The following is a 57,671-nucleotide window of genomic DNA, read 5'->3' as shown; positions in this document are numbered from 1 at the left end:
GGGCCGGTGGACGATATCGAATTTGAAGTCGGCTTCCAGCGGGGTGAACTACAGCTGACGCTGGTCGCCAGCGCGGAAAAATATGACCGCCAGATGCTGCAATGGCATGCGGAGCGCATCGCCCATGTTGCCCGCCAGCTGGCTGAAAACCCGCAGCTGCCGCTGGCTACACTGTCGCTTATCGGTGAGCACGAGCAGCAACAGATCGACGACTGGTCACGTGGCATTACTGTTGCGCCTCAGCCCGGTGAAGTCTCGATCCTCACGATGCTGCAAAAACGCGTGGCGCAGCAGCCGAATACCGTGGCCGTCACCTGCGGTGCCGTCAGCTTAACCTACGGCGAGCTTTCCGCTCGCGCGATGCAGCTGGCCCGCGAGCTGATTGCCCGCGGCCTGGGCGCGGAAGACGTGGTCGCCATCGGCATTCCGCGCTCCGTTGACTCGCTGGTGGCGATCTTCGGCGTGCTGGCCAGCGGCGCGGCCTATATGCCGCTGGACCTCGACTATCCGCGCGACCGCCTGACGCTGATGTGCGATGACGCGCAGCCAAAGCTGCTGTTAACCCACAGCAGCACCCTGGCACAGATGCCACCACTGCCCCACTTCTGCATTGACGATGCCACCTTACTGGCCACGTGTGCAGTGCATTCGGGCGAGGCGGTGCGTGATGATGAGCGCCGTGAAGCCCAGCGCGGCGAACATCTGGCCTATATGATTTATACCTCCGGCTCTACCGGGCGGCCAAAAGGCGTGATGAGCACTCATCAGGGGCTGCTCAACCTGTTCCTTTCGCATCAGAGCAACCTGTTTGGCCCGGCGATCGATAAATTCCACCGCACGCAGCCACGCCGGATGCGCGCCGGGCATACCGCCTCGTTCTCGTTTGACTCCTCGTGGGAGCCAATTTTTTGCATGATCATGGGCTGCGAGCTGGCTATCTTCGACGAAGAGCTGCGCCGCGATGCCTGGGCTCTGTTGCAAAAAATGAAGCAGGTGCCGGTGGATCTGCTGGATATCACCCCCTCCTTCTTCAGCCAGATGATCGACAGCGGGCTGTTTGAGCCGGAAAACCACCGCCCGGCGTTTGTCATGATCGGCGGCGAGGCGGCAACCCCAACGCTGTGGAAGCTGATGCAGCAGCATCCGGAAATAGAGATCCACAACTATTACGGCCCGTCCGAATACACCATTGATACCCTGGGTGCCAGCGTGATGGCCTCCGGGCAGCCGGTGATTGGCCGCCCGGTAGGCAACACCCGCGTCTGGCTGCTGGACAACCAGCTGCGCCAGGTGCCGGTCGGCAGCGTTGGCGAGCTGTATATTTCCGGCACCGGCATCGCCCGCGGCTATCTGCGCCGCCCGGATCTGACCGCCGCCCGCTTCGTGGCTAACCCGTTCCTCGACGGCGAGGTGATGTACCGCAGCGGCGATTTGATGCGCTGGCGCAGCGACGGCCAGCTGGCGTTTATTGGGCGTGTCGATCACCAGATTAAAGTACGCGGCTTCCGCGTGGAGCTGGGCGAAGTGGAAAACGCGCTGGTGGCGCTGGCCGAGGTCAGCACCGCCGTCGTCATCGCCCAACCCATCGGGGCCACCCATCGCCTGATCGGCTACTGCTCGGTACAGGACGACAGCCTGCGTGCCGATGAAAATCTCTCCGCGCATCTGCTGGCGCAGCTGGCGGTGACGCTGCCGGATTATATGGTTCCGGCGCTGCTGGTGGTGATGGCGGATCTGCCGCTCAACGTTAACGGGAAGATCGATCGCCAGGCGCTGCCTGCCCCGCAGCAGGCGGTATTTAAGCCAGGGCGTGAACCGCAGACCGAGCAGGAAATGCTGATCTGCCAGGCCGTTGCCGAACTGCTGGGCATGGAGCGCACCGGGGCCGATGACGACTTCTTCTCGCTCGGCGGCGACAGTATTTCCGCGATGGGGCTGAGTACCGCCGCGCGCCGCGCCGGATACCTGCTGCGCCCGCGCGATATCTTCGCCCAGCGCACCGCCGCCCGCATGGCGCACAGTATGGAGCCACTGACGGCAACCGCAAACATCCAGCGCGTGGTGCAGCAGGGCCCGGTTGACGGCCTGCCGATCGTGCACGCCTTTGCCGCGCACGGCGGCATCAATCAGCGCTTTGCCCACGGCGTGTGGCTTCAGGTGCCTGCGGAACTTCAGGCGCAGCAGCTGGAGCAGGCGCTGCGGGCACTGGCGCAGGCGCATCCCGCACTGGCCGCCTTTACCCGTGACGAACAGCTGGTGGTCGGTGAACCGCAGCCTGCCGGTTTCAGCGGCTGGGTGCAGACCGCGCCGATCTATCAGGCGGTGGAAGCCTGCGCGGAAGATGCCTATACCGATGCCGTTCAGCGCCTCGATCCGGCCAGCGGTGTGATGATGCAGGCCGTGCTGCTGCAGCATCATCAGCAGACCTTCGGGCTGGTGCTGGTCATCCACCATCTGGTGGTCGATGGCGTGTCGTGGCGCGTACTGCTCGACGAACTGCGCCAGGCCGCCGAGGCGGTAATAGCCGGACAGACCCCGCAGCTGGCGGCGGAAGAGACTTCGCTACACGACTGGTCCGCCGTACTGAAGAACACCACCCCGGCGCGTGCCGCCGAGCTGCCGTTCTGGCAAAGCATGCTGCAATCGGCAGTGCCGTTGCTCGGCCAGCGTGCGCTGACCTCCCGCGATCGCCACGGTGAGCTGAAGGAGAAACGCACCCTGCTCAGCGCCAGCCAGACCCGGGCGCTGCTGACCACGCTGCCACAGCAGTATCGCGCCAGCACCGAAGAGATGCTGCTCTCCACGCTGTCGCTCGCGCTGATTGGTCGCTTTGAGGCCAGCGAGCTGCGCTACACCCTGGAATCGCACGGCCGCGCGGAGCTGGAAGGCGACAGCGATCTGGCCCGCACCGTCGGCTGGCTGACCGCCGAATATCCGCTGCTGATATCACTGAACGAGGGCGAAACCGGCAACCTGCGCGATGCCGTTCGCTCGGTGAAAAGCGTGATGCGCGCGGTGAACGATCGCGGTATCGGCTTCGGTCAGCTGTGCTGGCTGAGCGACGAACACGGCCCGCAGCTGCGTGAACTGGCGCAGCGGCACGCGCCGGAAGTGCTGTTTAACTACCTTGGCCGCTTCAGCAGCGGCAGCGCGCTGTGGACCCCGCAGCGCACCCGTCAGCGCTTCCGCGATGCCTTTGCCGTCTGGCAGGACCCGCAGATGCCACAGCTGCACGCGCTGGAGGTCAATATCTTTGTTGATGAGCAGTCTGCCGAACCGCAGCTGGCGATCAACTGGGGCTGGCTGCACGACGTCTTCAGCGAGCAGGATATCGACGCCCTGCACGGTGGCATCGCCGACGCCGCCGACTCGCTGGGCCGCTTCGCCAGCCGCTATCCGCAGCAGGCGGCGGACACGCTGGTCGCGGCCGAAGTCGCTCTGGAGGGCGTAGAGCAGTCGGATGTGCTGGCGCTGGCAAAACGCCACGGCCCGCTGGCGGCGATCCTGCCGCTGCTGCCGCTGCAAAAAGGGCTGCTGTTCCACGCCCAGACCGCCGGTGACAGCGGCAGCTACAACTCACTGACCCGGCTGACCTTCAGCGGCCCGCTGGATGAAGAACGCCTGCGCGCGGCGCTGAACGCCGTGGCGCGCCATCATCCGCAGCTGGCGGCACGCTTCGACAGCGAGCAGGCCCTGCAGCCGCTGCAGCTAATCCCCGTGATCGAACCCCAGCAGGCTTGCTGGCCGCTGGACAGCCAGCCGCTGCCGGAGATGACGCCGGAAGAGGAAGACGCCGCGCTGCTGGCGCTGGAGAAAAGCGAGCTGGCGCGCGACCTGTTCAGCCAGCCCACCATGCTGCATGCGGTGCTGGTGCGCCACGGCGATACGCCGCGCTCCACCCTGCTGCTGAACGCTCATCACCTGGTGGTGGACGGCTGGTCCACGCCGGTTATTCTGACCGATCTGCTGACCGCGCTGTATCACGGACCGCAGGCGCTGACGCCGCACCGGGCCAGCTATGCCGACATCGTCCGCCAGCTGGCCGCGCGCGATGCCGACGCATCGCGCCAAATCTGGCAGTCGGTTCTGCAGGACGTGCGCCCCACTCTGCTGTTCGGTGCTGACGCCCATGCGGGTGAGGTACACGAGCGGCTGCTGCTGCTGAAGCCCGAACTGGAACAGGGACTGCTGGCGCTGTGCCGCCAGCGCGGCCTGACGCTGAACAGCGTGATGCAGGGGATCTGGGGCATGCTGCTGGCTATTGAAAGCGGGCATCAGGACGTGGTGTTTGGCTCCCCGGTTTCCGGCCGCTTTGGCCAGATTGAAGGCCAGCAGCAGCACGTCGGCCTGTTCAGCAATACCCTGCCGGTACGCACACGATTTGACGCACAGCGCCCGCTGCTGGCGCAGCTGGCCGAACATCAGGCGCAGCAGATCCAGCTGATTGAGCACGACGATCTCGGTCTGGGGGAGCTGCAGCAGCTGGCGGGCAGCGGGACGCTGTTCGATACTCTGCTGGTGGTGGAAAACTATCCGGATAACGGCGATCTGCACCGCCCACATGAGGGGCTGCGCTGTGAGGCGATAGGCAACCGGGGCTACACCCACTATCCGCTGACGCTGCTGGTGCTGCCGGGCGAACGCTTACAGCTGCTGATGGAGTATCGCGATGCGGTCACCCATCCGCAGCGCCTGGCCGATCGTCTGCTGATGCTGATTGAACAGCTGGTGGCCGAGCCGGATCGCCCGCTGGCCCGCTGGACGCTGCAAACGCCGGATGAACAGGCGCTGATAGCGAAGATCAACGATACCGTGCATCCGCTTGCCAGCGATACGCTTCAGCAGGCCATTGCACGCCAGGTCGCCCGCACGCCGGACGCGCTGGCGCTGCTGGACGTTGAGCATCGTCTGACCTATCGCCAGATGAGCGTGCAGGCACGACTGCTGGCGGATCGCCTGATTGCGGCAGGCGTTAAGCCGGGTGATGTGGTCGCCGTGGCGCTGCCGCGCTCGGTGCGCCTGAGCCTGGCGCTGACCGCGATTGTGCAGGTCGGCGCGGCCTGGCTGCCGCTGGATACCGGCTACCCGGACGATCGCCTGAGTTATATGGTGGAAGATGCCCGACCGGCGTTAACCATCACCGAAAGCACGCTGGAATCCCGCTTTGCCGCACTGGGCACGCTGCTGACCTTCGACCGGCTGGCCGACGAGGCCGAACCGCAGCATTCGCTGCCTGCGGCACGCGCGGACAGCCCGGCCTACGTGCTGTATACCTCCGGCTCTACCGGGCGACCGAAAGGCGTGGTGGTCGGGCATCAGGCGATCGTTAACCGCCTGTGGTGGATGCAGGATGCTTACCCGCTGGCGGCGGATGACGTGGTGCTGCAGAAAACGCCGTGCAGCTTCGACGTGTCGGTGTGGGAGTTCTTCTGGCCGCTGATGACCGGCGCGCAGCTGCTGATGGCACCGCCGGATGCACATCGCGACCCGGACGCGCTGACCCGCTTAATCAACGATTACGGCGTCACCACGCTGCACTTCGTGCCGTCGATGCTGGCCGCGTGGACCGCCTCGCTGGAAAGCGCTACGAATGCCCCGCACTGCCGCACGCTGCGCCGGGTATTTTGCAGCGGCGAGGCGCTCTCCTGCGATCTGGCGAACGACTATCAGTCTCGGGTTGCCGCACCGCTGCACAATCTGTACGGTCCGACCGAAGCCGCCGTCGATGTCAGTGGGTATCCGGCTTCCGGCGACGCGCTGGCCGCCTGCCAGGGTGCCGGCGTGCCGATCGGCTATCCGGTATGGAACACCGAGCTGCGCATTCTCGATGCTCTGCTGCGCCCGGTGCCGGTGGGCGTAGCGGGCGATCTCTATCTGAGCGGTGTACAGCTGGCACATGGCTACCTGCACCGCGCCGACCTGACTGCCCAGCGATTTGTCGCCGATCCGTTTGCCGCAGGTGAACGTATGTACCGCACCGGCGATATCGCCCGCTGGCTGGATAATGGCGCGGTGGAATACCTCGGCCGCAGCGACGATCAGCTGAAGATCCGCGGCCAGCGCATCGAGCTGGGTGAAATCGAGCAGGCGCTGCTGGCCCTGCCGGGCGTGGTGCAGGCGGTGGTTGCCGCCCGCGAGCTTGGCGGCCAGAGCACCGACGGTGCCGATGCGCGGCAGCTGGTGGCCTGGCTGATTGCCGAGCCCGGCGCACAGCCGGACAGCGAGTGGCTGCACCAGCAGCTGGCGGAACGGCTGCCCGCCCATATGCTGCCGGTCAGCTATGTGTTTACCGAAAGCTTCCCGCTCAGCGCCAACGGCAAGCTGGATCGCAAGGCCCTGCCGCTGCCGCAGGCCCCACGCTCCGGCGGACGGTTGCCGGAAACCGAGCACGAGCGGCTGCTGGCGGATCTGTTCGCCCGTCTGCTGGAGCGTGATGAAATTCATGCCGATGACGACTTCTTCGCGCTCGGTGGCCACTCGCTGCTGGCAATGCGCCTGGCGGCAGAGCTGAAACGCCGCATCCGCAGCCCGCTGTCGATCGGTCAGATTATGGCCGCCCGCAGCGTGGAGAAAATGGCGCGCCTGCTGGACGACGGCAGCGCGGAAGGTGCGGAAAGCCGCGCCAACGGCGAATGCCTGCCGTTCCGCAGCGGTACCGGGCCAGCGCTGTTCTGCATCCACCCGGCTTCCGGCTTTGCCTGGCAGTATGCGGGAATGATGCGTTACATCGACGGTGACTTCCCGATTGTCGGCCTGCAGTCGCCACGCCCGGACGGGGTGATCGCCAACTGCGACAGCATCGATGAGATGTGCGATCGCCATCTCGCCACGATCCGCAGCGTGCAGCCGCAGGGGCCGTATCACCTGCTCGGCTACTCGCTGGGCGGCACCCTCGCCCACGGCATGGCGGCGCGTCTGCAACAGATGGGAGAAGAGGTGGCGTTCCTCGGCCTGCTGGATACCTACCCGCCGGAAGGCCAGGACTGGACGCCGCCGTCGGAAGAGGAAACCCGGGCGGAAGTGGCGCGCGAGGAGGCTGAGTTTATGGCCGCCAATATCGACGACGGCGATCCGCTGCTACGGGCGGAGAAAGCGGCGATGTTCCGCAGCATCGTGGCGAACTACCGCGATGCGGTGCTACGACTGTCCGCAGCCACCAGCGATCGGTTCGACGGTGAAGCCACGCTGTTCGTTGCCAGCAAAACGCTGCCGGAAGGCATGGACGTGGCGGCCTGCTGGGCGCCGTATCTGCGCGAGCTGACGATCCACCGCCTGCCCTGCGAGCATATGGATATTCTGTCGCCGGAGTCGCTGGTGGCGCTTGGTCCGCTGTTGAATACGGTTATTGCTGCGCGGAGGAATGCGGGGTGAAGGCTGGTTTGAGGCTGAATGAGGTTGGTGAGTTGATGGGGTTTGGTTAATGAGGTTCCAGCAGATCTTATAAACGACTGGTAAAACTGAAAAATCCACGCGGCTGCGTGGATTTTTTTATTGTGGACATCAAACTGGCTCTAACTCCCGATAAACACCCTCTATCCAGGTACCGTCATCAATACCCCAATCATCCTTGTATAACGCGGACCAGTCATCGCGACCAAACGCGGCTCCGTAGCGAATTTTGTTCCATGTATCCTGAATTTCTACTTTTCTTTCTTAGAGGGTATAACTTAGCAATCTTTCCCATCAATTATCCGACGTAAAAAGAATGCAACAACAACTAAATCTGCGTAACGCCGCAAGCCCTGAACGTCCCCCGGAAGGTTCATCTCTCCCGGGTTGCTCTGGTTCCCTCTCGCGGAAGAACAGATAACCCCGTCGGGGATTCCCGTTTTTAACTGCGCAGTCGCATCTACTCCCCTGCCACCCGCACCTGATGATAGCGCCCGCAGGGAACAATCATCGGCGTATGCGACACCGGGTCGTCGATAATCACGCTCTCCATGCCGAACACCTTCTGCACCAGATCGCTGCTGATAATCCCGGCGGGTTCACCCTGGGCGATAATCTCTCCCTGCTTCATCACGACCAGATGATCGGCGTAGCGGCAGGCCTGGTTAAGGTCGTGCAGCACGGCCACCATGGTATGCCCGTGCTCATGATTGAGCTGGCGGAACAGATCCAGCAGCTCAATCTGGTGGGCGATATCCAGCCAGGTGGTTGGTTCGTCCAGCAGTAATAGCGGCGTCTGCTGGGCCAGCACCATCGCCACCCATACCCGCTGGCGCTGACCGCCGGAAAGCTCATCAACGCTGCGCTGCGCCAGCTCGCTGACGTTGGTTGCCTGCATCGCGGCATCCACCGCCTGACGATCCGCTTCGCTCCACTGCTTTAACAGCGTCTGGTGTGGATAGCGCCCGCGCGCCACCAGATCGGCCACGCTGATCCCTTCCGGCACAATCGCGTGCTGCGGCAGCAGGCCCAGCTGCCGCGCCAGCGCTTTGGTGCCCATCTGATGGATATCACTGCCGTCGAGCAGCACCTGACCGCTGCGCGGCTTAAGCAGGCGGCACAGCGCCCGCAGCAGCGTCGATTTTCCGCAGGCGTTGGGGCCGATGATTACCGTAAATTTGCGATCCGGTATCTGCACGCTGAGCTGGTTGGCAATGACCTTCTGATCGTAGGCCAGCGTTAAGTCGGCCGCCGCAAGGCGGGAGGAGGAAGACGTATCGGTCATGAGCGACGAGATTCCCTGATGAGTAACCAGATCAGATACAGGCCGCCGATGCTGACGGTAACGGCACCGACCGGCAGTTGTATCCCGTTAAAGGCGTGCTGGGCGATAACATCGGCCAGCAGCAGCAGTACCGCACCGGTGGTCGCGGCGGAAAACAGCGGCATCGCATTGGCGGCGGTCATACGGCGAGCAATCTGCGGTGCAGCCAGCGCGATAAAGGCAATCGGCCCGGCGGTGGCGGTGGCCACGGCGGTAAGAATAATCCCGCCGAGCATCAGCCACAGCCGGCTTGATTCTGCGTTGATGCCCAACGCACGGGCGCTGTCGTCGCCCATTTCCATCAGCTGCAGGCGGCGGCCCAGCAGCAGCAGCGTGGTGATAATCGTCAGCGGCACCAGTACCAGCGCGGGCTGACCTTTACTCCAGGTAATGCCGTTGAGCGAACCGGCTCCCCACAGGGCGGCGCTCATTGCGCTTTCCAGCGAGGCGCTGATAATCAGCCAGCTGTTCAGCGCCGACAGCACCGCGCCAATGCCGATACCGACGATAATCAGCCGGAAGCCGACAATCCCCTGCCGCCAGGCCAGCAGATAGACCAGAGCGGCGGCGGCAATACCCCCGAGCAGCGCGCCACCGGCAATCTGGTAGTAGCTGCCGTTAAGCAGAATGATGACGATCAGCGCCCCCGTGAAGGCACCGGCATTGAAGCCCACTACGTCCGGGCTACCGAGCGGATTGCGGATGGCCGACTGGAAGATCGCGCCGCTGACGCCCAGCCCGCCGCCAAGCACCAGCGCTATCACCACGCGCGGCGCGCGCCACTGGTTAACCACGGTTTGGAATCCGGCCGGGCCGTCGCCGAGCAGCGCCTGCCACACCTGGCCGGGGGAAATCCGCAGCGTGCCGTAGCAGAGCGCGAACAGCACCAGCACCGTCGCCAGCAGCAGCAGCGCGATGTTGACCCACAGTACGCGGGCGCTGAGCCGCAGGTTTATCCAGCCGCTGGCGCGGCCAATCAGTAACGTTCGGGAGTGCATATCGCGGTCCTTAATTCTTACGCTGGCGAACGAGCCAGATCAGCACCGGGGCGCCAATCAGCGCGGTAACGATCGATACCCGCAGTTCGCCCTGCACCATCAGTCTGCCGGCGATATCCGCCGTCAGCAGCAGGATCGGGGCCATTAAAAAGGAGTAAATCAGTATCCAGCGCTGGTCCGAACCCACCCACCAGCGAGCCACGTGCGGCACCATCAGCCCGACAAAACCGATCGGGCCGACCAGCGCGGTGGCAGAGCCGCAGAGCAGCATCACCGCCAGCAGCGCCAGCAGGCGAATGGCAACCACTTTGGTACCCAGCGCCGCCGCCAGATCTTCCCCCATGCTGAGGTTGTTCAGCGAACGCGATGCCACCAGCGCCAGCGCGGCACCGGCAAGAATGGCGGGCGCGACCACGGCCAGGTTATGCAGATCGCGGATGTCCAGCGTACCGGCCTGCCAGAAGCGCATCTGATCGAAGGTTTGCGGGTTCAGTAAGGAGAGCGAGGAAGTAAAGCCGCCGAGCACCGCGCTGAGCGCCACGCCTGCCAGCGTCAGGCGGATTGGGTTCACCCGGCCACCGCTCAGGGTGCCAATCAGCCAGACGGCAATACTGGCCGCCAGCGCGCCGCCCCAGGCAAAGCCCAGCCAGCCCGCCATGCTGTTCACCCCGAACAGGGTAATGCCGACGGCCATGGCAAAACTGGCACCCGAGTTCACGCCAAGGATGCCGGGGTCGGCCAGCGGGTTGCGGGTCAGCGCCTGAATCACCGCTCCGGCCCCGCCGAGCGCCAGCCCCACCAGCAGCCCGGCGAGGGTGCGCGGCAGACGGGCATTGAAGATAATTGTGCTGTCCGGCCCCTGCATCTGACCAAACAGGCTTTGCCAGACCACCGAGGGAGCAATCGATCGCGCGCCAATCATCAGGCTGGCAAGGGAAATCAGCAGCAGTAATGCCAGGCAGATTGCCACACCGCTCAGGCGGGCAGCATAGCGCGCATCCACCGGCTGCGGCGGCGTGGCGGGCTGAGAACGGTGGAGCGACATCCCTGACAATCCTCTCTTAATTTTAGAAATGAATATGATTATTATTATCATTAATGTTATTAACTAATTATGTTACCATGCTGCCCGCCAGAAAAAAATCGGCATCCATCGCGCCTGACCGGACGGAGGCCATCCGCCCGGCAGGTAATGGCTCATTTCGACCCTTATGGACACTATGGCTAAGTCATCTATTCTCCTCGATTTCAGTTTGCTCAAGCACAACGCTCACTTCCGCGCCATCTTCTGCGCCCGTATGCTCTCCGTTTTCTCGCTGGGTATGCTGGCGGTGGGCGTGCCTATTCAGATCCAGGCGATGACCGGCTCCACCCTGCTGGTGGGCGTGGCGGTGGCGCTGGACGGCGTGGGCATGTTTATTGGCTTAATGCTTGGCGGCATTCTGGCCGACCGGCTGGACCGCCGTAAGCTGATTCTGTTTGCGCGCGGCACCTGCGGGCTGGGCTTCGTGGCGCTGAGCCTGAACGCCTTCAGCCCCGCCCCCTCGCTGTGGGCGCTGTATGTGCTGGCGGCGTGGGACGGCTTTTTCGGCGCGCTGGGCATGACCGCGCTGATGACGGTGATCCCGCTGCTGGTAGGCCGCGAGAACCTCGGCGCAGCCGGGGCGTTAAGTATGATCACCGTACGTCTGGGGGCGATTCTCTCCCCGGCGATTGGCGGAGTGATTATCGTTGCCGGTGGCGTGGGCTGGGCGTTTGCCGTGGCGGCCATCGGCACGCTGGCGACGCTGATCCCGCTGGTTCGCCTGCCGCAGATGAAGCCAGAACCGAGCGAGCCCGAGCATCCCCTGCGCGCGCTGGTCAGCGGCGTGCAGTTTGTCTGTCGGCAGAAGGTCGTTGGTTCCGTGGTGCTGCTGGGTCTGCTGATCAGCATCGTCGGTGCGGTGCGGGTGCTGTTCCCGGCGCTGGCGGAGAGCTATCAGGCGGATGCCTCGGCGATTGGTTTGATGTATTCGGCGGTACCACTGGGCGCGATGAGCGGTGCACTGACCAGCGGCTGGGTACCGCGCAGCACCCGCCCGGGCGTGGTGATGCTGGCCAGTGCCACTTGTGCTTTCGTAGCGATCGCCTCGCTGGGGCTTTACGGCCATATGCTGCCCGCCCTGCTGGCGCTGGTGGTTTACGGCTACTGCAACGCGATTGCTTCGCTGCTGCAATATATGCTGATTCAGCATCATACGCCGGATGCGCTGCTGGGCCGGGTTAACAGTCTGGGCACTGCGCAGGACGTGTGCGGTGATTCGATTGGCGCGCTGGGTCTGGGCGTGTTAGGGCGGGTACTGGCACCGTTGATGAGCGTGTTTGCGTTTGGCGCGGCAGCGGCGGGCGTGGCGCTGTTGCTGGCGGCATCGGTGAAGACTCTGCGGCGCTGTTCGTTGAGCGGGCCGGAGGAAGCAGAATCCTGCGAGAAGTCGGAGCCAATAGCGGGGTGATGTGGTGGCAAAAGTCCGGCGTTGCTTTTACGGCGCGGGAAGTCGGTAACCGGGCGACCGTAATGGGGAATAACGCCGGGACGCCGTTAACACGTCCTTGTGGGCTTAGCTGCGGCCTCCCTGCCGCAGATACCCGGCTTATCTTCCCCACAACGTTCACCCTTTAGGCTTTCGAGTGGCTGTTTTAAAATCTGGTGCAATTTCCAACCTTCAGCGCCGATTTGGCGATCTAAGTCATGATCCACTGTCCATATTCTGAAGAAGTGAAGAAGTGAAGAAGTGAAGAAGTGAAGAAGTGAAGAAGTGTGGATATATGAACCTGAAAACCAGCATTTTCCAAAAGAAGAATTTTCGCCACCCGCGACACCTGAGTTAACGGGCAATCGGTGCAGGCCGGGTTCACGGACCGTCGGGCGCAGGGACGCGCCCGTCGAGGCTACACGGATGTATTCACGCCGAGTCCGTGAACCCGGCCTGCACCGATAAGCCAGTAGCCTTAATTGAAGCGCCACCTGCGCGATATCTTAGCGTTCACTGGAAAAGCTCAAAGTGAGCACGGCGAACTCACTGCGCCTTAAAATCCCGCTCAATGCTGTTCAGCATATTGCTGGCGCTGTAGTAATCCAGACGGAACGTATCCGGCCCCATCGAATACACCCGCTTCGCGCTCACTGGCTCCAGATGCACCAGAAACTGATTCGCCTCCACCTTCTGCACCGTCTCATCATCGGACGAGAACAGAATCATCGTCTTGCCCGTCAGCCCCGCCGCCATATTCTCGCCGGTCAGCTGAATAATATCGTTGCGTTTGCCCATACTGGTCCCGCCGTGAACGTCCGCCGGCGGCATCGCCAGACTGAAGCCCAGCTCGGTCAGCAGCTTGCCCTGCGCTGATTCCGGCGTCCACAGATTCACGCCACGCCCGTCTTCGTAATACACCAATGCCGAAACCGGCTGCGGCGGCAGAGTAATTTCCTGCTTCACGGTCTGCACGCGCTGCTCAAAACGATCAATCACCGCTTTCGCATCGTTCTCATGCCCGGTGATATCGCCCAGCTGAAGCGCCAGCTGCTGCCAGCTTTTATTGCCGTAATCAATCACCAGCGTCGGCGCGATGGTCGATAGCTGATCGTAAAGCTTGATCGCCGAGTCACCGCCGGTAGCAGCGATGATGATCAGATCGGGCACCTGGGCCGCAATCGCTTCGGCGTTCGGCTCGGTGACGTACAGCGGTTTAACCTGACGTTCCTTCGCGACCGCGCTCCACTGGGTAAAGAAGCCCTGCTCATCCGCCACGGTCGAGTTGCGCCCGGTGGCGCCAGAACCGATCACCGGCGCGTTAATCGCCAGCAGCGTACCGGTCAGGGTGACGCTGGTGGATACAATCCGCTTCGGTGCCTGTTGCAGGGTCAGTGCGCCTTTCGGCGTTTGCAGTGAGCGCGGCCAGCCCTGCGATTCACTTACCGTGGCGTTTTGCCGATGTGAACCGGATGTTTCACCCGGCGCGGAAGTTTGCAGCTGTTCGCCGTGCGCGGCGTCCTGATGCCCGGTGCTGTGCGGTTCACCAGCAGCCGTGCTCTGATGGGCAGCATCGTGCTGTGCCGCTGGCTTAGCATCGTCGGAAGACTGGTCACAGCCGCTGAGCATCGCGCCAAGCATCAGTGCACCGGCAACCAACATCAGGCGGGTAACGGAAGATTGAGGTTTCATGATTAAGACTTGATTGTAAATGAGTATTATTATCATACATACAATACTCTTGAAGTTAAACGCTTTAGCCGCAAGGGGGCGACAATCATCACGGGACATCACCCGCATAATTTATGGATACAGCACATGCGCATTGGATTTATCGGGCTGGGATCGATGGGCCAGCCGATGGCAAAAAACCTACCGGGGGCAGGACATCAGCTGAAAGTCTGGAACCGCTTGCAGGTGCACTGCACGGTATAGCGGCACTGGCGAAAGTCGCTGCACGCCGTGCCGGGCTGGAATAATAAAAAAGGCTGCGTGACGATCGCGTCAGCAGCCTGTTTTACTTAGCGAAATCGCTCTGAATTACACTTTCATCCAGCGACCTTCCGCAGCGGATACGGCAATCGCTTCCAGCACTTTCGACACCTGCAGGCCTTCGGCGAAGTCCGGCCACATGCGATCATCGGCGGCGATGCCGTTAATCAGGTCGCGCACTTCAACGGTTTTCTGATCGTTAAAGCCGATACCGTGACCGGCGGAGATGCAGAATGCCGCATAGTCAGGGTGCGCAGGCCCGGTCAGGATGGTTTTGAAGCCCTGGCGGCCGGCTGGTTCGTCGTGGATATACAGCTCAAGCTCGGCCATGCGCTCCTGGGTGTAGCGGATGGTGCCTTTGGTGCCGGTGACCACATAGGTCAGGCCCATTTTGCTGCCGCAGGCAATACGCGAGGTTTCAATCACGCCGTGCGCGCCGTTGGCAAAGCGCAGCAGCGCGCTGGCCTGATCTTCGTTTTCCACATCGCGCAGCATAGACGGATCTTTCGGGTCCGGACGCTGTTTGATGACCGTCATCATATCGCCGCTGACTTCGCTGATGTTGCCCACCAGGAAGTGCGCCATATTCACGATATGTGCAGCCAGATCGCCCAGCGCGCCCAGTCCGGCCAGCGCTTTCTGGCAGTGCCAGTCCAGCGGGGTGTTCGGGTTCGCCAGGTAGTCTTCGTTGTGGGTGCCGTAGAAATGCACGACTTCACCGATTTCACCGCGAGCGATAATTTCTTTCGCCAGCTGGCTGGTCGGGTTTTTCATGTAGTTGAAGCCCACCAGGGTTTTTACCCCGGCTTTTTCCGCTGCGCGAACCATTTCTTCCGCATCCGCCACATCCAGCGCCAGCGGTTTTTCGGAATAAACGTGCTTTCCGTGGCGAATCGCTTCCAGCGCCATTTCCTTATGCAGGAAGTTCGGCGCGCAGATATCTACCACGTCGATATTTTCATCCGCCACCAGCTCACGCCAGTCTCCGGTCGATCGGTTAAAGCCCAGCGCAGCGGCCTGAGCACGCGCTACGTCCGGGTTAACCTCGGCAACCATCTCACGTACCAGTTCACCTTTCAGCTTAAAGACTGTAGAAGCCTGAGAGTAAGCGATAGCGTGGCAGCGCCCGATGTAGCCGGTGCCGATTAGACCGATTCTGACTTTTTGCATGACAAATCCTTGGGTGTAGAGGTGGTAAAATGGAACGAAATGAAAAACTAATTGGAATATATATTTCAAAAACACACAACTCAATATGAAAATGAAATAAACGTGATCGCGCTTGCATAAAGAGATGTAACCGCCCGTGCAACGCAGATCCAACCTGCAAAGCGGTACGCAAAAGATAAAAAAATGCGGGTTACAGCACAAAATACACATCAACTGCCGATTTAATCAGCAGTTAAACCAGAAACATCAAATCAGCCTTTGACATCCCCTCCCCCACTCGATACTATGCGCCCCGTTCAAACGATTCCTCTGTAGTTCAGTCGGTAGAACGGCGGACTGTTAATCCGTATGTCACTGGTTCGAGCCCAGTCAGAGGAGCCATATTTAGAGAAGCCCGCTTAAGGAAACTTAAGCGGGCTTTTTGGGTTTTGTGATGGTGTTGACTCGAAAAGCTGGACTTTGATTGTGCAAGGGTACATTTTGGCGTGTTACTGTGCGGTTTAGGGGCTGCTTTATTGGTTTTTCGAATACCCTGGTAAGTCAGACCCATCAAACTTATAGCTATCAGGACTCTAACTACATAACAACAGAGAACATACCAAGCCAGTTATAACTGTAACTTTCAAAATCCTTTTCATCTTTCCCTCAACAAGCATAATCCCCACGCACTTTAAGCAAGTATCTTCCCATAGCAATTTAAAGATAATAATGTCTGCCCCGTGTTATATTGTCGATTCTTTTTTATTTCATATTTATGTAGGTAGCCTACCTGGTTTTCACCTGTTCTAATCAGGATTAAAGAGTATTATTCCGAGCGGAAACCATGTCAGAATTTTCAGTCTTAAACTGAAAGACAGAAAATAACGACTCTTACGCTCAACAGGCTATCATTTATACAAAACAGTCTTAGAGAAAAATATTTTCTATTTACTAACGGGGCCGCTTTAGCGTCTGCTTTTTCACATAGCAGCCAGATAGATTCGAGAACAGTCTCGCCCTTAGACCTCTCTGAAAGATTCCAGGCCTGCACTTGCTTATAAATTATACGAAAATATCGATCGCTAAGTTGAGGTAAAAAAATCCCACTAAAAGCCATCACATAAATAAGCCACTCAGGTTCCCCTGAGCGGGCTTCTGGATGTACTCCCCTTTGCGCCCAGCCCCAAAACATCACCCAAGAATCGCCTCCAGCCTTGCCAGCACCTCATTAACGATACCCTCAGGTACCCGCTCCAGGCGTTTACCGTTACGTACTTCCATATCAAGGGTTCTGGGCTGGTCGCAGCGAATCACGCCGGTGGTTTTAGTTCCCGCACCATCCAGAGAAACGGCGAAGCCTGCCGTGCGGGCAAAGTTACCGCCGCTGGTGATTGGCACAACGACGGGGAGCCGGGTGAAGGCGTTAAACGAGGCGGGTGAAACAATCAGCACCGGCCGCGTTCCGCGTTGTTCATGCCCCGCAGTGGGATCGAGAGAGACGAGCCAGATTTCGCCCCTGTCCATTTACAGAACCTCCTTACCCAGTGCTGAGGCATTAGCCCATTCCCGATCTTCTTCACTGATTTCTGCGTACGGATCGCACTGCGCCAGTAGCTCATTAAGGGAATAATGCGGCCGTTTCTGGGGTTCAATAATCAAGCGGCCATTATCAATGGTCATGCCGACTTCGCTATCGGTAGTCAGCCCCAGCGTTTTGAGCACGGCAGGAGGAACCGCCAGCATGACGGAGCCTCCAACCTTTTTCAGGCGAGCAATATGCATAGAACACCTCCATATATTATATTTAAATATAACATTATTGGCGATACGCGAGCAATTATTAATCAATTCCATTGTGCTGATATCCCTAATTTAACCCGTCCTGATACCCCATCGGGTAACAGCTCCAGCTTCTTCGAACGTCGGCAGTAGCAGTAAGAACAGACCGATCTGATACTTCAATCGCCCTCATCTCTCAGCGCATATAGCCTGTTATCAAGCAGGTGCTGAGTCCATGGCAAAGAAAGCCGATGATAGAAAATTTCCCTACCGGCTCAAAGAACTATGAAGTTACAGGAAGGGAAAATGCGGCACGGCTTCCAAAGCTTTGCGCCGCCGGAGGCAAGAGCATTACGCGAAAGACTAATTAAGTACGCAAAAAACCCGCCCTCCCTGGCAGCCCTACACTCTCACGCCACGCTGTTCTTCACCGTAGCCGGCAGCAGCGTTTTACTGCCCTTAAGGGTGAAGATGGAAATCACCGTAAAGCTCAGCGTAATACAGCCCAGGGTCAGATACGCCTGGTGGAAACCAACGGTATCGTACATCCGCCCTACCCACGCAGAGAGCACCACGCCGGAAAGCTGTTTCGATAAGTTGAAGCCGATAAGGAACAGAGTGGCGGAAAGCTTCGGGTTAAACGCCGAGGAGATGTACTTAAAGGTGCCGACCAGTAAAAACGGCAGTTCAAACATATGCAGCATCTTAAGGAACACCACTTCCACCGCCGAGCTGGCAAAGGACGATCCCAGAATACGCATGGACATGATCAGTCCGGCAATTAACAGGGCATTTTTGGCGCCGATGCGGTTAATAATAAACGGTGCGCAGAACATGATCATTGCATTGAGCAGCTCCCCGCCGGTGGTGACAAAGCCAAACACTTCGGTGCCGCGCTGCGGGCTGGAGAAAAAGCCTTTAAAGAAGTTGGCGAACTGCTGGTCGAACACGTCATATACGCTGGCGACCCCCACTACGTAAACAATAAAGCCCCAGAAGCGCGGCATCCGCAGCAGTTCGGCAGCGGTGCGCATTGAGAACGCCCGGCGGTTGGCGCCCAGCGCGTCGATGACTTCAGCGCTGTTGCTGCTCTCGGGTTTGGATACCCACAGCAGCACGGCGAGCACCAGCGCAAAGCCCGAGGCAATCCAGAAGGTGATATTCGGATCGATGCTGAACAAAATGCCGGTGACAGAGGCACACAGCGCCCAGCCGATGCAGCCGGAAACGCGGACCTTACCGTATTCAAAGCGGTTAGCGCGGCTGACACGCTCAATATAGGCTTCCACCGCACCGGAACCGCTGGAAAACACCATTCCCAGGTAGATCCCGCCCACCAGCGCGCCGGCGATGATGTTCATCTGCAGCAGCGGTGAGAACACGAAGATAAAGAACGGTGCAAAGAGGATTAACAGCACCGTGATGGTCCACAGCAGGTGTTTGCGCAGCCCGAGCTTATCGGAAATCAGGCCGAACACCGGCTGGAAGACAATAGAAAACAGGGAAATCGAGGAGAATACAATCCCGGTTTCGGTTTTGGTCAGGTGGTTAACTTCCGCCAGCCACACGGGGAAAAACGGGAAGTAGGCCGACATAATGAAGTAGTAGAAGAAAAAGAACAGCATGAAATAGATAAAGTTATGCCGTTCACGTGGGGCAAGTTCAGAAAGTTTCATGGTGATATTCCGTATTATTATGCCTGTAGGGCGCCGATTATTATTGGAAGTACATCGTTAACTGCTATTGCCATCCCGTCTCAGTCAGCAGACGCTTATTGCGTAAAATGTCTATCGCCTGACATGAATGATTTCGTTATCAGATATTTTCAGCTATGCCACAATAACGGCGGAAATAAAACCCGCCCGCCGTCACGAAACGCCGTGAAAACGGCTGCTTTTTGTCATCCTTTAAACATAAAATGTTAGCGTACGACATTCACTTTTTCCGGCAGTAGGGAGTGCAGTATGCAGCGCCATTTAGCAACGTTAGAAGATGTCGCCCGCGAGGCCGGCGTTTCCCAGCAGACAGTTTCCCGGGTGCTGAATAATCCGGCGGTGGTGGCCGAACGCACACGCGACAAAGTGATCCGCGCGATGCAGGCGCTGCACTATGTCCCGAACCGTTCCGCGCAGCTGCTGGCGGGGAAATCCGCGCCGTCGATTGGACTGATTACCGCCTCGCTGACGCTGCACGCGCCGTCGCAAATTGCCGCCGCGGTCAAAAGCTACGCCGGATCGCACCAGCTGGAAGTGTCGATTGCGATGCCGGTTCAGGCCGATTTTTCGTCGCTGCAGGACCGGCTGAATGAGTTTCGTGCCCAGCATATTCGCGGGGCGATTATCAGCCTGCCGCTGGAAACCAGCGTGGCGGAGCGGCTGGCGGCGGAAAACAGCGATATTGCCTGCCTGTTTCTGGATGTCTCGCCGGAGAGCGACGTCTGCTGCGTGCGTTTCGATCACCGCGACGGCTGCGGTGCCTGCGTGCAGCATCTGTGGGACGCCGGGCATCGGGAGTTTGGCCTGCTGGCCGGGCCGGAAAGCTCCGTTTCTGCCCGTATGCGCCTGAGCAGCTGGCGCGAAGCGTTGCACCGTCTGGGGATCACTAACGCGGTCACGGTTTTTGGCGACTGGAGCGCCGCCAGCGGCTGGCAGAAAACCTTTGAACTTCTGCACCAGCATCCACGGATCAGCGCGGTGGTGGTGGCAAACGATCAGATGGCGCTTGGGGTGCTTAGCGCGCTGGCGCAGCTGAATCGTACCGACAGCCGGGCCGTGTCGGTCACCGGTTATGATGATACGGCGGACAGCCTCTACTTCCAGCCGCCGTTAACCACCGTCGCTCAGGATTTCAATGTGTTGGGGAAACGCGCGGTGGAAAGGCTGATCCAGCTGATGGCCGCGCCGCAGATCAAGATCCGCGAGCTGCTGCCGACGCGGTTGATTATCCGCCAGTCAACCCGCCCTTACAGCGGGGAAACTGACGATGAAAAAGAAAACGTGATTACGCAGTTAAAAACGCTGGTGGAGAAACTGTGAACATCGCAAACGGATCATCACGCGATGTCGATCCCACAGGGAACCGCCCCTCACACCAGCCACCTCAGTTAAAATCGGAACGCGCCGCCCACGGTGTACTGGGTTTGCGCACCGTCAGAATTGGCGAACCGGCTGCTGACGTCGGTATACAGCGACAGGTTATCGCCCATCAGCCACTGCACGCCAACGCCGCCCCGGCCAAAGCTCTTATCCGGCGCTCCGATGCTCACGCTGCGCACGCCCCCTTCCGCCCGGTCGCGAATGTTGAACTGGTCATTCACGCCGTCGCTGAGCTCGCGAACCCAGGAAAGATGCGCGTACGGCAGTAGGGTCTGATGCTGCGCAACGCTGAATGATGAGGATATTTTCCATCCCAGCGAGGCCTCCAGCGAGTTGAAATCCTGCTTCTGATAGTCCACGGCGGTGCGGAGATCTTCGCGGTCGCTGAAACCGTCAACCGAATAGTGCGTGTAGTCCAGCCCGGCAAACGGCCCGGTGCGCAGCTTAGCGAAGGTGAAGTCATAGCCACCGTTCACCCGGCCACCGTAGAAGTTGGCGTTGGTATGGCCGTTAAGCGTGTGGTCCAGCAGCGCCAGGCCATCGCCAGATTCGATAAACACCGAGCGGCGGGTATCGAGGCTGGCCCGTCCGGCGGACAGGTCACCGGTCAGCCACAGCGGGTTATCGAAGGTCAGCTGGCCATAAACCCCCAGCTGCCAGGTGTCCCCTTTCACCGATCCGTCACGCTCCAGTTTATCTTTATTACGCTGATAGCTCAGGCTCGATCCCAGCACGGCGCGATCGTTGAACTGGTAGTCAACCAGAGCATAGGTCATGGTATTTTGCGTGCGGCCCTGCGGCACGGTATCAAAACCATCCGCCGGGGTAGACTGGCCTTCAATACCGACGGCGCCTCCCCACGTGCCCGCTTCACGAGGCTGCTGGCTGAGCAGCTGACGGCGGCCGTCGTGCAGATCGTTCAGGCTCTGATGCTGACGGCGCAGGCTCTCTTCCACCACGCGCTGAAGCCGGCCCGCGGAAGATGCGGAGAACAGCAGGTCGGTATTGGACCACTCAAGTAGCAGCCGGGTGAGGATTAACGACACGTCGTGCAGGCGCTGGGTAATTCTTTCCTGGCCAAACACGCTGGTCAGGAATTCTTCGTTATCCGTGGCCGGGCTGTGCCAGGTAGCCCCGCCCGGTACTGCCGGATTGGTGGTCTGGGTATAGCCGTCTTTATCACCGATATCCCAGTTGGTCGCTTCCAGATACAGCACCGGAATGTCGAGAATATTAAAACTGTCGCCGTCGCTACAGCAGCCGGTCCCGGCAGGATACAGCGGATCTAACCCCGGGTTGGTATACAGCTTCACGCCCAGCTCTTCGGAAATGCGGAACAGCTGGTCACGCAGGCTGGTCAGCGCCGGGTTGCTGACGCTGTTATCACCGGCGTGGGCGTAAAGCATATCCCCGGTGATCATACTGTCCACGTTAATCATCCCTTTCAGGTTGCCGGTCAGGTTGTTGGCTTCCAGCTCTTTGACCATCGCCGCCGATCCGCGCAGCCCCTCCTCTTCCGCACCGAATGCCGCAAAGACCAGCGTACGCTCGGTCTGAATACCGCTCAGATTATGCGCAATTTCGGTGAGCAGTGACGCGCCCGAGGCGTTATCGTCCAGCGCTTCCAGCGTCGGCCTGCCGTAGTAGGAATCGAAGTGTGCGCCGGTGATAATGTAGTCATCCTGCAAACCTTTATTGTAAGCAATCACGTTCTGCGAGGCGCGAGTCTGGCCCCTCACGGTCCAGGTAAAATCCTGGCGGAGAACGTTATAACCCGGAGACATGCGGTCTTCCATCCACTGTGCTGCGCCGACAAAGTTATCGGTGTCGCGATAACGCCCGGGATAGTCGTGGATTAATGTGTCGAGGGTTTCTTTGGCGTAATCGCCATATTCAACGGCAGCACCGGCCTGCTGAGCCGAGAGGAGAGCTAAAGCCACGGCGAGTTTCTTAAACATTCCTTTACCCTATGAGTTATTGTCATTAATAAAAGCAAGTATTTCAGCCAGCGAGATAAAGCACCGATCGTGCCAGGGAGTGCATAAAGGGAATGGACCGAGGTTTTTTTGCGAGAATTCAAAGCACTGAAATGAATAACTATGCAACCCCTATGCAAATCGCGTCCAGCACAGCCACGCTGTAACGTTAGTGTAAAAAAAACTGGTGGGTGAATATTCATTTACTGTTTTTACAATATTCTTACGAAAAGTGTGCACAACCCTGTAATTTATCTCCCTTGCTCCGCCGGTTGCACCACCGGCGAACGGGGCTGCAGCGGGCGCGGGCAGTTACCACCGCCACCCGCCCTGCCGTTCCTGCCGCCAGAACCGACGGTACCCTGCTGGACGTGGTGGATCTGAAGGTCAGCTTCCGCGCCGGTAAACAGGTGCAGCAGGCGGTGAAAGGCATCAGCTTTCATCTGCAACGCGGGGAATGCCTGGGGCTGATTGGCGAAAGCGGCTCGGGGAAAAGCGTTACTGCGCTGTCGATTATGGGACTGCTGGCCTCCCCGCCGGGGGAAATCAGCGGCGGCGCTGGCGAACGACCCTGAGATCATCATCGCCGATGAACCGACTACCGCGCTGGACGTTACCGTGCAGGCGCGCATTCTTGAGCTGCTGCAAAACCTGCGCCGCCAGCGCGGCCTGACGCTGCTGTTTATCACCCACGACTTCGGGGTGATTGCGCAGATCTGCGACCGGGTGGCGGTGATGCGCCACGGCGAAATTGTTGAGAGCGGCGATACCGCCACCGTACTGGCCAATCCGCAGCATGATTACACCCGGCGGCCGATCGCCAGCGTGCCGAAAGCCGGCCAGGGACGTGATTTCCTGCGCCAGGTCGCGGCGCTTTATCCCACCCGCCAGCCCCAGCAGGAGCGCGTATGAGCAACGTGATTGAGGTAGAAAATCTGACGAAAACCTTCGGCCAGGTCGCCCGCTGGTTCAGCCCGGCAGCTCATCAGGTGCAGGCGGTGAAAGGGATCTCACTGCATCTTGCCGCCGGGGAAACGCTGGCGGTAGTGGGCGAAAGCGGCTCGGGAAAAAGTACCCTGGCACGCATGCTGGTCGGGCTGGAAACGCCGACATCGGGCACCATCCGCCTGATGGGCAACGAGACCGGCTCCGGGCGCAGCGCGAAAGAGAACGGCCGGCTGATCCAGTATGTCTTTCAGGACCCGGTCGCCTCGCTGAACCCGAGAAAAACCATCGCCGAGACGCTGGACGTGCCGCTGAAATCGCTGTGCGGCTACGGCGGTGCCAAGAGAAAAGCACGGATGCTGGAGCTGATGGAGGCGGTGAAAATGCCCGCCGATGCGCTGATCGGCTATCCGCACGAGTTTTCCGGCGGGCAGGCCCAGAGGCTGGCGCGGGCGCTGGCCGCCGAAGCGCGCATTCTGGTGCTGGATGAACCGGCCAGTGCGCTGGACGTGTCCGTACAGGCGCAGGTTCTGCTGCTGCTGGAGCAGCTGAAAGAGCAATTTGGCCTCTCCTACCTGTTTATCAGCCACGATCTGGCGGTGGTCGAATCCATTGCCGATCGGGTAGCAGTGATGTATCACGGAGATTTGGTAGAATGTGCCGATGACGCCACGCTGTTTCGTTCACCTCAGCACCGCTACACGCAGAGTCTGCTCGCCAGCGCCCCTCGTCTGTGAAGGAAAGAATTAATGAGCCAGGGCACCCCGGACGCACCGCGCCGCAAGCGCACCGACGAAATCGTTGATGCGATTAAAGAAACCATTATTCGCGATAACCTGGTACCAGGCGACCGGCTGCCGCAGGAAAAAGACCTGGCCCAGCACTACGCCGCAGGCAAAGCTACGGTGCGTGAAGCGCTGAAGTCGCTGGAAGTGCAGGGACTGATCCGCACCTAAACCGGGCCGGGCGGCGGCGCGTTTATCGAGTCGATGACCGAGACCCGCGCCATGAGCCTGCTTTCCAACTATCTGTTCACCCGCGAGCTGTCGATCGGCAATATCTATGCCCTGCGCAAAGCGCTGGAGCCGATTGCCACCGCCAGCGCGATCCACGCCATCGACGAAGCCGGTTTTGCGCGATTAAATCAGCTGATTGCCGTTTACGACCATCCTCCGGCCGATGAAGACGAGCGCTGGGCCCAGCGCATGGCGGAGCTGGATTTTCACGGCGTGGTGGCCAGCTATGCCGATAACGTACTGCTGGCGTTTCTCTGCCACTTCTTGCAGCGGCTGCTGAGATAATCCCAGTATTTACGATCGGTCAGGTTATAACATACCGCCGCTCAGCTTTACGTTCTTCGCCACCTGCCAGTACGCAGTCATATCCACCATGCCGTAGCCGGGGATGCAATTGTACTCGGTGCTGGAATCGGTCAGCGCCGTGCCGCTGTTGGTGTAGCTTTCGCGGTTGGTTGCGCCAGCCTGCTTGCCCTTCACGAAAGTCGCCACCACCGCCGCGCCGTAGCGCTTCGCCGGATCGTCCCACACCATGCCCACCACCGCTTTCATCAGCGCGACGCTATCGATATCAGCATATTTGTCGCCGTGGCAGGCATCATCAACAGGGGCCACCGGCGGCAACGGCAATCTGCATCACCGGGTAGATTGCTGGGCGGAACTGACGATGGGGGATGTGGCATGCATTTATGTGCAAAGCCAGCGGTGCCTGACATGCAGGCTCTAGCTGTAGCTGTAGCTGTAGCTGTAGCTGTGGCTGTGTCTCTGGCTCTGGCTGTGTCTCTGGCTCTGGCTGTGTCTCTGGCTCTGGCTGTGTCTCTGGCTCTGGCTCTGGCTCTGGCAACTAAGCTAGCTGCGCTCGATCTTTTTCGCCGCCTCGTCCAGCGCATCAACGATAGCGTAGAGGGTTTCCTGCGAGATATCCTGCTGTGACAGCCGCGAGTTGAGTGCGGTTTTCATATTATGGATCGCCCGCTCGACTTCCGGCACGCTGCGGTTATGCACCAGCACCGCCAGCGAGGAAAGCCGCTGCACGATAGTTGCCAGATCGGATTGATTCTGCTGCAGCCAGGCACGGCCCTGCGGCTCCAGTCGATAGGCTTTACGCGCCGCCTGCAGATCGACAGCGGTAATCATCGCCGTTTCTTCCAGCAGCGTCAGGCTGGGATAAATAATTCCCGGGCTGGGCGTGTATTCCCCTTTCGACAAATCCTCAATGGCTTTAATCAGCTCGTAGCCGTGGGCCTGTTCCTGGCTGAGAAAATGCAGTACCAGCAGGCGAACATCGCTGCCGTCGAGCATTTTTTCACGGCGCTTTTTGCGCTGGCTGACGCAGGCACCACGCGGCTCGCTGTCTGAGGGAATAAAGGGAGATTGCGGTCGTTTCATCGCCTGCCCGTGCGGAAAAATAAGGGGGATGATAGTAGACCGCCACCCGGCGAAACACAACCGGCGTGGCCGCCTGTCAGGTTACTTCTGGTGCCAGTAGGCCACAGCACGCACAAAGTTATCGTCGCAGCCGCGCTGAAGGACAAAGTAGTCATTAAGCTGCTTTACCGCTTTGCCTTCACCGGTCAGCCAGATAAAGTAGTCATCGTTTGGCAACTGAATGCTGTCCAGTTCGCTAATCAGCGCCTGCAGACGTTCGCCGTGCATTTTTCCGCTGCCCAGCCAGCTGGCATCGATGCCGTTCAGGCCGTCCAGATAGAGGCTACCGCTGGCTTCATCAGCAAAGGTGAACAGTTTACCCACCCCGCCCTGAACGGTTTCTTTACGGCGCTTGAACGCCGGCAGACCACTTTCGTCACAGACGTAAAGCTGGAAGGCATAATCTTCCGGCACGATCATCGAGGCTCGCGGGCCGCCAATTGCCAGCGGGTCGCCGACCTGAGCCTGTGCCGCCCAGCCGCTGGCGACGCCGCCATCGTGAATGTAAAAGTCCAGAGTCAGCGTGTTTTTCACGCCGTCAAACCACAGCGGCGTATAGTCGCGGGAAACCGGGCGGGTGCCCTCTTTCCACACCACGCCGTCGGAAGTCACTTCCGGCAGATGCAGCTCACCGGTGGCGGCATCCGGGAAGAACACTTTGATATGGTCATCAAAGCCCGGCGAAACGAACCCGGCCAGTTCGTCACCGATAAAATCAATACGCCAGAAATTTTCGGCGACGAGCGTTTTTGCTGCCACCGTAATTTGACGGAAGCGCAGTTCGTTACGTACGCGCTTCGGCGTGCGGCTTTTATTCTCTGACAAGATAATTCTCCTTGGGCTACCGGATTAGATCCGGCAACGTAACACCGGCAGGCCACACACCCACCGGAAGCATTAGATAACGTGTAATCAGGGTGTGTGTCAGACACAAACCGCCAGCACGGCGGTTTCCGCCACCAGCGAATCATTGGCACCGTGTGCCCCGCTGATGCCAACGGCACCAATCACCATTCCGTTCAGCCAGATGGGTACCCCGCCCTCCAGCGGCGTGACGCCGGGCGTAGCCAGAAAGCTTGGGCGACCGCTGTTGATAAACTGCTCAAACTCCTGTGAGGGAGCCTGCAGCAGCGCGGCCGTCCGCGCCTTGCCGATAGCCACATCCGGGCTGATACCGATCGCGCTGTCGCTGCGCTCGAGTGCCACCAGCTGGCCGGCATGGTCAACCACCGCTACGCTGATACGCCAGCCGTTCTCCGCCGCTTTCTGCTGCGCGGCAGCGATAGCGTTGCGCGCGCCCTCCAGGGTGATGGTCAGCTGTGTTCGTGATGCTGTCTGTGCTGTTTCTGTTACCGATGTGACTGTCATAACGTTCTCCACACTTTTGGCAATGGCATAACTGGTAATGATTCTCATTAACGCATAAAAATATATCTATGATATATCTTTACTGCAAGCGGCAATCTGCTAAGACCCACGAAAAAAAGTAACAATCTGTGCGTTTGGGCGAAAGCGGTAGGGTTTGCCGGCGCCAAAACCTTACTTCGCGACCGGACGATACTTCCATAGCCAGCGACCGCTGTTTAAACGTCGCCAGAAACAGGCACCACGAATGATCCAGTCCAGCGCCATGCCCAGCCAGATCCCCGCCACGCCCATACCGAGTACAATGCCGAGCAAATACCCGGCAACGATGCGCCCACCCCACATGCTGAGTAGCGATACCCACATGGTGTAACGCGCATCGCGTGCACCTTTCAGCCCGGCAGGCAGCACCCAGGAGGCGGCCCAGAACGGCATAAAGGCGGCGTTAAGCCATACCAGCATTTTCACCACGTGGATCACCTGCGGGTCCTGGGTGTAAAACGCCGCCAGCACGCCGGCAAACGGCACCGTCAGCAGTGCCAGCGTACACAGGCCAATATTCGACAGCCAGAAGATGTAGCGCAGCAGTCGCTCCGGCTGGCCCAGCTGCCCGCGCCCAAGCCGGGTACCGACAATAATCGTCGAGGCGGAACCCAGCGCGTTTCCCGGCAGGTTAATCAACGATACGATGGAGAAGGCGATAAAGTTTCCGGCAATCACATCCGTCCCCATGCCGGCAACGAAGATCTGCGTCAGCAGCTTGCCACCGTTGAACAACACCGACTCGATGCTGGCGGGAACGCCGATGCCCAGCACTTCACGCAGGATATTGATATTCAGCCGGGCGAAGTAGCTTTTCAGTGATATTTTCAGCGCCGGGACAAAGCCAATGACCAGCACATAGATCACCACCGCCGCACCAATATAGCGGGATATAGTCAGCCCCAGCCCGGCACCGATAAACCCCAGTCCGTGCCAGGAGAAACAGCCGTAAATCAACACGCTGCTGATAGCAATATTGAGGATGTTCATCCCGCCGTTAATCAGCATCGGAATTTTGGTATTGCCCGCTCCGCGCAGCGCGCCGCAACCAATCAGCGCAATGGCTGCCGCCGGATAGCTCCACGCCGTGGTTTGCAGATAGGAGAGCGCCAGCGCTTTAACTTCCGGCTCCGCTTTACCGGCAATCAGATCGATAATCTGCGGCCCGATAAATTCGATGGCAATCGCCAGTAGCACCGCAAAAACCGTCATGATGACCAGCGACTGGCGGGCGGCCGCCACGGCTCTTTCGCGATTCAGCTTGCCGAGACTGAACGCCACCACCACCGTGGTGCCGAGATCGATGGCGGCGAAAAAGGAGATAACCACGATATTAAAGCTGTCCGCAAGGCCCACGCCGGCCATCGCTTCACTGCCCAGCCAGCTGACCAGGAAGGTACTGAGCACCCCCATCAGCAGGACGCAGAGGTTTTCAAAAAAAATCGGTACGGCCAGCGGTGTCACTTCACGCCAGAACAACACCCGCCAGGAGCGTCTTTTGGGATACCACGGGGTACGTTGAATAGCCTGCTGCAGAGAAACTCTGAGGTTTTGCAAGGTCATTCCAGCTTTTTATCAGGGAGAGAAGGGACTTATTTATGATGGTTAAAGCACGAGCGTTATGCAAAGTCTTTTTATGTTTCAAAGTACTTTGCTGCGGCGGTGCAGGCCTGCGTCTGCACCGTGAAGGTTTAGATCAGCGTTCGCTGCGTGAGTTTTTGCAAAATTTTAAGCGGGGCATTGTCGGGACTCTTCATCGCCGCCACCGGCAGCAGGAAGGTTTGTTCCAGCATAAACTGCCCGCTCATCGCCGCATGGGGGGTTTGATCGGCAAAACAAATCCAGCTGCTGCCCGCAGGCAGTTCCAGCGTGACCTGCGGTCCCTGCTGCTGGTAGTTCTCGTCACCTTTCATGGTGTCGTGCAGTTGCAGCATCAGATGATCATAATGGCTGCGGTAACTTTTGGTGATGCCAAGGCGGTCTTGCAACCAGCTGCTGAACGGTGAAAAGCGCTTCAGACGTGGCATAAAGCGTTTAGCCAGCACGGGGAAAGGTTCACCTACGCGCCAGCAGCGGCTTTCACCGTGCGGATTAATATTGGTGAAGATACGCAGAATACGCTCGCCGTGGTTGGGGCGCGAAGGAAAAGCATCGACATGCAGGCGGGTGTCATCTTTTCGCCATGAGGTGGAGTCACGCCAGACGGTGATTGGATGCAGGCGCAGCGAGTTAACCGGCGAATGCAGCGCTGATTTATATTCCGGCAGCAGGCTGCTGACCAGCTGGCAGGCATAATCATGATGACGCTGCAGCAGCGCCTGCACCAGCGCTTTTTTCTCCGCCTGCGCTACGCCGTTCAGTTTGCCGTTCTGGGCATTAAAACTGATGTTTTTGCGTTTGGGATCGACCAGATCCGGGGTTAACAGCGTCAGTTCTTCCGCGCTGAGAGGGAAAGCCAGCGAGGGCAGGAATAACACTTTCCCCTGTTCCAGTGCATCAACGGCGCGAGCGTCATCGACGGTTTCATTCCACTGGCGCATCGCTAGCGAGCGGATCACCATATCGTGTGAGAGTGGGCGTTCAGACATTTGATATCCTTATTTCCTTAGCACAAACCTGCTTCCAGTTCGCCGCCGTTGTCTAAATGGGGTGTAATAACGTTGAAAATTACGAGATAAATATTGAGCTTCTGACGGCTGATTATATGGCGCAGAGCCAGAATTAATTAAACCGGAGGTCAACAGAGCCACGGTGTTTACTGTTACACTGCGCCATCTTTAAAGGAGCTAATCATGAAATCCCGTTCCGTAACGCTGGATGATGTTGCTCAGGCAGCCGGCGTCTCCTATCAGACCGTTTCCCGGGTACTGAATCATTCCAGCCGGGTAGCCGAATCGACCCGCAGCCGTGTTGAAGCTGCGATGCTTGCACTTAACTATGTGCCGAATCGCGTTGCCCAGCAGCTGGCCGGAAAGAACACCCGTACTCTGGGGCTGGCCACCAGCGATCTGGCCCTGCTGGCGCCGGCGCAGATCGCCTCGGCGATGCAGCAGCGCACCAGCCAGCTGGGATGGCATCTGGTGATCGCAATGGCGGGTGTGGACGGTGCGCAGGCGGCGGTCAGCGATCTGCTGGCGCAGCGGGTGGATGCGTTGCTGATTAATCTGCCGCTGGAAACCGAGGCAGCGCAGCAGATTGAAACAATGGCCGGTTCCCTGCCCTGCCTGTTCCTTGACGTGGCGGAAGAAGCGCCGGTGTCCAGCTGCGGCTTTAGCGCGCGATCCGGAGCACGTCAGGGCGCAGAGCATCTGTTGGCGCTGGGACACCGTCGCATTGTTTTGCTTAACGGCCCATCCTCATCGGTTGCCGCACGCGCACGGGCAGACGCCTGGCGGCAGGTCCTGCAACAGCACCAGCTGGTTGCGCAGGCCGAACTGTTTGGAGACTGGAGCGCCAGCTCGGGCTTCCAGGCGGTGATGCAGCTGGCCGACCGCGATTTACCTTCGGCACTGCTGGTGGCCAACGATCAGATGGCGCTGGGTGCGATGCAGGCGCTACATCAGCGCGGCATTGTGGTGCCTACCGAGGTTTCGGTAGTGGGCTACGATGATACCGCCGACAGCGCCTGGTATCAGCCACCGCTGACTACGGTTCGCCAGGACATGCGTCTGCTGGGAGAGCGTAGTGTCGATTGGTTAATCAGTCGCGTGGAACAGCCTCAAAACCCCAGGGCGGGCGAAATCTTTACCACGGAGCTGGTGGTGCGCAACAGTACGGCACCGGTGTTCAACGGTAAAAACGGGAGCGCTAAAGTCGCAGCAGAACTGCGCCGCCTGGCGCGCGTTCTGGCACAGGATCCGGAGCAGTAGCCCCTTCCCTCAGGTAAAAAAAAAGCCACTATATGCATAGTGGCCTCTGAAACAGTATCGGTGAAACCCAGGAACGATTCTACCTTTCATGCCGAACGTTACTTCGGCTCGCCCATCGCTTTCAGTTTTTTCGACAGGTCGCGACGTTCTTTCGACAGGTCAGCATTCTTGATGATGTAGTCATCAACGCGATCTTCATAGTCACTGCGCATGCTGGCGATGATTTCCTGGATGGCTTCCACGCTCATGCCCGGCTTAATATACTCGGACAGGTTATCAAGCAGCAGCACGCGTTTCTGGTTGTCGCGGATTTTCTTTTCGTTATCGACGATTTCACGCTGCAGTTTGTTTTTGCGACGGAACATACGCACGAACTCCAGTACGTCCTGAAATGATTGCTTTGCATTTTCCATGAAGACACCTTTCTTTTGGGCCTGTTGCACAGGCATCACTGTCGTGGCTATCAGCTTAGCGGCACACCGCTGCCGATGGCAATGTTAAATCTGCTCAACCGAATAGCACTATCTTACCCTGGCGCTGAGCATCTCGCAGTAAGTAGTTGCTGAATCGTTTTATTTTCGCAGCGCGAGGCGCAAAAGATCGGACAATCTTTCCAGCTGGCGAGCCATTTCAAGGCTCAGCCAGACATAACCGTGGATTGGCGTTTCCACCTGTTCATCACCGCCGGCTTCGGCGATCAGCTGGCGCAGTTCGCGACTGATTGACGCCATTTCTTCACTGTTGGCCGCCATTTGTTCAGTGTTGCCGTCAACGATGGCTTTCGACAGGGTGCGCAGCATATCTTCCGTCATCTGCTGCGTGCGCCGCAGGGTTGGCGCATTGAGCAGGATAAGATGGCTCTGCCGCGAGGCCCACCCGGCGTTTAACTGTAATTCCAGCGTGCAAACGATATTGCGGTTAAGTGTCTGGATGGCCTCAAATACCGAGCGGGGCGTGTGTGTTTCCTTGCTGGCGGGTTCGATCAGCGAGCGCATTTTCACTATCTTGCCCAATAGCCTCTGTAGCGGGCGCGTCAGGCGCGGCTGTTCGACCAGATTTGGCGAGAAACCAGCATGATAGATTTTTGCCGTCTCCAGCAGGGAGTCGGACAGCTGGATGCGCCAGTGGGTATAGGCTTTCTGCGGCCAGATGCTGGTGAACAGTAGCGCCAGCAGTGAGCCCAGAATAACATCCCCCCCGCGCCACAACGCAGAATGAATATCCCCGGGCGTACCGCCGCAGATCACCGCGAGGGTAATGCCGATCAGCAGCGCCATATAGGGATACTTACCGAGCGTGAGGAAGCCGCAGATAAACATCACGATGGCACACCACACCAGCATCACCGGCAGGCTAAACAGTTCAAGCTTCAACGCTATCAATCCGGATATTGATCCGAAGATCGTGCCGCCTATACGCTGTACCGCACGGGGAAACACATTGCCCCAGGATGAGATGGGCCCCATCACCACAACCAGGGTGATCAGCGGCCAGCTGCCTTCCGGAATATCCAGCAGACGCACCAGCAGAAAGGTGAGCACAAAAGCCACGGCAATGCGGATGCCGTGAACAATTCGGTAGTTGCGATAAACGCTAAAATGCAGGGCCGAAAGCGGCGTGTCGGGTCGCAAAACAGGCTCCGAAAAAGATCAGAAATTGCGGCTAATAATACCTGAAGCGCAGAAGATAGACAGGCGGACATGGCTGATTTTGGACAGTTTTTCAGGCCATTTCCGCGCGGTAAGCAGCATTAACCACTGTGATTACCGCACGGTAGCAAAACTTTAACGCACTGGTTTTGTTAAGTGAAATTTAATTACAAAACTCCAATAAAACATTCACATTATACCGGGCGCTTTTCAATCGGCACGCAAATCAGGAATTCCCAGATGCCGGTTTCTGAACCATCATTCAGATATCGATCGTAACATGGACCTTCCGCCTGCTGATAACCGCTGCCCGGTAGCCAGTCATCAAAAAACTTACGCCACGGTTTGATAAAATCACCATCCCTGACCTGCACATGTGATACGGCATAACACGCGGCCGGGATAGGTCGCAGCTGCACCCCCTCACTGTCGAGCGGTAAAATAAACTCTGCGGACACGCTGATACCGGTATCGACTTTAAGCTGATCCACCGACATCTGCTGGGGATTGCCATGGTAAACCGCCAGCCACTCGCCCTTCAGTCGATTACGGTTTACCCACTCGCTCAATCGGGAAAAACCCTGCGGAACGGTCATTTCCCACGCACCTTCAAGCCGATATCCCGCCACCTGACTGGCCGGTAACTCCTGAATTTCAACTCTCATCACCTTTCATTCCTTTTCGCGTTGTGGTGTTACGATGTCCGGCGCGGCGGAACATGACCTCTGCGCCAGTCTGGACCAGAGACCTCACATGTCACGGGTTAAAAATCATTCCAGTGCTGCGCCAGTCGCAGCCTGAGTTTCTCAACGAACAGCCTGACTCGCGGCGGCTGGTGAAGCCCGCTCAGCCAGATGGCGTGCAGCGGTGCCGCAGGCAGTGGGTAATTACCTAGAACCGTTAGCAAACGTCCGTCACGCAGATCCCCCGCGACGTCCCAGATTGATTTCATCGCGATCCCCGCGTCGTTCAGCGCCAGTGCGTGCGCGGCTTCCCCGGTGTTGACCTGCAGCCGCGAGTTTATCGGCACGCTGCGCTGCTCTTCATCGCTGCCAAAACGCCACTCGGTCATCGGTGCATCTCCGGTGACGATGCAACAGTGGGCGCTCAACTCTTCCAGCGTTTGCGGCAGGCCATGCCTTGCCGCATAACCCGGCGAGGCACACAGCACCCGCCGATTGCCAACCAGCTCCCGCGCCACCAGCCGGGAATCCGCCAGCGCACCATAGCGGATTGCCAGGTCATAGCCGCTGGCTGCCAGATCGATAACCCGGTCGCTAAGATGCAGCTGGAGTTTAACTCCGGAGTGCTCAATCATAAATTCATTAAGGATCGGCGCGAGCCAGCGCTGCCCCATACTGTGTGGTGCGGTGATCCGCAGGGTCCCGCTGGCACGACCCAGACGGTTTGCCAGCGCGCTGTCAATCGCCTCCAGCTCTTGCTGCAACCGCGCTGCATGTTCAGCAAAAACTAACCCTTCATCGGTCAGCGAAACATGCCGCGTGGTACGGTGAAACAGCCTTACGCCAAGCTGCTGTTCCATTTGCGTCAGCCGTTTGCTGACGACGGCCAGCGAGATCCCGAGCTGGCGCCCGGCCGCCGATAATGTTCCGCCACTGGCTATTGCATTGAACAATGCCACATCACGCAGATCTTTTAACATCACCATTCTCAATTTTATGGAAACAATTCATTTCCATTCTTGCATACTGCGTTGATAAATACAGTTATCTGCCAGCTAAAACTCAGACAGATTGCAAATGGCGATATGAGGAGCAGCGGCTGCGTTTAGCGTTGTAAGCGGAGGGATCAGCGACGCCACTTTTTACAGCTTACGCTGGATGTAATCGCTGATGCGGGCAAAAATGCCGGCCTGTTCTACCGACTGGAGGGTTACCAGCGGATAGCTGGTCAGCAGCTTATCGCCTTTCACCAGCTGGATGGTGCCTACCTGTTCGTGCAGCTTCAGCGGCGCTTCCAGATTTTTATTCTCTACCACATAGCGCGCTTTGATTTTCTGAACTTCATCACGCGGCAGGGAGAGGTAAATATCTTTTTCGCTGCCCAAAGGAACGCTGCGTGGGATGCCGTACCACACTTTTTCATGGCCGATCTCTTTTCCAGCGTGGAACAGCTGCACAGTATCAAAGTTGCTCTGGCCCCAGCTCAGCAGCTTGCGAGCCTGCTCCTCACGCCCTTTCGGACTTTTCCCCCCCATGACCACGGCGATCAGACGGCGCTGACCATCAACGCTGGAGGCAATCAGGTTAAATCCTGCACTTTCGGTATGCCCGGTTTTCAGACCGTCCACGTGCAGAGTCTTGTCCCACAGCAGACCGTTACGGTTCTGCTGGGTAATGCCGTTCCATGTCAGCGATTTCTCACTGTACATCTGATAGAAGTCAGGCTCGCCGCTGATAATCGCCCGGGACAGGATGGCCAGATCGCGAGCGGTCGTGTACTGACCCGGAGCATCCAGCCCGTGAACGGTTTCGAAATGACTGTTAGCCATGCCTAATTTGCTCACGTACTGATTCATCAGATCGACAAAACTGGACTGGCTGCCTGCCACGTAGTCTGCGAGTGCCACGCAGGCATCATTGCCGGAGTCGATAATCACTCCCCGGCTGAGATCGCGCACGGTGACTTTATCACCTGGTTTGAGGAACATCAGCGAGGAGCCCTTAAATACCGGGTTTCCGGCAGCCCAGGCATCTTTACCGACGGTAACAATATCATCGCGGTTGATGCGCTTTTTATCGATGGCACGATCCACCACGTAGCCGGTCATCAGCTTGGTCAGGCTGGCCGGGTTGCGGCGTTCATCCGGATTACCGGCCGTCAGGATTTGCCCGGTGGTGGCATCCATCAGCACCCAGGAGGCAGCATCAATAACCGGAGGGGTAAGCGGGAACGCCAAAGCGTTCTCTGCGGGGAGATCTTCAGCACGGGCAACCGTACTCAGTAATAAAACCAGGCATACACTTCCAAGCTGACGCTTCTTCACCGCTAAATCCTCGAATAAACCAACAAAAACTGCGGATGTTGTACGAGATATCGCGTGGCAAAGTGTAATTAAATTGCAAGAAAATATGAATAATCAGCGAATTAGCGCACTAGCTGGCTTTCGACGTCTGGTACTGCACTTTCACCGCATCGATCATTGCCTTGCAGTCGGTAAAGCGATCCTCCGCCCGCTCGGCACCCAGCGTGACCACCAGCAGCAGCTGATTGTTCGGCATCGATACCACGCAGGCCAGGTTGTAGATTGGCGTCAGCGTACCGGTTTTGCCACCGATCACTTCCAGGTCAGAGAACAGCAGATCGTTCGTGTTTGAGATGGTTTCAATACGCGGGGTATCACCAAACACTTTTAGCCGGTAATTCTGCGTCTTCCAACTGCGCATAATCATTGGATAGCGCGTGGCGCGTGCCACCATTTTCAGGGCTCCAATCACGCTGGCATGATTGTTTCCCAGGCCGGAAGGCGTTGTAAACAGAGCCGATCCCATGCCGATAGAACGGCATTTTGCATTCATCTGGCGTACCCAGCGAACCACGGCCTGTCTGTCGGTGTAGTCGGTCACCCCTTCCGCGCTCAACAGCTTACCGCCCCAGATTCTGGCGATCATATTGGCGGTCACGTTGGAGGATGGCAGCATCAGATTATAGAAGGCATCCTTCACTGAGATGGATTCACTGACGTTGAGGTTAGCGCCAGAACCCAGCGCGGAATCGGCGTCGGTACGGGTCAGCAGCGTGGTTAAATCAGGTTTCAGGTCAGCCAGAACCATTGCGGTCAATATTTTAGTCATCGAGGCCATCTGTTGCAGATCGCGGTCACCCTGGGTGTACAGGGCTTTCGACCGCACCGGGCCGGGCCCTTCATTAATCAACAGGATGCCAGCGGCTTTCGAGCTGCTCAACGCAACAGGCGGAATGGCTAACAGATTTACAGGCAATTTATTCCCCGATTTCAGACAGTAACCCTGCTTCAGTGTAACGCTTAACCGTCCGTCAGGCGAGAGTTGGTAACACCGTTTAGCGCGCGACAGTCTGGGAATGCGTGGCCGTATTTTTTCTTCATGGACGAGCGGACGGCAATCGGCTGCATTCGTCACTTCAGAGCAGGGGGATAATGGTTTACCATATCTGAAACATCGTTCTGCATCGCTCAGGGCCATATGAACAAAAGTGGACGGATATAAACTTTGAAAAACGATCGCGCACAGCCTACCTTCCTCTTCCACGATTACGAGACCTTCGGTAAAAGTCCCTCGCTGGACCGACCAGCGCAGTTCGCCGGGATTCGTACCGATATGGATTTCAATATTATCGGTGAGCCGGAAGTGTTTTACTGCCAGCCTGCTGACGACTACCTGCCGCAGCCGGAAGCAGTGATGATTACCGGCATCACGCCGCAGATTGCGCGCGCGCGCGGCGTTACCGAGGTAGAGTTTACCCGCCGTATCCACCAGCTGTTCAGCGAACCCGGTACCTGCATCGTTGGCTATAACAACGTGCGCTTTGATGATGAAGTGAGCCGTAATCTGTTCTATCGTAATTTTTATGACCCTTATGCCTGGAGCTGGCAGAACGGCAACAGCCGCTGGGATTTGCTGGATGTGATGCGCGCCTGTTACGCCCTGCGCCCGGAAGGGATTGTCTGGCCGGAAAACGACGACGGTTTCCCCAGCTTCCGCCTTGAGCATCTGACCAAAGCTAACGGCGTGGAACATGCCAATGCGCACGATGCGATGTCGGATGTCTATGCCACGATTGCCATGGCAAAGCTGGTCAAAGAAAAGCAGCCAAGGCTGTACGACTTCCTGTTTACCCATCGCAATAAGCAAAAAATCACCGCGCTGGTGGATATCCCGCAGATGAAGCCGCTGGTGCATATTTCCGGTATGTTCGGCGCGGCGCGCGGCAATACCAGCTGGATCGCCCCGCTGGCCTGGCATCCCGACAACCGCAATGCGCTGATTACCTGCGACCTGGCCGGTGATATGTCGCCCCTGCTGACGCTGGATGCTGATCAGCTGCGTGAGCGGCTGTATACCCGACGCGATGAGCTGGGCGACGCCTCGCCGGTGCCGCTTAAGCTGGTACATATCAATAAATGTCCGGTGGTGGCTCCGGCCAATACTCTGCGCCCGGAAGATGCGGCACGGCTGGATATCGATCGCCAGCGCTGCCTGGATAACCTCGCACTGCTGCGTCAGCACCCGGAAGTGCGTGAAAAAGTAGTGACGCTGTTTGCAGAGGCGGAGCCGTTTACCCCGTCGGAGGATGTTGATGCCCAGCTGTATAACGGTTTCTTTAGCGATGCGGATCGCCAGGCGATGAATATTGTTCGCCAGACGGCAGCGGAAAATCTGCCGGCGCTGGATTTGACCTTTGCCGATGCCCGCATTGAGAAGCTGCTGTTCCGTTTCCGCGCGCGCAATTTCCCAGGCACGCTGGACGACGCAGCGCAGAAACGCTGGCTGCAGCATCGCCGCGAAGCGCTGAATCCGCAGCGCGTACAGGATTATGTGCAGGAACTGGAGATGCTGTATAACCAGTATGAGGGTGATGCAGGAAAACTGGCGCAGCTGAAAGCGCTGTTCGAATATGCCCGCGAGCTGACTTCCTGACGATTTTCGATGTTGGAGACGAAAAAAAGGGGCGGTTCATATGAACCGCCCCTTTTTGATGCAAAACTTAACCGCCGTTACATCAGATCTTCGCTACACTGCGGCACCGGATTACGGAAGCTGCGGGTGACGAAGGCCAGATAAATCAGGCCAATTGCGCCCCACACCAGGCCGAGAACCATTGAGCTCTCTTCCAGGTTAATCCACAGCGCGCCCACCGTCAGCGCACCCAGCATCGGCAGGATCAGGAAGTTGAAGTTGTCTTTCAGCGTTTTGTTACGCTTTTCACGAACCCAGAACTGCGAAATCACCGACAGGTTAACGAAGGTAAACGCCACCAGCGCACCGAAGTTAATCAGCGCGGTAGCCGTGACCAGGTCAAAGGTGATGGAGGTCAGCGCAATGGCACCAACCAGCAGCACGTTCAGCGCCGGAGTACGCCACTTCGGATGAATATAACCGAAGAAACGCTCCGGGAACACGCCATCACGGCCCATCACGTACATCAGACGCGATACGCCAGCGTGGGCCGCCATGCCTGAAGCCAGTACGGTCACACAGGAGAAAATCAGAATACCGAACTGGAAGGCCTTGCCCGCCACGTACAGCATGATTTCCGGCTGTGACGCATCCGGATCTTTAAAGCGAGAGATATCCGGGAAGTACAGCTGCAGGAAGTAAGAAACCACGATAAAGATCACGCCGCCAATTAATGCGGTCAGGAAGATCGCTTTCGGGATCACGCGCCCGGCGTCTTTGGTCTCTTCAGACAGTGAGCTGATGCCGTCAAAGCCGAGGAACGAGAAGCAGAGTATGGTCGCTCCCGTAATCATCGGAACAACATGGGCATTTTCAGACCAGAATGGCTTGCTGCTGACCAGCGTACCGGCACCTTCGCCGTGCGCTACACCCCAGACCACCATACCCATAATGACCACCATCACCGCCACCTGCAGCACAACGATCACGCTGTTGAAGTTAGCAACGGTTTTAATGCCTTTCAGGTTAGACAGGGTCATAAAGCCCACCAGCATAATCACGAAAATCCATGATGGAATGCCGGGAACCAGTGCTTCCCAGTAAATTTTGGCCAACAGAATGTTGATCATCGGCATAAACAGATAATCAAGCAGTGAAGACCAGCCGACCATAAAGCCGACGTGCGGGTTGATCGCTTTCTGTGCATAAGTGTAGGCCGAACCCGCAGACGGGAAACGACGAACCAGCTGGCCGTAGCTCAGCGCGGTAAACAGAATAGCAATCAGCGCAAATGCGTATGCAGTTGCTACGTGACCGTCAGTTAAGCCGGAAACAATGCCAAAGGTATCGAAGAGGGTCATTGGCTGCATGTAAGCCAGGCCTATCATCACTACAGGCATTAACGTCAGCGTTTTCTTCAGGTGAGCGCGAGGCTGTGCGCCAGGAGTAGCAGTATTAAGCGACATGATTCAGCCTCCCCATAGAGTCAACCTTTCTGGGTTGAACCACAGGGAAACTTCGCGTGCTGCGATAGTCTTTCTTAAGAGGATTGAGGGAATAGCAGGCAGGAGTAGTAAAAGATCCTGCTTTCGCGCCGTAGTCGTCGCGTTGGCGAATACCAGCAGATGCTGGAGTAAAAAGATGTTGCCCCATGTTTGTTTCCTCAATAAGACACGTCACTGTGTGTGCTGAAAGCTTATATCTATCCGGTGCTGGACCGGCCTCTTAAAATACAAAATTCGTTTACCTGCATAAAAAAATAACCGCCGCCAGGATTAACTAGCGTCGGTTACGTGATCTTCTTTAATGCAGGGCGCATATTTTGCACCAAACAAAGGCACCCTGACAAGCTTTTGAGACTTTAAGTTACAAATTTACGTTTAATCCTGGCTGGCAAGGCGCTTTTACACAGACGATTCGCCACGTTCAGCGACTGCCAGCCGGGCCTTCAGGCGTTTTTTAGCATCCAGTCAATTTCCGTGGCGGTAATCAGCCGCTCGAAGTGCATCAACTCATGATGCTTACAGCTGTGCCAGACAAAACCGAAGCGCGTACCCAGCAGTTTTTGTAATGCATGGCTTTGTTCAAACTCATACAGCGCATCGCTCTGGCGGATCGGCAGCGGATTCCCGTCGGCTTCATGGCCGTTGCCTTTCACCGCGACCGGCAGCGGCAGCTGGTTATCCAGCCCGTGCAGGATACCGGCCAGAATCGCCGCCATCACCAGATAGGGGTTGGCGTCGGCCCCGGCAACGCGGTATTCCACCCGATGATTATCGCTGTCGCCGCAGGGGATACGCAGCGCCACGGTACGGTTATTGTGCCCCCAGGATGCCTGTAACGGAACGAACGCATCCGGCAGGAAACGGCGGTAGGCGTTAACGTTGGGCGCTAACAATGCCATCGAAGCAGGCATCAAATCGATCATCCCGGCCAGCGCGCGCTTCAGCAGCGGCGAATCGCTACCGTCATCGCAGATAAAGGCATTATGACCGGCGGCATCCAGCATGCTGATATGCACATGCATGCCGCTACCGGCGTATTCTTCGTACGGTTTAGCCATAAAAGTGGCATTCATGCCGTGGCGTTCGGCCACCTGGCGGATTAGCCGCTTCAGCTGCACGGCGTGATCGCAGGCGCTCAGCGCATTACGCGTGTGGTGCAGGTTGATCTCAAACTGGCCCGGGGAAGCTTCCGCCAGCGCACCATCTGCCGGGATGCCCTGCTGTTTCGCCAGCTCGTCGATTTCACTCAGCACATCGGCAAAGTGATCGAGATTATCAACGGAATACACCTGGCTTTGCATATTACGCTCGTCGCTGCCCGGCGCGCACGGCGGCTGAATGTAGCCTTCGGCATCGCGCTGTTTATCGACCAGATAGAACTCCAGCTCTACCGCTACCACCGGGAACAATCCTCGATTGCGCAACTGCTGCCACAGCTGGTTGAGGACATTACGGGGTTCAACGTCAAAGGGAGTGCCATCTTGATTGCGCATGGTCAGAAGAATTTGCGCCAGATGTTCGGGATCGGTAGCGGAGGGAATTAAAGAACCTTCAACGGGAACGCAGATATTGTCCGGTTCACCCAGTACCTGGCCGAGTCCTGCTTCTTCCACAGTGTTGCCGAGGATATCCATGGCGTAGACTGAAGCCGGGAAGTAACAGCCTTTTTCCAGTTTTTTGAGGCTGGCAATCGGAATGCGTTTACCGCGGAAAACACCATTTAAATCGTTGAGGAGGATATCGACGTACTGCGTTTCAGGATGGCGTTCCAGGTAAGTTTGCACTTCACTCAGGAACGCGGTGGTTCGTTTCTCTTCACTGTGCCGCGTGAAGTCTTCAACTTCGACAATATTGGTCATGATGCCACCCACCAGGTTCGTTTCGTTGTTGAGCGTTGCTCAAAATAACAGCCACACTATTAACATAGCGCCAACACAAACAGTGTGCAAATGTAACTAACTGCTTAATTTTTCACCTCATCACGTTTGAATATTACCCAACCCGTTGCTAGATTGACATAATATTGCACAGTTTTGCGCCACAGGCGGTTCCACCGGTTGATATTTTTAACAGTGTAACGGGGTGAGAATGGGCATTATTTTTGACAAACCATTGATTGGCGTGGTGATGTGCCAGGTCGATAAAAACGGCCATCCGACGCAGATGGTACACAACAAATATCTCGACGCCGTTCTGCTGGCAGGCGGAATTCCACTGGCGCTGCCCCACGGGCTGATGTCTGCCCCTCATCTATTAGAAAACGCTATGGCTGCGCTGGATGGCATTTTACTCACTGGCAGCCCGAGTAATATCGAACCCCATCATTATCATCAGTCCGGGGAAGAGCCGGATGCCGACCCCGGCCGCGACCGGCTGGCCTTTGCGCTGGTTAACTACGCGCTGGAAAATCAGATGCCGCTGCTGGCAATTTGCCGGGGGCTTCAGGAGCTGGTGGTTGCCACCGGCGGTGATTTGCACCGCCAGCTGCATCTGGTGGCCGGCATGCAGGATCACCGTGAAGATCCCTCTCTGATGCTGGAGGAACAATACTCACCGGTTCATGATGTCTGGCTGGAGCCGGACGGCCTGCTCTCATCGCTGGTGGGTAACGCCAGCAGGCTGCGGGTCAACTCCCTGCACCAGCAGGGAATACGCACGCTGGGCGCAAAAATGCGGCCCGAAGCACGTTCCGCCGACGGCCTGATCGAAGCCGTCAGTCATTCTCAGCATCCCTTTGCCCTGGCGGTTCAGTGGCACCCGGAATGGCAAAGCGCCGGCTCGGAGCCATCCCGCCAGATTTTTGGCGGGCTGATTGCGGCCAGCCAGCGTTTCAGAAAGGAAAGGCTATGAGCGAAATCACCCTGGCTCCCGGACGGCGTTTATCCGAGCTCCGGCAGCAGATGGGTTTGTCACAGCGCCGCGTGGCGGAGCTTTCGGGCCTGACCCACAGCGCGATCAGCACGATTGAGCAGGATAAAGTCAGCCCGGCAGTGAGCACGCTGCAAAAGTTACTTAAGGTGTACGGCCTGTCGCTGTCGGAGTTTTTCTCGGAGCCGGTGGTGGATGACGTACCCAAAGTGGTGATTGAGGCGCATGAGCTGATCGATATCGGCGGCCAGGGCGTTTCACTGCGCCTGATCCATAACGGCAACGCCCGCAGAACGCTGGCCATGCTGCTGGAAACCTACGAGCCCGGCGCCACTACCGGAGAAAAAATACGCCATCAGGGTGAGGAAACGGGCACGCTACTGGAGGGGGAGATCACTTTGAATATCAACGGCCAGAGCTATCACCTGCATGCCGGGCAAAGCTATGTCATTGATACCGGCCACCCCCACAGCTTTACCAATTCCTCTTCCCGGCGCTGCTGCATTATCAGCGCCCATACGCCCGCAACGTTTTAGCCACGATCGGCCCGGTACTGCCGGGCATAAGGGAAAAATTATGCATGTGAATAGCTACTACGCAGCAACCGCCAACCCGCACGAAGTCTGGCCGCAGCTGAAAGAGAGTATTCAGTGCGACGTGTGCATCATCGGCGGCGGGTTTACCGGCCTCTCCTCGGCGCTGTTTTTGACCGAAGCGGGCTACGATGTGGTGGTACTGGAGGCGGCGCAGGTTGGCTTCGGTGCCAGCGGCCGCAACGGCGGGCAGATCGTTAACTCGTACAGCCGCGATGTCGATGTTATCGAACAGCGCTACGGCAGCGAGACTGCGCAACTGCTGGGCAGCATGATGTTTGAAGGTACGGAGATCATCCGCGATCGTATCGACCGCTACGCCATTAACTGTGATTACCGCCCCGGCGGTATTTTTGCTGCACTGACCCCGCGACAGATGCAGCATCTGGACGCGCAGTCTCAGCGCTGGCGGCGCTATGGCAATCACCAGCTTGAACTGCTGGATCGCGAGGCGATTGGTCGAGAGGTAGGCAGCGATCGCTATGTCGGCGGACTGCTGGACCGCAGCGGCGGGCATATTCACCCGTTGAATCTGGCGCTGGGTGAGGCCGAAGCCATTCGCCGTCACGGCGGGCGAATCTTTGAGCGTTCGGCGGTAACCTCCGTGCAATACGGTACGCCGCACCGCATCAGTACCGAACAGGGGCAGGTTCAGGCGCGGTTTGTGATTTTTGCCGGTAATGCCTATCTGGCACCGCATCTTGAACCCAGACTGGCGAAAAAAAGCCTGCCCTGCGGCTCGCAGATTGTTGCCACCGAACCGCTCTCCGCCGAGGTGGCGCAGTCGCTGCTGCCGAACAACTTCTGTGTTGAGGACTGTAACTATCTGCTGGACTATTTTCGCCTGACCGCCGATAACCGCCTGCTGTACGGCGGCGGGGTGATTTACGGCGCGCGCGAACCGTCTGATATTGATGCGCTGATCCGCCCCAAGCTGCTGAAAACCTTCCCCCAGCTGGCCGGGGTGAAGTTTGATTACGCGTGGAGCGGCAACTTCCTGCTGACGCTGTCAAGAATGCCGCAGTTTGGCCGCCTGGAAAACGGCGTTTACTACATGCAGGGCGACAGCGGGCACGGGGTGACCAGCACCCATCTTTCCGGTCGTCTGATCGCTGAGGCAATGCGCGGTGACGCCGAACGCTTTGATGCCTTTGCGAAACTGCCGCATCTGCCCTTCCCCGGCGGGCGCACCCTGCGCGTGCCGCTGACCGCAATCGGGGCCGCGTGGTATGCGCTGCGCGACAGACTGGGGGTTTAAATCCGGCCGGTTCGCAGTAAAATACGGACCGGTCACCTGAGGAACCGTCATGAATTCAACCAGTAGCAACACCCGTTTCTTCATTATTGTCGTTTTTGGCATCATCCTGTTCTGAGCGGCGGCGTACCCCCCTCTCCCGTTATGTTTCCAGCGCGGCCTTCGGCGAACCTACCGGCGCAATCTACAACGCCATTAACGTGCTGTTCACCGCGCTGGCCTTTACCGGGGTGGTGATTACCTCCCGCTTTCAGTACATCGAATCAGAACGATCCGCGAAGGATCTGGTTGAGCGTTCCATTTTCGAGCTATTAACAACCTTCACCACCGATGAGTTTCAGAAGGTGAAAGACGAGACGTTCCTCGCTCTGCTCATTGCAGTGAGAAATAAAGCGTATGCGGAATATCTCAGCAGCCGCCTGTTTCCAATCGGCAGGAAGCCGTTCCCTGCCTCTGCCGCGACGGCGTATGCCGAGCTGAAGCCAGAGCTTAACGGGATGAGTCTGGGAGCGGCTGGATGAAATTTATCAGTACCCGCCGATAACGCCGGGCCCGGCAGTTTACCGCTATCCGGCCATCCATCCCTGGCTCAAAGAGCAGCAGATCGATCCGGCTTTTTTCACTCACATCCCGGAGAATGCGGCCTGACGTGAGCCCCCCCTGCATCCTTGCAGGGCATCAGAATTGTCAGCGTGACTGCCGGCACCGCTTCAGGGTTAAGCCAGCGGCATCTTGCCCGGGTCCAGGTAGCGATATTCAAAACCCAGTTCGCGGCAGATTTTGCTGCCGTCGATGATTTTACCGCCGTCTTTACCGGTGCTGTCGTCAATAAAGGTCGGCGGCGTCAGGCCAAGCTGGCGCGCGACGGTGGGATAAAACTCTTTGCGTGACGGATGAACCGGGGCGCAGAGATTGTAAATGTGGCCGCCTTTCGGGCGCTGTAGCAGGAGCCGGATAGCTTCAATCACATCCTCAAGATGCACCAGGTTAACCCCCTGTGCGCCGTTGCTCAGTCCCTCTTTTCCTGCCAGGAAGCGCCCCGGATGGCGCTTCGGCCCTACCAGCCCGGCAAGCCGCAGAATATCTACCGAGGTGCCGGGAAGCTTATGCAACCAGTTTTCCAGCTCCTGCAGCGTGCGCCCGGCAACGGTAACCGGTAGCAATTCGCTGCTCTCTTTGGTCAAGCCCGGACGATCGCCATACACGGACGTTGAGCTGGTGAAGATAATGCGCGGAATATTAAAGGCCAGCGCACTATCCACCAGCTGCTGTACCGCCAGCAGATAGCTTTCGCCGCCGGAAGCCGTGCGGCTGGCGGGAAGCGTAATCACCAACGCGTCAACGCTCAGCAAAGCGGCCAGATCGTCCGCCTCGCAGACCAGTTCCGGGTTGAGTTCCAGCATGTAGCTTTCGATGCCACACATACGCGCGGCTTCAACACCATCCTGGGTAGTTTTGCTACCGGTGACCTGCATTCCGCCTGCGGTGAGCGACAGCCCCAGCGGCATTCCCAGCCAGCCCAGTCCGACAATTGCGACTCTCTTCATCCTCTTGCTCCCGTTTTATGCAACCCGTTTGCATCAGGCTACGCCAGCCCAATGCCGGTGACAACCGCCAGTTAATAAGAGAATCTTTCAACATTGACAAAAAAGTGTTGCGTCATCTCACCATCCTGGTTAGGTTATTTGTCACGATATGAATAGACATTCATCCAAGAGAATTTTATGACTCGCGTTCAGTTTAACCATCATCACCACCATCACCCTGACTAGTCTTTCAGGCGATGTGTGCTGGAAGACGTTCAGGATCTTCCAGTGGTGCTGAAATCGCGAAATGGCCCCCGGAAGATCACCTTCCGGGGGCTTTTTTTTGGGCCGGATACAGTGCCCGAATGCTGAGATGACAGACTGACTAACGACATAATGAATATAAAGCAGACAGGAAAAGAGGATTAGCACCGATGTTAGATAACACCCGTTTACGCATAGCTATGCAGAAATCAGGCCGTTTAAGTGATGAATCACGCGAACTGCTGGCCCGCTGCGGCATCAAAATTAACCTGCAGCAGCAGCGCCTGATCGCCTTCGCTGAGAACATGCCGATCGATATCCTGCGCGTACGCGATGACGATATCCCTGGCCTGGTGATGGATGGCGTGGTTGACCTCGGCATTATCGGTGAGAACGTGCTGGAAGAAGAGCTGCTGACCCGCCGCGCGCAGGGCGAAGATCCGCGTTATTTCACGCTGCGTCGCCTGGATTTCGGCGGCTGCCGCCTGTCGCTGGCGATGCCGGTTGATGATGAATACACCGGACCGGCCTGTTTACAAAACTCCCGCATTGCGACCTCCTACCCGCACCTGCTGAAAAAATACCTCGATAAACAGAACATCAGCTTCAAATCCTGCCTGCTGAACGGTTCGGTGGAAGTGGCGCCGCGCGCCGGGCTGGCCGATGCGATCTGCGATCTGGTGTCTACCGGTGCCACGCTGGAAGCGAACGGCCTGCGTGAAGTGGAAGTGATTTACCGCTCTAAAGCCTGCCTGATCCAGCGCGACGGCGAAATGCCTGCCGCCAAGCAGGAGCTGATCGACAAGCTGATGACCCGTATTCAGGGTGTGATTCAGGCTCGCGAATCAAAATACATCATGCTGCACGCGCCGAGCGAACGCCTGGAAGACATCATTTCCCTGCTGCCGGGAGCCGAGCGCCCTACCGTTCTGCCGCTGGCAGGCGATAAGAGCCGCATGGCCATGCACATGGTCAGTAGCGAAACGCTGTTCTGGGAAACCATGGAAAAACTGAAATCCCTCGGGGCCAGCTCCATTCTGGTGCTGCCAATTGAGAAGATGATGGAGTAACCTCATGGCGACCACGATGACTCCTGTTGCCTGGCAGGATTGTAGCGAAGAGCAGCAGCAGGCGCTGCTGACGCGCCCGGCGATTTCTGCCTCGGACAGTATCAGCGCCACGGTGCGCGGTATTCTCGAGAAGGTTAAAGCCGAAGGTGATGATGCGCTACGCTACTACAGCGCCACCTTTGATAAAACGCAGGTTGATGCGCTGCGCGTCAGCGAGCAGCAAATCGAGGACGCCTGCGCGCGCCTCGGTTCAGAAATCAAGCAGGCGATGGCCGTTGCGGTCGCCAATATTGATACCTTCCACGTGGCGCAGAAACTGCCTGCGGTGGATATTGAAACCCAGCCGGGCGTGCGCTGCCAGCAGGTGACCCGTCCTCTGGCTTCTGTTGGTCTGTATATTCCCGGCGGCTCGGCACCGCTGTTCTCCACCGTGCTGATGCTGGCCACTCCTGCCCGCATCGCCGGCTGCCGTCGCGTGGTGCTGTGCTCGCCGCCGCCGATTGCCGACGAAATCCTTTACGCAGCCAAACTGTGCGGCGTGCAGGAAGTCTTTCAGGTGGGCGGCGCGCAGGCGATTGCCGCGCTGGCTTTCGGCACCGAAAGCGTGCCGAAAGTGGACAAAATCTTTGGCCCGGGCAACGCGTACGTCACCGAAGCCAAGCGCCAGGTCAGCCAGCGCCTGGACGGTGCGGCCATCGATATGCCTGCCGGTCCGTCGGAAGTGCTGGTGATTGCCGACGAAGGCGCAACGCCAGACTTCGTCGCCTCTGACCTGCTGTCACAGGCCGAACACGGCCCTGATTCCCAGGTGCTGCTGCTGACCCCCTCCCTGCCGATGGCAGAAGCCGTGGCTGCCGCCGTGGATCGTCAGCTGGCCGAACTACCGCGCGCCGCCACCGCCGCCAAAGCGCTGGAGAGCAGCCGCCTGATTGTGGTCCGCGATTTGCAGCAGTGCGTGGAGATCAGCAACCGCTACGGACCTGAGCACCTGATTATTCAGACCCGCAAGGCGCGCGATCTGGTGGAAAGCATCACCAGCGCCGGTTCGGTGTTCCTCGGTGACTGGTCGCCAGAATCCGCAGGTGATTATGCTTCCGGAACCAACCACGTGCTGCCAACCTACGGCTATACCGCCACGTATTCCAGCCTGGGCCTGGCGGACTTCCAGAAGCGGATGACGGTGCAGGAACTGACGCAGGAAGGCTTTATGGGCCTGGCAGCAACCATTGAAACGCTGGCCGCCGCCGAGCAGCTGATTGCCCACAAGAATGCCGTGACCCTGCGCGTAGCCGCACTGAAGGAGAAACCATGAGCACGAATTCCGTTGAAGCGCTGGCCCGCGCAAACGTTCGCGCACTGACCCCGTACCAGTCTGCTCGTCGTCTGGGTGGCAACGGCGACGTCTGGCTGAACGCCAATGAATATCCGCTGGCGGTGCCGTTTCACCTCAGCCAGCAGACTCTGAACCGTTATCCTGAATGCCAGCCTAAGCTGGTCATTGAGCGCTATGCCGCTTACGCCGGGCTGAATGCGGATCAGGTGCTGGTCAGCCGCGGTGCCGATGAAGGCATTGAGCTGCTGATGCGCGCCTTCTGCGAGCCGGGTAAAGATGCGGTGCTGTTCTGTCCGCCGACCTACGGCATGTACAGCGTCAGCGCGGAAACTATCGGCGTGGAGTATCGCACCGTCGAAGCGCGTGAAGACTGGCAGCTGAATTTGTCCGGCATTGCTGAACAGCTGGACGGCGTGAAGCTGGTTTACGTTTGTAGCCCGAACAATCCGACCGGTAACCTGATCAACCCGGATGATTTCCGTGAGCTGCTGGAGATGACGCGCGGTAAAGCGCTGCTGGTGGCCGATGAAGCCTACATCGAGTTCTGCCCGCAGGCGTCACTGGCAGGCTGGCTGAAAGATTACCCGCACCTGGTGGTTCTGCGCACGCTGTCGAAAGCCTTTGCGCTGGCGGGGCTGCGCTGCGGCTTCACCCTGGCGAACGCCGAAGTGATCGCCCTGCTGATGAAGGTGATCGCCCCCTACCCGCTTTCCACGCCGGTGGCGGATATCGCCGGACAGGCGCTGAGCGACGAAGGGATTGCGCTAATGCGCGAGCACGTCGGCCAGCTGATCGCCAACCGTGAAAAGCTGATTGCCGATCTGCGCCAGTGCGACTGCGTTGAAGAAGTGTTTAACAGTGAAACCAACTATATTCTCGCGCGCTTTACTGCCTCCAGCCAGGTCTTTAAGACCCTGTGGGATCAGGGTATTATCCTGCGCGACCAGAATAAGCAGCCGGGACTGTCCGGATGCCTGCGTATTTCCATCGGCACCCGTGAAGAGTGTGACCGTGTTATCAGCGCGCTGAAATCTTTACCCGGCGCAACCGTACCTCAGGAGCAAGCATGAGTCAGAAAGTCCTTTTTATCGATCGCGATGGCACTATTATTTCTGAGCCGCCGGAAGATTTTCAGGTGGACCGCATGGATAAACTGGCCTTTGAGCCGGATGCAATTCCCGCGCTGCTGTCGTTGCAGAAGGCCGGGTACCGACTGGTAATGATCACCAATCAGGACGGACTGGGCACCAGCAGCTTCCCGCAGGCAGACTTCGACGGCCCGCACAATCTGATGATGCAGATCCTCACCTCTCAGGGCGTGAAGTTTGACGATATTCTGATCTGCCCGCATAAACCGGAAGATAACTGCGACTGCCGCAAGCCAAAAACGAAAATGGTCACTCAGTGGCTGGCCGAAGGCGCGCTGGATACCGCCAACAGCTACGTGATCGGCGACCGCGCCACCGACGTGCAGCTGGCTCAGAATATGGGTATCACCGGACTGCTGTACGGCAAAGACGGCCTGAACTGGTCGCAGATTGAAGAACAGCTGACCAAACGCGATCGCTATGCGCTGGTCAACCGCAGCACTAAAGAAACACAGATCAAGGTTGAAGTGTGGCTGGACCGCGAAGGCGACAGCAAAATCAATACCGGCGTCGGTTTTTTTGACCATATGCTGGACCAGATCTCCACCCACGGCGGATTCCGCATGAATATCGACGTGAAGGGCGATCTGTACATTGACGATCACCACACCGTGGAGGATACCGGCCTGGCGCTGGGCGAAGCGCTGCTGAAGGCACTGGGCGATAAACGCGGGATCGGTCGCTTTGGCTTCATGCTGCCGATGGACGAATGCCTGGCGCGCTGCGCGCTGGATATCTCCGGCCGTCCGCACCTGGAATATAAAGCCGAGTTCAGCTATCAGCGCGTGGGCGATCTGAGCACAGAGATGGTGGAACACTTCTTCCGCTCGCTCTCTTACACCATGGCCAGTACCCTGCACCTGCGCACTAAAGGCAAAAACGATCACCATCGTGTTGAAAGCCTGTTTAAAGTCTTCGGCCGCACACTGCGTCAGGCGATCCGTGTAGAGGGCAACACGCTGCCAAGCTCGAAAGGGGTACTGTAATGGACGTGGTGATCCTGGATACCGGCTGCGCCAACCTCTCCTCGGTAAAGTGGGCCATACAACGCCTGGGCTACAACCCGCAGGTCAGCCGTGAAGCCGATATCGTACTGAATGCCGACAAGCTGTTTCTGCCGGGAGTCGGCACCGCGCAGGCGGCAATGGACCAGCTGCGCGAACGCGACCTGATCGAGCTGATCAAAGCCTGTACGCAGCCGGTGCTGGGCATCTGCCTGGGAATGCAGCTGCTTGGCTCGCACAGCGATGAAAACGGCGGTATTCCGACGCTGGATGTGATCGAACATCCGGTTGAGCGGATGCAGGACGTTGGCCTGCCGCTGCCGCATATGGGCTGGAACCAGATCACTTCGCAGGCCGGTAATCATCTGTTCCGCGGCATTGAAGACGGTTCGTACTTCTATTTCGTCCACGGCTACGCCATGCCGGTGAACCCGTACACCATTGCCCAGTGCAACTACGGTTCCCCGTTTACCGCTGCGGTGCAGAAAGATAACTTCTACGGCGTGCAGTTCCACCCCGAGCGTTCCGGTGCCGCTGGCGCGCATCTGCTGAAAAATTTCCTGGAGATGTAACCAGTATGATTATCCCGGCGTTAGATTTAATTGATGGCAAAGTGGTGCGCCTGCACCAGGGCGACTACGGCCAGCAGCGTGACTACGGCAGCGATCCTCTGCCGCGCCTGCAGGATTATCAGGCTCAGGGCGCGACCGTGCTGCATCTGGTCGATCTGACCGGTGCAAAAGACCCGGCCGCACGCCAGATCCCCCTGCTGACCAAACTGCTGGCGGGCGTCAGCGTGCCGGTGCAGGTTGGCGGCGGCATCCGCACCAAAGACGACGTTGAGGCGCTGCTGAACGCCGGCGCAACTCGCGTAGTCGTTGGCTCAACGGCGATTAAGCAGCCGGAAGAGGTTCAGCAGTGGTTTAAGCAGTACGGCGCGGAAGCGATCGTTCTGGCGCTGGACGTGCGCATTGATGCCAACAACCGTAAAGAAGTGGCGATCAGCGGCTGGCAGGAAGCCAGCGGGATCACGCTGGAAGAGGTCATCGACCAGTTCCTGCCGTTTGGCCTGAAGCACGTGCTGTGTACCGATATTTCCCGCGATGGCACGCTCAGCGGCTCAAACGTTGCGCTGTATCGCGAAGTCTCCGTACGCTATCCGCAAATTGCCTTCCAGTCCTCAGGCGGCATCGGCTCGCTTGACGACATTGCCGCCCTGCGCGGCAGCGGTGCGCAGGGCGTGATCGTTGGTCGCGCCCTGCTGGAAGGTAAATTCAACGTATCGGAGGCAATTTCATGCTGGCAAAACGGATAATTCCCTGCCTGGACGTACGCGACGGCCAGGTGGTCAAAGGCGTGCAGTTCCGTAACCACGAAATCATCGGTGATATCGTGCCGCTGGCGCAGCGCTATGCCCAGGAAGGCGCCGACGAGCTGGTGTTTTATGATATCACCGCATCAAGCGATGGCCGCGTGGTGGATAAAAGCTGGATCTCGCGCGTGGCGGAAGTGATCGATATCCCCTTCTGCGTGGCGGGAGGCATTAAGTCTGTGGAAGACGCGGCGCTATTGCTCTCCTTCGGCGCCGACAAGATTTCAATTAACTCCCCGGCGCTGGCCGATCCGGAGCTGATCACCCGCCTGGCCAATCGCTTCGGCGTGCAGTGCATCGTGGTCGGGATTGATACCTGGTACGACTGCGAAAGCGGTAAGTATCACGTGAATCAGTACACCGGTGACGAAAGCCGCACCCGCGTGACGCAGTGGGAAACCCTCGACTGGGTGCAGGAAGTGCAGAAGCGCGGCGCCGGTGAAATCGTGCTGAATATGATGAACCAGGATGGCGTGCGCAACGGCTACGACCTGGTGCAGCTACAGAAGGTACGTGAAGTGTGTAACGTACCGCTGATCGCCTCCGGCGGCGCGGGCACCATGGAACACTTCCATCAGGCATTCCGCGATGCCGACGTTGACGGTGCGCTGGCCGCTTCCGTCTTCCATAAGCAGATTATTAATATTGGGGAACTCAAAGCGTTCCTGGTAGAAAAAGGTGTGGAGATCCGCGCATGTTGACTGAACAACAGCTGGCTAAGCTGGACTGGGTAAAAACTGACGGGATGATGCCCGCCGTCGTACAGCACGCCGTTTCCGGCGAAGTTCTGATGCACGGTTATATGAATCAGGAAGCGCTGGATAAAACGCTGGCCACCGGCAAGGTGACCTTCTGGTCACGGACCAGGCAGCGCCTGTGGACCAAAGGGGAAACCTCCGAGCACTTCCTTAACGTGGTCAGCATCACCCCGGACTGCGATAACGATACGCTGCTGGTACTGGTCAACCCGGTGGGGCCTACCTGCCATCTCGGTACCTCAAGCTGCTTCTCTCCGGCAGCAGCAGACTGGACCTTCCTCTACCAGCTGGAGCAGCTGCTGGCCGAGCGCAAGCATGCCGATCCGAAAAGCTCGTACACCGCCAGCCTGTACGCCAGCGGCACTAAGCGTATCGCGCAGAAAGTGGGGGAAGAAGGTGTGGAAACCGCACTGGCAGCGACAGTTAACGACCGCTTCGAACTGACCAACGAAGCCTCGGATTTGGTTTATCATCTGCTGGTGCTGTTACAGGATCAGGATCTTAACCTGTCGGCGGTGATTGAAAACCTGAGGCAGCGGCACAAATAATCGTTCACTATCCTAAAGGGGCCGGTTATCCGGCCCTTATTTTTTTACAGGGAGCAATCATGAGTACCTTTGACCAACTTATCGCTCTGCTCGACGGGCAGCAGGCGCGTTACCGGGTGATGGAGCACACGGCGATGGGGAAATGTGAAGATGTGGCTGCACTGCGCGGTACCGAACTCGGCCAGGGCGCAAAGGCACTGGTGTGCCATGTGAAAGGTAACAGGGTGAAGCAGCACGTGCTGGCGGTGCTGCCTGCCGATAAGCAGGCCGACCTCTCTCTACTGGCATCGGCGCTGGGCGGGCTGCGCGCCTCGCTGGCCAGTCCGGCCGAGGTGGATAAATTGACCGGATGCGTATTCGGGGCAATCCCGCCATTTAGCTTTCACCCGGATTTAATGCTGGTTGCCGATCCCAGCCTGTTGACGCGCTATGAAGAGCTGGCGTTTAACGCCGGGCTGCTGGAAAAATCCATGGTACTGAATACGGCAGACTATCAGCGCATTGCGGCACCGACGATCCTGAGTTTTTTGCGGGAAGAGGAATAAGCGCGGTGGCCTGAAGTGCGAACAGGACGGTAACGCGCTTGAGCGTGGTCCATAACGCCGTAATTGTGCGGCCGGATGACGCCGGCCGCTGCGTTAACGTTTAAGGCTGTTTGCGCTCGCGATACTGCTGGCTGACCAGGCGGCCAATCACAATGCCGGAACCGATAATGCCACCGAGGATAACCGACAAAATCAAAGTCAAACCTCTTTTCGGACTGTCTCTGCGAACCGGTAGGTCTGCCCTGGCAATGTAACGATATGACTGCAGGTTATCCACCTGAATTTTCAGATGAGTCATGGCGAACAGAGCACGCTGTGTATCGTAATAGTTACTATCATAGGGTAATGGGCGAGTGGCTTCATTAGCTATGGTCGCCTTAAGCGAAACTGTACCTAGCAGGTAAAGCGTATCGTCCGATAGAAATTCAGCCTGTTTCAACTGAGACTGCTCGATACCAGACGCTTCAGCGACTTTGATTGATTGATTGATTACATCTAATCTCTGCTGTTTTTTATTCAGAGCGACCTGTTTTTGTGTCTCAATAGAATCGGTTAATTCACGGGTTTTAACACTCAGGCTGCGCCGAATATCTGCGCCATAATCGTCAACGACATCAGCATTGATTGAAGCAATATACTTCGCAAGCTGCTGCTGTGCTGCTTTAGCGCTTTCAGCCGTATAAGAAATACGAAGTGGATCACCACTGCCTTTATTGACCTGTTCAATTCTAAGTTCCTGTGGCTCGTCCTGATTCTCCAGTTCAGAAGAAAGAGCATTGATAGAACCAACGAAACGGTTAAACAACTGCTGTTGCAAATCCCCGATTGCAGGTTTGTCCTGTGGGCTTTGCGCGTAAAGAACGCTAAGGGCCGCGTTATAGTTTGCAACTTGCCCAGCAGCAGGCAGCGTCACAATCGCCTTTGATGTCCATTTTTCTTCTGCCGTGAATATATAGAGCAACGCCAGCAAAACAGTGACTATAATTGCGGAAAAAATAGTTTTTTTTCCATTCCACAACTGCACTGTGATATCTAAAATATCAAGCTCTTTAACTCGATTATTTTTGGGGTAATGCGGATGTTGCTCAGAATTTGAATGGCTATCAAGACTCATAATTTTCAGTTTACTCAACACAATGGAAAACTAACGCAAGGGCTTAAGTATAGGTAAAAATCGGTGAAGAGTCAGCAAGGTAGGATAGGGATTACCTTAAAAAATTTCGGGGAAGGCGGAATTGGAGAAATAACCTCCCGCAACGCGGGAGGTTGATGACGGGATTAGTCCAGCCATTCGGTGTGGAACACACCGTCTTTATCAGTACGTTTATAGGTATGCGCACCGAAGTAGTCACGCTGAGCCTGAATCAGGTTCGCAGGCAGTACCGCTGAACGGTAGCTGTCGTAGTAAGCGATTGCAGCAGAGAAGGTTGGCGTTGGGATACCGTTCTGAACGGCATAGGCCACAACGTCACGCAGCGCCTGCTGGTATTCGTCAGCGATGTTTTTGAAGTACGGAGCCAGCAGCAGGTTAGCGATGTCAGCGTTATCGGCATAGGCATCGGTAATTTTCTGCAGGAACTGAGCACGAATGATGCAACCCGCACGGAAGATCTTCGCGATTTCGCCGTAGTTCAGATCCCAGTTGTTCTCGGTAGAAGCCGCTTTCAGCTGAGAGAAGCCCTGTGCATAAGAAACGATTTTGCCCAGGTACAGCGCGCGGCGTACTTTCTCAACGAACTCGGCTTTGTCGCCTGATACAGCCTGCACGGTTGGGCCGGTCAGCACTTTAGATGCCGCTACGCGCTGAGTTTTCAGCGAGGAGAGGTAGCGGGCAAACACGGATTCGGTGATCAGTGACAGCGGCTCACCGAGATCCAGGGAACTCTGGCTGGTCCACTTACCGGTACCTTTGTTCGCCGCTTCATCCAGGATCACATCAACCAGGTAGTTACCCTCTTCATCTTTCTTAGTGAAGATATCTTTGGTGATGTCGATCAGATAGCTGCTCAGCTCGCCTTCGTTCCACTCGCTGAAGGTTTTCGCCAGATCGTCATTGCTCAGATTCAGCGCGCCTTTCAGCAGGGAGTAGGCTTCAGCGATCAGCTGCATATCGCCGTATTCGATACCGTTGTGCACCATTTTAACATAGTGACCCGCACCGTCCGGACCCATGTAAGCCACGCAGGCTTCGCCTTCGGCACGTGCTGCAATCTCAGTCAGGATTGGGGCAACCAGCTCGTAAGCTTCTTTCTGGCCACCAGGCATAATAGATGGGCCTTTCAGTGCGCCCTCTTCGCCACCGGAAACACCGGTACCGATAAAGTTGAAGCCCTGCTCAGACAGTTCGCGGTTACGGCGAATGGTGTCTTTGTAGAAGGTGTTACCGCCATCGATAAGGATGTCACCTTTATCCAGGTGTGGAGTCAGGGATGCGATAGTTTTGTCGGTCGCTTCACCGGCTTGCACCATCAGAAGGATACGACGAGGTTTTTCCAGTGAGTCAACAAACTCTTCGACGGTATAGTGCGGAACCAGATTTTTACCTGGGTTCTCTGCCACCACTTCATCGGTTTTCTCACGAGAGCGGTTGAAGATAGAAACTGAATAGCCACGGCTCTCAATGTTGAGTGCCAGATTGCGGCCCATAACAGCCATACCCACAACGCCGATCTGTTGCTTGGACATACCTACTCCTGTCTACGTGATTTTACCTGCAGCAATGTGACTGCGGTCAATGTTCCAGACATGTTAACTCAGGTTTAGGTGATGTGGATAGTGATTGGTGCGATAGTAGGGTAAGTGAAGTCCGATAAATTTAGTTCTTATTACGAATGCATGGGATTTATGTGGGAAAAACAAAAAAACCATGTTTAACATGAGGTTAAGGCAAAAGCCTACCTATCTAAAGGTCGGTTGATCCTACCCACGTAATGTGGACAGAGGCCTAAGCGAGGTTCTGGTTTTCAAATTGTTCCGGGCTAAGACCACCACAGGCACTGTGGCGACGCCAGCGATTGTAGTCGCACTCGATATAATTAAACACCGTCGTTCGCATTATTTCCCGGCTGGCAAAGTGCTCGCCGTGGATACATTCCACTTTCAGTGAGTGGAGGAAGCTTTCCACACAGGCATTGTCGTAACAACACCCTTTTGCGCTCATGCTGCCTCGCAGATTATGGCGTTTCAGCAAGGTCTGGTAATCTGCTGAACAGTACTGACCACCTCTGTCTGTATGGACAATGACGTTTTCCGGGCGTTTACGTCGCCACAACGCCATTTGCAACGCATCGCACGCCAGTTGTGTGTCATCCGCGAAGACATCGACCAGCCGATGACGGCTCGCGACCACAGGTCAATCACTACCGCCAGGTAAAGCCAGCCTTCATCTGTACGAAGACAGGTGATGTCTCCCGCCCATTTCTGATTCGACCCACCGGCGTAGAAGTCCTGCTTCAGCAGGTTTTCCGACACCGGCAAACCATGTTCACGGTAACTGACCGGCCTGAACCGGCGCGGGGCCTTTGCGCGCAACCCCTGGCGGCGCAGGCTGGCTGCGATGGTTTTGACGTTGTACGCCGGAAGCTCATCAGCAAGACGCGGCGCACCATAGCGCTGTTTGGCGTCATTGAATGCCTGCCGAACCGCCCCATCGCAGACAAGACGGAACTGCTGGCGGGCGCTGATGACGATACGCCGCGTCCGCCAGGCATACCAGCCGCTGCGGGCGACCCGCAACAC

Annotated in this window: 47 protein-coding genes, 1 tRNA gene, 4 pseudogenes and 1 other annotated feature (1 of these 53 running past the window's edge); of the genes and pseudogenes, 25 read left to right on the top strand and 27 right to left on the bottom strand. The window is 57.7% G+C overall.

Annotation, left to right across the window (positions count from 1 at the left end; all coding sequences use genetic code 11):
• A protein-coding gene (locus AC07U6_RS17700) for an amino acid adenylation domain-containing protein (protein ID WP_494763043.1) crosses the window boundary here: on the top strand, positions 1-7,371 show its 3' portion. 1,167 nt of this gene lie to the left of the window's left edge; the window shows 7,371 of its 8,538 coding nt (coding positions 1,168-8,538); its start codon lies off the left edge, out of view; its stop codon occupies positions 7,369-7,371.
• A 478-nt stretch (positions 7,372-7,849) separates the two neighbouring features.
• Here the strand turns inward: AC07U6_RS17700 and AC07U6_RS17695 are convergent, their stop codons facing one another.
• Genes AC07U6_RS17695 through fepD form a run of 3 tightly spaced genes read right to left on the bottom strand, consistent with a single transcriptional unit; the run spans position 7,850 to position 10,756 of the window.
• Positions 7,850-8,674, bottom strand: a complete 825-nt coding sequence (locus AC07U6_RS17695) for an ABC transporter ATP-binding protein (RefSeq protein WP_494763044.1) — start codon at positions 8,672-8,674, stop codon at positions 7,850-7,852.
• The gene (gene fepG / locus AC07U6_RS17690) at positions 8,671-9,711 is read right to left on the bottom strand and encodes an iron-enterobactin ABC transporter permease (protein WP_494763045.1); all 1,041 of its coding nucleotides are present in this window, start codon (positions 9,709-9,711) and stop codon (positions 8,671-8,673) included. The genes AC07U6_RS17695 and fepG overlap by 4 nt, the downstream gene beginning before the upstream one ends.
• A 10-nt stretch (positions 9,712-9,721) precedes the next feature.
• On the bottom strand, positions 9,722-10,756 hold the full coding sequence (gene fepD / locus AC07U6_RS17685) for a Fe(3+)-siderophore ABC transporter permease (RefSeq protein WP_494763046.1): 1,035 nt from the start codon (positions 10,754-10,756) through the stop codon (positions 9,722-9,724).
• A 175-nt stretch (positions 10,757-10,931) separates the two neighbouring features.
• Here fepD and entS point away from each other — a divergent pair, with 175 nt between their 5' ends.
• Positions 10,932-12,203 (top strand): enterobactin transporter EntS, encoded by a 1,272-nt coding sequence (entS, locus tag AC07U6_RS17680; RefSeq protein WP_494763047.1) that lies wholly within the window; start codon positions 10,932-10,934, stop codon positions 12,201-12,203.
• A gap of 564 nt (positions 12,204-12,767) precedes the next feature.
• Here the strand turns inward: entS and fepB are convergent.
• Positions 12,768-13,913: a Fe2+-enterobactin ABC transporter substrate-binding protein gene (gene fepB / locus AC07U6_RS17675; protein ID WP_494763048.1), complete on the bottom strand. Its 1,146-nt coding sequence runs from the start codon at positions 13,911-13,913 to the stop codon at positions 12,768-12,770.
• A gap of 126 nt (positions 13,914-14,039) precedes the next feature.
• On the opposite strand from fepB, the pseudogene AC07U6_RS17670 reads away from it, so the two are divergent.
• Positions 14,040-14,132, top strand: a pseudogene (locus tag AC07U6_RS17670) (NAD(P)-binding domain-containing protein); the annotation flags it as partial.
• A 129-nt stretch (positions 14,133-14,261) separates the two neighbouring features.
• Here the strand turns inward: AC07U6_RS17670 and AC07U6_RS17665 are convergent.
• The gene (locus AC07U6_RS17665) at positions 14,262-15,383 is read right to left on the bottom strand and encodes a Gfo/Idh/MocA family protein (RefSeq protein ID WP_494763049.1); all 1,122 of its coding nucleotides are present in this window, start codon (positions 15,381-15,383) and stop codon (positions 14,262-14,264) included.
• Between the two features lie 305 nt (positions 15,384-15,688).
• Between AC07U6_RS17665 and AC07U6_RS17660 the strand changes: the two genes are divergently transcribed.
• Positions 15,689-15,764 (top strand) — tRNA-Asn (locus AC07U6_RS17660).
• 789 nt (positions 15,765-16,553) lie between these two features.
• Here AC07U6_RS17660 and AC07U6_RS17655 read toward each other — a convergent pair.
• The 3 genes from AC07U6_RS17655 to AC07U6_RS17645 all read right to left on the bottom strand — a co-directional run bounded on the left by AC07U6_RS17655 (position 16,554) and on the right by AC07U6_RS17645 (position 18,817).
• Positions 16,554-16,886, bottom strand: coding sequence for a type II toxin-antitoxin system PemK/MazF family toxin (locus AC07U6_RS17655; RefSeq protein WP_494763050.1), 333 nt, complete (start codon positions 16,884-16,886; stop codon positions 16,554-16,556).
• Positions 16,887-17,144, bottom strand: coding sequence for an AbrB/MazE/SpoVT family DNA-binding domain-containing protein (locus AC07U6_RS17650; protein WP_494763051.1), 258 nt, complete (start codon positions 17,142-17,144; stop codon positions 16,887-16,889).
• Positions 17,145-17,551: 407 nt separating this feature from the next.
• Positions 17,552-18,817, bottom strand: a complete 1,266-nt coding sequence (locus AC07U6_RS17645) for an MFS transporter (protein WP_494763052.1) — start codon at positions 18,815-18,817, stop codon at positions 17,552-17,554.
• Between the two features lie 288 nt (positions 18,818-19,105).
• Here AC07U6_RS17645 and AC07U6_RS17640 point away from each other — a divergent pair, with 288 nt between their 5' ends.
• The gene (locus AC07U6_RS17640; RefSeq protein ID WP_494763053.1) at positions 19,106-20,176 is read left to right on the top strand and encodes a LacI family DNA-binding transcriptional regulator; all 1,071 of its coding nucleotides are present in this window, start codon (positions 19,106-19,108) and stop codon (positions 20,174-20,176) included.
• 68 nt (positions 20,177-20,244) lie between these two features.
• Here the strand turns inward: AC07U6_RS17640 and AC07U6_RS17635 are convergent, their stop codons facing one another.
• A complete protein-coding gene (locus tag AC07U6_RS17635; RefSeq protein ID WP_494763054.1) occupies positions 20,245-22,194 on the bottom strand; it encodes an autotransporter outer membrane beta-barrel domain-containing protein in 1,950 nt (649 codons plus the stop codon).
• Positions 22,195-22,484: 290 nt separating this feature from the next.
• On the opposite strand from AC07U6_RS17635, the gene AC07U6_RS17630 reads away from it, so the two are divergent.
• The 4 genes and pseudogenes from AC07U6_RS17630 to AC07U6_RS17615 form a co-directional block, all read left to right on the top strand.
• Entirely contained in the window at positions 22,485-22,787 is a 303-nt protein-coding gene (locus AC07U6_RS17630; RefSeq protein WP_494763055.1) for an ATP-binding cassette domain-containing protein, read from the top strand.
• On the top strand, positions 22,684-23,124 hold the full coding sequence (locus tag AC07U6_RS17625; protein WP_494763056.1) for a hypothetical protein: 441 nt from the start codon (positions 22,684-22,686) through the stop codon (positions 23,122-23,124). The genes AC07U6_RS17630 and AC07U6_RS17625 overlap by 104 nt, the downstream gene beginning before the upstream one ends.
• The gene (locus AC07U6_RS17620; protein ID WP_494763057.1) at positions 23,121-23,894 is read left to right on the top strand and encodes an ATP-binding cassette domain-containing protein; all 774 of its coding nucleotides are present in this window, start codon (positions 23,121-23,123) and stop codon (positions 23,892-23,894) included. The genes AC07U6_RS17625 and AC07U6_RS17620 overlap by 4 nt, the downstream gene beginning before the upstream one ends.
• 12 nt (positions 23,895-23,906) lie before the next feature.
• Positions 23,907-24,455, top strand: a pseudogene (locus tag AC07U6_RS17615) (FadR/GntR family transcriptional regulator); the annotation flags it as partial.
• Here the strand turns inward: AC07U6_RS17615 and AC07U6_RS17610 are convergent.
• The 6 genes and pseudogenes from AC07U6_RS17610 to kdoO all read right to left on the bottom strand — a co-directional run.
• A pseudogene (locus tag AC07U6_RS17610) lies at positions 24,443-24,761 on the bottom strand (hypothetical protein); the annotation flags it as partial. The pseudogenes AC07U6_RS17615 and AC07U6_RS17610 overlap by 13 nt on opposite strands.
• Before the next feature lie 261 nt (positions 24,762-25,022).
• Positions 25,023-25,562, bottom strand: a complete 540-nt coding sequence (locus tag AC07U6_RS17605; protein ID WP_494763058.1) for a PadR family transcriptional regulator — start codon at positions 25,560-25,562, stop codon at positions 25,023-25,025.
• An 81-nt stretch (positions 25,563-25,643) separates the two neighbouring features.
• Complete coding sequence (locus tag AC07U6_RS17600) at positions 25,644-26,429, bottom strand: siderophore-interacting protein (protein ID WP_494764509.1); 786 nt, start codon at positions 26,427-26,429, stop codon at positions 25,644-25,646.
• 96 nt (positions 26,430-26,525) lie between these two features.
• A complete protein-coding gene (locus AC07U6_RS17595) occupies positions 26,526-26,969 on the bottom strand; it encodes a GlcG/HbpS family heme-binding protein (RefSeq protein WP_494763059.1) in 444 nt (147 codons plus the stop codon).
• Between the two features lie 171 nt (positions 26,970-27,140).
• Positions 27,141-28,571 (bottom strand): EmmdR/YeeO family multidrug/toxin efflux MATE transporter, encoded by a 1,431-nt coding sequence (locus tag AC07U6_RS17590; RefSeq protein ID WP_494763060.1) that lies wholly within the window; start codon positions 28,569-28,571, stop codon positions 27,141-27,143.
• Between the two features lie 128 nt (positions 28,572-28,699).
• Positions 28,700-29,596, bottom strand: coding sequence for a Kdo hydroxylase KdoO (gene kdoO / locus AC07U6_RS17585; protein WP_494763061.1), 897 nt, complete (start codon positions 29,594-29,596; stop codon positions 28,700-28,702).
• Positions 29,597-29,800: 204 nt separating this feature from the next.
• On the opposite strand from kdoO, the gene AC07U6_RS17580 reads away from it, so the two are divergent.
• Entirely contained in the window at positions 29,801-30,877 is a 1,077-nt protein-coding gene (locus tag AC07U6_RS17580) for a LacI family DNA-binding transcriptional regulator (RefSeq protein ID WP_494763062.1), read from the top strand.
• A gap of 98 nt (positions 30,878-30,975) precedes the next feature.
• Here the strand turns inward: AC07U6_RS17580 and tmaR are convergent, their stop codons facing one another.
• The 6 genes from tmaR to AC07U6_RS17550 all read right to left on the bottom strand — a co-directional run bounded on the left by tmaR (position 30,976) and on the right by AC07U6_RS17550 (position 36,488).
• Entirely contained in the window at positions 30,976-31,290 is a 315-nt protein-coding gene (gene tmaR, locus AC07U6_RS17575; protein ID WP_105591443.1) for a PTS system regulator TmaR, read from the bottom strand.
• Between the two features lie 159 nt (positions 31,291-31,449).
• Positions 31,450-32,508, bottom strand: coding sequence for an FUSC family protein (locus AC07U6_RS17570; RefSeq protein WP_494763063.1), 1,059 nt, complete (start codon positions 32,506-32,508; stop codon positions 31,450-31,452).
• 212 nt (positions 32,509-32,720) lie between these two features.
• Positions 32,721-33,191 (bottom strand): GyrI-like domain-containing protein, encoded by a 471-nt coding sequence (locus AC07U6_RS17565; RefSeq protein WP_494764510.1) that lies wholly within the window; start codon positions 33,189-33,191, stop codon positions 32,721-32,723.
• Between the two features lie 98 nt (positions 33,192-33,289).
• Positions 33,290-34,189: a LysR family transcriptional regulator gene (locus AC07U6_RS17560; protein WP_494763064.1), complete on the bottom strand. Its 900-nt coding sequence runs from the start codon at positions 34,187-34,189 to the stop codon at positions 33,290-33,292.
• Positions 34,190-34,351: 162 nt separating this feature from the next.
• Positions 34,352-35,533 carry a serine-type D-Ala-D-Ala carboxypeptidase DacD gene (gene dacD, locus AC07U6_RS17555; RefSeq protein WP_494763065.1) on the bottom strand — a complete coding sequence of 394 codons (1,182 nt, stop codon included), beginning with the start codon at positions 35,531-35,533 and terminating at the stop codon, positions 34,352-34,354.
• 109 nt (positions 35,534-35,642) lie between these two features.
• Positions 35,643-36,488, bottom strand: a complete 846-nt coding sequence (locus tag AC07U6_RS17550; RefSeq protein ID WP_494763066.1) for a D-alanyl-D-alanine carboxypeptidase family protein — start codon at positions 36,486-36,488, stop codon at positions 35,643-35,645.
• A gap of 249 nt (positions 36,489-36,737) precedes the next feature.
• Between AC07U6_RS17550 and sbcB the strand changes: the two genes are divergently transcribed.
• Positions 36,738-38,165, top strand: coding sequence for an exodeoxyribonuclease I (sbcB, locus tag AC07U6_RS17545; protein ID WP_494763067.1), 1,428 nt, complete (start codon positions 36,738-36,740; stop codon positions 38,163-38,165).
• Between the two features lie 77 nt (positions 38,166-38,242).
• Here the strand turns inward: sbcB and AC07U6_RS17540 are convergent, their stop codons facing one another.
• Positions 38,243-39,610: an APC family permease gene (locus AC07U6_RS17540; RefSeq protein WP_494763068.1), complete on the bottom strand. Its 1,368-nt coding sequence runs from the start codon at positions 39,608-39,610 to the stop codon at positions 38,243-38,245.
• A gap of 482 nt (positions 39,611-40,092) precedes the next feature.
• On the bottom strand, positions 40,093-41,511 hold the full coding sequence (locus AC07U6_RS17535; RefSeq protein ID WP_494764511.1) for a glutamine synthetase family protein: 1,419 nt from the start codon (positions 41,509-41,511) through the stop codon (positions 40,093-40,095).
• Positions 41,512-41,737: 226 nt separating this feature from the next.
• Here AC07U6_RS17535 and puuD point away from each other — a divergent pair, with 226 nt between their 5' ends.
• From puuD to AC07U6_RS17515, 4 genes are all read left to right on the top strand, one after another.
• Positions 41,738-42,499 carry a gamma-glutamyl-gamma-aminobutyrate hydrolase gene (puuD, locus tag AC07U6_RS17530; protein ID WP_494763069.1) on the top strand — a complete coding sequence of 254 codons (762 nt, stop codon included), beginning with the start codon at positions 41,738-41,740 and terminating at the stop codon, positions 42,497-42,499.
• Positions 42,496-43,053, top strand: coding sequence for an HTH-type transcriptional regulator PuuR (gene puuR, locus AC07U6_RS17525; protein WP_494763070.1), 558 nt, complete (start codon positions 42,496-42,498; stop codon positions 43,051-43,053). The genes puuD and puuR overlap by 4 nt, the downstream gene beginning before the upstream one ends.
• A gap of 40 nt (positions 43,054-43,093) precedes the next feature.
• The gene (locus AC07U6_RS17520; RefSeq protein ID WP_494763071.1) at positions 43,094-44,368 is read left to right on the top strand and encodes an NAD(P)/FAD-dependent oxidoreductase; all 1,275 of its coding nucleotides are present in this window, start codon (positions 43,094-43,096) and stop codon (positions 44,366-44,368) included.
• Between the two features lie 95 nt (positions 44,369-44,463).
• A complete protein-coding gene (locus AC07U6_RS17515) occupies positions 44,464-44,886 on the top strand; it encodes a hypothetical protein (RefSeq protein ID WP_494763072.1) in 423 nt (140 codons plus the stop codon).
• A 195-nt stretch (positions 44,887-45,081) separates the two neighbouring features.
• Here the strand turns inward: AC07U6_RS17515 and AC07U6_RS17510 are convergent, their stop codons facing one another.
• Entirely contained in the window at positions 45,082-45,912 is an 831-nt protein-coding gene (locus AC07U6_RS17510) for an SDR family oxidoreductase (protein ID WP_494763073.1), read from the bottom strand.
• A gap of 177 nt (positions 45,913-46,089) precedes the next feature.
• Here AC07U6_RS17510 and hisL point away from each other — a divergent pair, with 177 nt between their 5' ends.
• The 10 genes from hisL (at position 46,090) to AC07U6_RS17460 (ending at position 53,933) form a co-directional block, all read left to right on the top strand.
• Complete coding sequence (hisL, locus tag AC07U6_RS17505; protein WP_100396937.1) at positions 46,090-46,137, top strand: his operon leader peptide; 48 nt, start codon at positions 46,090-46,092, stop codon at positions 46,135-46,137.
• Positions 46,113-46,236: a sequence feature (His leader region), on the top strand. Its footprint overlaps the gene before it by 25 nt.
• Positions 46,237-46,325: 89 nt before the next feature.
• On the top strand, positions 46,326-47,225 hold the full coding sequence (hisG, locus tag AC07U6_RS17500; RefSeq protein WP_494763074.1) for an ATP phosphoribosyltransferase: 900 nt from the start codon (positions 46,326-46,328) through the stop codon (positions 47,223-47,225).
• A 4-nt stretch (positions 47,226-47,229) separates the two neighbouring features.
• Positions 47,230-48,537, top strand: coding sequence for a histidinol dehydrogenase (hisD, locus tag AC07U6_RS17495; protein ID WP_494763075.1), 1,308 nt, complete (start codon positions 47,230-47,232; stop codon positions 48,535-48,537).
• A complete protein-coding gene (gene hisC, locus AC07U6_RS17490; protein WP_494763076.1) occupies positions 48,534-49,628 on the top strand; it encodes a histidinol-phosphate transaminase in 1,095 nt (364 codons plus the stop codon). The genes hisD and hisC overlap by 4 nt, the downstream gene beginning before the upstream one ends.
• A complete protein-coding gene (hisB, locus tag AC07U6_RS17485) occupies positions 49,625-50,692 on the top strand; it encodes a bifunctional histidinol-phosphatase/imidazoleglycerol-phosphate dehydratase HisB (protein WP_494763077.1) in 1,068 nt (355 codons plus the stop codon). Before hisC ends, hisB begins: the two co-directional genes overlap by 4 nt.
• Entirely contained in the window at positions 50,692-51,282 is a 591-nt protein-coding gene (hisH, locus tag AC07U6_RS17480; RefSeq protein WP_494763078.1) for an imidazole glycerol phosphate synthase subunit HisH, read from the top strand. The genes hisB and hisH overlap by 1 nt, the downstream gene beginning before the upstream one ends.
• A 5-nt stretch (positions 51,283-51,287) precedes the next feature.
• On the top strand, positions 51,288-52,025 hold the full coding sequence (hisA, locus tag AC07U6_RS17475) for a 1-(5-phosphoribosyl)-5-[(5-phosphoribosylamino)methylideneamino]imidazole-4-carboxamide isomerase (RefSeq protein ID WP_494763079.1): 738 nt from the start codon (positions 51,288-51,290) through the stop codon (positions 52,023-52,025).
• Complete coding sequence (hisF, locus tag AC07U6_RS17470; protein WP_494763080.1) at positions 52,007-52,783, top strand: imidazole glycerol phosphate synthase subunit HisF; 777 nt, start codon at positions 52,007-52,009, stop codon at positions 52,781-52,783. The genes hisA and hisF overlap by 19 nt, the downstream gene beginning before the upstream one ends.
• The gene (gene hisIE / locus AC07U6_RS17465; RefSeq protein WP_494763081.1) at positions 52,777-53,388 is read left to right on the top strand and encodes a bifunctional phosphoribosyl-AMP cyclohydrolase/phosphoribosyl-ATP diphosphatase HisIE; all 612 of its coding nucleotides are present in this window, start codon (positions 52,777-52,779) and stop codon (positions 53,386-53,388) included. The genes hisF and hisIE overlap by 7 nt, the downstream gene beginning before the upstream one ends.
• Before the next feature lie 59 nt (positions 53,389-53,447).
• On the top strand, positions 53,448-53,933 hold the full coding sequence (locus AC07U6_RS17460) for a YbaK/prolyl-tRNA synthetase associated domain-containing protein (RefSeq protein ID WP_494763082.1): 486 nt from the start codon (positions 53,448-53,450) through the stop codon (positions 53,931-53,933).
• 100 nt (positions 53,934-54,033) lie between these two features.
• Here AC07U6_RS17460 and wzzB read toward each other — a convergent pair whose 3' ends face one another.
• The 3 genes and pseudogenes from wzzB to AC07U6_RS17445 form a co-directional block, all read right to left on the bottom strand.
• A complete protein-coding gene (wzzB, locus tag AC07U6_RS17455) occupies positions 54,034-55,047 on the bottom strand; it encodes an LPS O-antigen chain length determinant protein WzzB (RefSeq protein WP_494763083.1) in 1,014 nt (337 codons plus the stop codon).
• Between the two features lie 164 nt (positions 55,048-55,211).
• Positions 55,212-56,618 (bottom strand): NADP-dependent phosphogluconate dehydrogenase, encoded by a 1,407-nt coding sequence (gene gnd / locus AC07U6_RS17450; protein ID WP_494763084.1) that lies wholly within the window; start codon positions 56,616-56,618, stop codon positions 55,212-55,214.
• Positions 56,619-56,877: 259 nt separating this feature from the next.
• Positions 56,878-57,671 (bottom strand): annotated as a pseudogene (locus tag AC07U6_RS17445) (IS3 family transposase); the annotation flags it as partial.

Source organism: Erwinia sp. GW821-FHT03D09, assembly GCF_059420805.1.
Note: the sequence above shows the minus strand (reverse complement) of the source record. Positions and strands in the feature narration are given on the sequence as shown.

Bases quoted from the DNA above. Each gene is read 5' to 3' on its own strand.
- AC07U6_RS17695 (WP_494763044.1), bottom strand. From the start codon at position 8,674: ATGACCGATACGTCTTCCTCCTCCCGCCTTGCGGCGGCCGACTTAACG.
- fepG (WP_494763045.1), bottom strand. From the start codon at position 9,711: ATGCACTCCCGAACGTTACTGATTGGCCGCGCCAGCGGCTGGATAAAC.
- fepD (WP_494763046.1), bottom strand. From the start codon at position 10,756: ATGTCGCTCCACCGTTCTCAGCCCGCCACGCCGCCGCAGCCGGTGGAT.
- entS (WP_494763047.1), top strand. From the start codon at position 10,932: ATGGCTAAGTCATCTATTCTCCTCGATTTCAGTTTGCTCAAGCACAAC.
- fepB (WP_494763048.1), bottom strand. From the start codon at position 13,913: ATGAAACCTCAATCTTCCGTTACCCGCCTGATGTTGGTTGCCGGTGCA.
- AC07U6_RS17665 (WP_494763049.1), bottom strand. From the start codon at position 15,383: ATGCAAAAAGTCAGAATCGGTCTAATCGGCACCGGCTACATCGGGCGC.
- AC07U6_RS17655 (WP_494763050.1), bottom strand. From the start codon at position 16,886: ATGGACAGGGGCGAAATCTGGCTCGTCTCTCTCGATCCCACTGCGGGG.
- AC07U6_RS17650 (WP_494763051.1), bottom strand. From the start codon at position 17,144: ATGCATATTGCTCGCCTGAAAAAGGTTGGAGGCTCCGTCATGCTGGCG.
- AC07U6_RS17645 (WP_494763052.1), bottom strand. From the start codon at position 18,817: ATGAAACTTTCTGAACTTGCCCCACGTGAACGGCATAACTTTATCTAT.
- AC07U6_RS17640 (WP_494763053.1), top strand. From the start codon at position 19,106: ATGCAGCGCCATTTAGCAACGTTAGAAGATGTCGCCCGCGAGGCCGGC.
- AC07U6_RS17635 (WP_494763054.1), bottom strand. From the start codon at position 22,194: ATGTTTAAGAAACTCGCCGTGGCTTTAGCTCTCCTCTCGGCTCAGCAG.
- AC07U6_RS17620 (WP_494763057.1), top strand. From the start codon at position 23,121: ATGAGCAACGTGATTGAGGTAGAAAATCTGACGAAAACCTTCGGCCAG.
- AC07U6_RS17605 (WP_494763058.1), bottom strand. From the start codon at position 25,562: ATGAAACGACCGCAATCTCCCTTTATTCCCTCAGACAGCGAGCCGCGT.
- AC07U6_RS17595 (WP_494763059.1), bottom strand. From the start codon at position 26,969: ATGACAGTCACATCGGTAACAGAAACAGCACAGACAGCATCACGAACA.
- AC07U6_RS17590 (WP_494763060.1), bottom strand. From the start codon at position 28,571: ATGACCTTGCAAAACCTCAGAGTTTCTCTGCAGCAGGCTATTCAACGT.
- kdoO (WP_494763061.1), bottom strand. From the start codon at position 29,596: ATGTCTGAACGCCCACTCTCACACGATATGGTGATCCGCTCGCTAGCG.
- AC07U6_RS17580 (WP_494763062.1), top strand. From the start codon at position 29,801: ATGAAATCCCGTTCCGTAACGCTGGATGATGTTGCTCAGGCAGCCGGC.
- tmaR (WP_105591443.1), bottom strand. From the start codon at position 31,290: ATGGAAAATGCAAAGCAATCATTTCAGGACGTACTGGAGTTCGTGCGT.
- AC07U6_RS17565 (WP_494764510.1), bottom strand. From the start codon at position 33,191: ATGAGAGTTGAAATTCAGGAGTTACCGGCCAGTCAGGTGGCGGGATAT.
- AC07U6_RS17560 (WP_494763064.1), bottom strand. From the start codon at position 34,189: ATGTTAAAAGATCTGCGTGATGTGGCATTGTTCAATGCAATAGCCAGT.
- AC07U6_RS17540 (WP_494763068.1), bottom strand. From the start codon at position 39,610: ATGTCGCTTAATACTGCTACTCCTGGCGCACAGCCTCGCGCTCACCTG.
- puuD (WP_494763069.1), top strand. From the start codon at position 41,738: ATGGGCATTATTTTTGACAAACCATTGATTGGCGTGGTGATGTGCCAG.
- puuR (WP_494763070.1), top strand. From the start codon at position 42,496: ATGAGCGAAATCACCCTGGCTCCCGGACGGCGTTTATCCGAGCTCCGG.
- AC07U6_RS17520 (WP_494763071.1), top strand. From the start codon at position 43,094: ATGCATGTGAATAGCTACTACGCAGCAACCGCCAACCCGCACGAAGTC.
- AC07U6_RS17510 (WP_494763073.1), bottom strand. From the start codon at position 45,912: ATGAAGAGAGTCGCAATTGTCGGACTGGGCTGGCTGGGAATGCCGCTG.
- hisG (WP_494763074.1), top strand. From the start codon at position 46,326: ATGTTAGATAACACCCGTTTACGCATAGCTATGCAGAAATCAGGCCGT.
- hisD (WP_494763075.1), top strand. From the start codon at position 47,230: ATGGCGACCACGATGACTCCTGTTGCCTGGCAGGATTGTAGCGAAGAG.
- hisC (WP_494763076.1), top strand. From the start codon at position 48,534: ATGAGCACGAATTCCGTTGAAGCGCTGGCCCGCGCAAACGTTCGCGCA.
- hisB (WP_494763077.1), top strand. From the start codon at position 49,625: ATGAGTCAGAAAGTCCTTTTTATCGATCGCGATGGCACTATTATTTCT.
- hisH (WP_494763078.1), top strand. From the start codon at position 50,692: ATGGACGTGGTGATCCTGGATACCGGCTGCGCCAACCTCTCCTCGGTA.
- hisA (WP_494763079.1), top strand. From the start codon at position 51,288: ATGATTATCCCGGCGTTAGATTTAATTGATGGCAAAGTGGTGCGCCTG.
- hisF (WP_494763080.1), top strand. From the start codon at position 52,007: ATGCTGGCAAAACGGATAATTCCCTGCCTGGACGTACGCGACGGCCAG.
- hisIE (WP_494763081.1), top strand. From the start codon at position 52,777: ATGTTGACTGAACAACAGCTGGCTAAGCTGGACTGGGTAAAAACTGAC.
- AC07U6_RS17460 (WP_494763082.1), top strand. From the start codon at position 53,448: ATGAGTACCTTTGACCAACTTATCGCTCTGCTCGACGGGCAGCAGGCG.
- wzzB (WP_494763083.1), bottom strand. From the start codon at position 55,047: ATGAGTCTTGATAGCCATTCAAATTCTGAGCAACATCCGCATTACCCC.
- gnd (WP_494763084.1), bottom strand. From the start codon at position 56,618: ATGTCCAAGCAACAGATCGGCGTTGTGGGTATGGCTGTTATGGGCCGC.